Genomic DNA, 57671 nt, shown 5'->3' on the forward strand with positions numbered 1-57671 from the left:
CACCCGCACGACGGTTGTCGAAGGTGAATGGTGGCCCGAGGACTACCAAGGCCCGCCCCAGATCAGCTTTGCCGCCGAGGAAGCACGCGAGATGGGCATCGGCATAGGAGACCAGCTGACCATCAACATCCTTGGCCGTGACATCACCGGCGAAATCACATCACTGCGCGAGGTGGATTTCAGCCAAGCGGGCATGGGCTTTATCCTGACGATGAACCCCTCGGCGCTGGCAGGCGCTCCTCACAGCTACATCGCGACGATCTATTCCGAGCAGCAGGGCGAGGCCGCAATCCTACGAGACCTCGGCAATGCCCACCCGAACATCACCCTGATTTCGGTCCGTGACGCGATCACCCAGATCACCGGGCTCATGGGGCAGGTGGCCGCCGCGATCACCTATGGCGCACTTGCCACGCTGGTGACTGGTTTTGTGGTGCTGATGGGCGCTGCTGCCGCCGGAGAACGCGCCCGAACTTACGAGGCCGCAATCCTGAAAACCCTCGGCGCGACCCGCGCTGGTATCCTGCTGAACTTCGCCATCCGCTCGGCGGTGCTGGGTGCTGCGGCAGGTGTTGTTGCGGTGGTCGCTGGCGGCATCGCTGGTTGGGCCGTGACCCACTACATCATGGAAGAAAGCTTTGCGTTTGACCTGCCAAATGCCCTTGCCATCGTGTCCGGCGGCGTCCTCGCCACTGTCCTCGCGGGCCTCTTCTTCGCCTACCGTCCGCTATCCGCGAAACCCGCCCGGGTCCTGCGTGCCCGCGAATAACGCCGCATTTTCTTGCCATCAATATCCCGGGGGAGCCTGAGTGGACAACGTCCGGTCGGGCGGGGGCAGCGCCCCCTTTACCCCAGCAGTTCTTTCAACACCAACGCCATCACGCCCGCACTGTCGATCATGTCCTGCACGCCCACCCATTCGTCGGGCTGATGCGCCAGATCCAGAATGCCCGGCCCATAGGCGATGCAGTTCTTCAACTTGCCGATCCGGTCGATATGCTTCTGATCGTATGTGCCCGGACTGACCACATAGGATGGTTGCGCGCCCAACACCTTCTCGATTGCCGCCGCAGTCGAGGTCACAACCGGCGCGTCCTTGTCGGTCATCGTCGGAATGACCTCGTGCATGTCGCGGATCTCGTATTCGAAATTGGGACGTTCGGCGCGGATCGCTTCCAGCATTCGACTGACCTCGGCCTTCACCTCGGTGATATCCTCTTCCATCAGAAAGCGTCGGTCGATCACGATGCGGCAGCGGTCGGCCACACAGGGCGCGGGCAGGCCGGTGAAATCGGGATCCTGTTCCGGCTCGCCGCCGTGGATCGAGTTGATGTTCAGCGTCGATTGCTTCGCACCTTCGGGCACAACGGGCATGTCCGTGTGCTTTGTGGCCAGAAGCGGGAATAGGTGGCGTTCCATCTCTTCCAGCACCGCGCCCATGTGGCGAATGGCGCTGTCGCCAAGGAACGGCATGGAACCGTGGGCAATCCGCCCCTTGGTCTCAATCTCAGCCCACCAAACCCCGCGATGGCCCAGACAGATGCGGTCTTTGTTTAGGGGTTCCGGGATGATCACATGCTGCACGCGGTCCGGGTCAAAATAGCCCTTCTCGGCCAGATAGGCGACGCCGCCAAAGCCGCCGGATTCCTCGTCCGCCGTGGCGCTGATCTCCACCACGCCCGCATGGTCGGGATAAAGCGCGACAAAGGCCTCGGCTGCGATGATCGACGCCGCCAGTCCGCCCTTCATATCGCATGCTCCGCGCCCATAGACCTTGCCGTCTTCCAATTCGCCGCCAAACGGGTCCTTGGTCCAGCCGTGACCCACCTCAACCACATCATGATGACTGTTGAAGTGCACACATTCACCCGGAGCAGATCCTTCGTGACGGCAAATTACGTTCCAGCGCGGATAGTCCGCACTGTCCCCCGGCGTGCCCTCGGCCCGGATCAATTCGACCGCCCACCCCTGCGTACCCATGCGTTCGGCGATATAGGTGCAGATCGTGTGATATTCGCGCCCCGGAGGGTTCAGCGTCGGGATGCGGATCAGGTCTTGGGTCAGCCGGATCAGGTCATCCTGACGGCGTGCGATTTCGGTCAGAAGCGGGTCGATTTTGTCGGTCATGCCAAGACCCTAGGCCCCCCACGCGCGCATCTCAATGGCAGAGTTTCCCCCTGTCGAATTTCGCCGAAAACGCGAAGGAAAACGCTGTTGTGGGTCTTTAAATCGCGGTAAGCTCAACCTAAATGCTAATGTAACAATGATTAACATGCTTCGCACAGGCAGTAAGACCTGACCGAAGATTTGGTGGATAGAAGGAGGGCTCATGTCCAGTTTTGATAAGCAGATTCGTGAAAGCCAAGCACAAGTTGAAGAGGCGCAGGCGAAGATTTCCGAACTGACCACACGGATCGAAACCGCGCGTGCGAAAGCGGCCAGCGGCGAAGATATCTCGATCGACATTGAAAACGCCACGCTGGACGACGTGCACGCCCATACCGAAACGATGAATGCCAACATCGCCGAGCTGATCATGGGGCTGGACGACGTGACCTCGGGTTTCTCAACAGATTTTGACCAGATGCGGTCGAAGACGGGCTGGGAAAGCTTTGTGGGCATCTTTTCGAAAGCTAAATCGGAAAGCATGCGTCAGGAACGGATGCGCACGGCCTCGATCGACGACAAGCTGCAAGAGCTGATCGCGCAGTCGGATAGCATCGTGAACCTTCTGGAAGGTCAGCTCGCCATGCTGAACGAGCAGAAGGAAAAGGTGGGCGCGAACCTGTCCACCACGTTGGACGAGCGCGAAATGACCGTGGGCGAGCTGGAAAGCCTGCGCACCGAGATCCTGGGTATGGACCCCAAGATCATCGAGCTTGAGAACAAGATCGCCAACGAACAGGACGCTGCCAAACGCACGCAGCTGGAAACCGAACTGGCCGACCTGAACAGCCAATACAACGAGATGGTACAGGAAGAGCAAGTGAAGCTCGCCAAGTCGCAGACGCTGGAACGCTATATCGAGAAGGGCAAAACCTGGGTCGACAGCTTGCAGAACCAAGCCGCGACGCAGATGGTGCTGATCAACAAGCTGCAGACCGACACCAAGCAACGCGTGGTGCTGTATGATGCGCTGACCAAATCGTTGAAAACCGCGCAGCAGCAGGACGTTGCCCACCGGATCAACGAAATCGGCGTCGAGACCGACAAGGAAGCCCAAGCCGCGATGGCCGCGATTGGCACGGCAACAAACCAGCGCATGGCCGACATGATGGAAGCCCACGAAGACCAGATGGTCTTTGCCCGCGATGTGCTGGAGCAGAAGGCCAAAGCCGACGAACGCTTCGCCCGCCGCTTCGCCGAGATCGTCGAGAAGCACGACAAGAACCTGTATGGCGGGTGATAGCGTTTAAGGTTGTAGTGCTCGACTGGCGCGGTCGCCCAGAGGGCCGGGCTACGCAGTCATGCCCCAGATCTCGGAGATCAGCATCATGAAGAACGTTGCCGCCGCCCTCGTCTTTGTTGTGGTATTGGTTTTGGCAGTCAGCAGCTTCTTGCCCGAAACCATGCTTCAGCAATTGGGCGGTGTCAGGCGTTCTTGGGGCGGCGCTTTTGGCGTGCTGTTCTTGATTCTAACGCTCGTTGGCGGTTGGGTTTGGATGGTCGACTACAAAAGAAAGCAAAACGAGGATGAGTGACATCAAAACCTCCGAACGTGCCGCGGCCGGTTTCGCCCCCCGCGACCATGCCGAGCTGACGGACACGCAGATCACGCGGCGGTACTTCTCGAAATTCGAGAAGATCACCGCGCATCTGGCTCGTGTGGCGGGGCAGATGGAGGTCGAGGGCAAGTTGAGCCGCGACGAGGTCGATGTGCTCGCCCGGTATCTGATCAAGCTGGGCCTCAGCTTCAAGGCGCTGGCGAACAAGTATCACATGTCCGAAACGGCGTATGGGCTGGGCGGAGCGACGCTGACTTTTGATCGGCGCGACAGCGGGTTTCCGATCCATGCGGAGCTTTTGCAAATGGCGTCCGACGCCGCGCAAGCGGATACGCATCTGAAGGGCATGGCGTCGACCGCCGATCTGAAAAGTCAGATGGTCAGCCAGATCGTCGGCGATCTGAGCGTACCGAAGAAGCTGCAATATGCCCTGTCGCAGCGGCTCTACTACGAGGAGCTTCAGCGCGGAGACCTGTTCTGGCCGCAGATGCATCCGGACGTGATCTGGCGGCGCAATCAGGGCGAGGCGCGCGATCCCCGCCGCGTCTATCTGGCCCATTGGGCGGTCTATGACAGCGAGGTCAACCTACCCACCATCTATCTGATGGAGCTGGAAGACACCGGCCGTACCGCGCTGCCGAAAGATGAACGCCGCTGGCCGCAGGTTCAGTCGCATTTGATGGCGCAGAGCATGGCCGGGCTGCAACTGGTGACCATTGCCACCGGGTTCGACAAGGATTTCGACGACCTGCACCCGAAACGCCTGCGCCGCTTCCATGTCGGCCCGATGTACAGCCACACCTTTACCCGCCAAACCGGCCCCCTGCGCGAGGTGTTGGAGCAGGCGAAAAGCCCGCCCGGCGAAGACTGGGCGCTGGCCTGGACCGTCGAGGAATTGAAAAGCGCGTCGGTGAAGGAAGAGAAATCCGGCTGGTTCGGCAAGGTGGAGCGTCAGGTCTTCGCGCTCGACCCGTTTGCCGGGGCCGGATCGACCATCGGCGCGACCAGCATGGAACGCGCCATCATCATGCCCGAGCGCCCCTTTCAGGTGCTTGCCGAAAAGAACCCTGCCGGGTTCCACGACGTGCGCAAATTTGTTGTCAGCCCGGGTGGGCGTGTTTTGAGCTATCGGTAAAGAAGATGTGCGTTGAGATTGAGATTAACGGGATGGTCGCAGATGACTTGGCCTCGCTTGCCAAATCGGTTGATCAGATTGTTTACGATGATGCTTACGATCCACAAAGGCTCACTCCGGATGCGTGTTTGTGCTGTGTGGATCTACTGGCGACGGCAAGCACGAATGGCTTGCAGGTAATCAAGACCCAAGATCCATTTTATTTGAAGTTTGCGTTTGGAGAAGACAAATGAGCCTGCCTGTTGATCTGATGGAGCTTCGCGAAGAAGAAATCCGCGCGCACTATGCTGCTGCTGCGGGGCATCTGGACGGGTTCGATCACACGCCCCGGATTGCCAAACCGAAGGAAGCGCCCAAGGCGGAACGCAGCCCCGGCATCGGGCGGGCGCGACGGTTTCGGTCGACCACGCCAGGGCTGGTGACACGCTCGACCGCGCGGCCTGAAGGGGTGCATCTGGTTGAACGGATTGAAGGCTCGGACGGTGATGATCCGCTGGTCTCGCCGATGCAGGCGACCGTCCTGCACACACTCCGTCGCGCCATCGCTATTGCACTGGCCGTGGGGGAGGGATTTGCCGAGCAAACCGAATTGGCCGCCCTCCGTCGTGCCAATCTTGAAGGCCGTTTGGGCGCAGACAAGTCCACCGCGTTCTCGGAACTGCTGACCGCCGAGTCTCTGATCGTCCTTTACGTCTTCGGCAACGCAACATCCTATCTGCTGGCCGACCACGCCAGCGAAACCCCGATCGAGGTTGGCGCGGTCGAGGAGATCCTGACCGACAACGCGCCCTTGGCCCTAAACGGAGCGCTGTGGGAACTGGATCAGGAGCTTGCCACCTTCGTGACGTCCGAAGACAAGCTGGTCCCAACCGTTCTGGCCTTTGTCGAACAGTTGATGGAGAAGGTTGCCCTGCGCGCCCAGACCGCCAGTCATCTTGGCCCGTTTACCTCGGCCAACTACCGTGTCGAGGCAGATGATCTGACCATCTCGGGCTTCACGCCGTCCCGCGCCCATCGCGGCTCGAAGCTGACGATGACCTTCAAGAAGCCGCATCAGGTCGTGGGTAACCACATCGCCAAGTACCAAGCGATGAAGCTGGCCAAGATGCTGATGGCCTATGACTTTGACCGCAAGCTGAACCCGTTCGCGGAACTGGGCGGCTTCATCTTCACCTTCATGGGCGACGGCAAGCCGGGCACGGGTAAGACGACGCTCATTCAGATGATGGCCGGGCTGATCAACGATTACTGCGCGGTGGCGGGCTATCCCTTCCGCTATCAGAACTTCGGCATCGACAATATCGACAGCTATCAGGGCAAGTCCGGCCAGAACGCCAAGGCGTTCATCAATAACGTGCTCGACCCCAACGTGATCGGCTTTGGCACGATTGACGACATCGACCAGATCGCGGGCAAACGCGGGGATCGCCAATCCAGCGCGGGCCAGCAAGAGGTCACGGCGGTCCTGATGGAAAGCTTCGCGGGCGCCAACACCGTTGTGCGCGGCAACTGCACCTTCGGCATGTTCTCGAACTATCCCGAGAATGTGGACGATGCCCTGCGCCAACGCGCCGGCGCGCGCTTCTTGGTGGACGGACCGCAGACGCGCGAGGACTATATCGACATCCTGCATCTGCTCATGGGCAAGAACCACGACATTCCGTTGGGGAACCACGACCTATATGGCGCGCAGGAGATCAAATCCGCCGTTGCCCGGTCGTTCGAGGCGCATAACAAGCCGCAGGAAACGGGGCTGATGAACGTCTTTGACAAGGTCTATGACCAGATCGGAGAGCTGGATGACATCGCGAAAATCGGCACCTATCTGAAGGGCATTCAGGAAGCCGACGAACGCTTCACGGGCCGCTCGATCAAGAACATCACCGACGCGGTGAAAGTCCGCGCGATGGATTTTGAACTGCCCGACGAATGGATGGAAAACCCCGAGCTGTTCTTGGTCAAAGACTATGACACCAAGAAAGACATGATTGCCGAACTGCGCGTGCCCATCACCACCGACATGGTGATCCAAGAGGTTAACCGCTACGCCGATTCAGAATTCCGCTATGCCGACAAATCCGACGAGGTCGCGATTGAGGCGATGGTCCGCGATTTCGGCCGTCAGGAAGAGGCGAAGAAGCGGTATTTGGAGGGGAAGTGAGTGGATATGGGCTTCGTCTTTGCAATCGCTGCTATGATCGTTGTCGCGATTGTTGGAGGCATCCTTTCGGGATTTTTCTTCCATCAGTATCTACGGCCCAGAATGTCTACGCAGTTTACAGAAACGTTTGGAACTTCCTTGGGGATCATGTTGTGCACTTTCATAGTGTTCACGCTGATGTGGCAACTCAACCCGGATCCACCAGAAGGAACTGGTAATGGGCCGACCTTTAAAGGGACCGCGATCATGACGGCGTTTTCTGCTTTGCTTTGGCTCCCGCTATACTTGGTTACGCATGTAGCGGTTCGAAAACGGTGGACTGTGCAGTGATCCATTGGGCCTCAATCGATATCGCGGCAACGCCGCGACGCGCCCGACCCGCCTCACAGGGCGGGCGCGTTCCGCACCCACCCTCGGGCCGGGCGCATCGCTCATTTTGTGAAAGAAACGGGGGCAACCAATGAAACGCCTCATCCAACGTGGCCTCATGTTTGGCAATTTGATCCGGGTCGACAGTCCGGCGCTGATCGAGCGGTATAACCGTGCACTCCATTCCCTTGCAGGCAAGCGCACAGCACTGAGCGAGTTTCACATCGACATCTCCGGCTTCTCGCCTGAAATCGGGGAGGAGTTCAAAGATCCGCTCTACCTCAACCCCAATGGCTGCAATCGGCAGTTCATAATTCTGACGGTGGACCAGAAGAAGGCGCCGCTGTTGAACGCCATGTTCTCGACCTCGCGTGGGATATTGCGGCAGTTCATTGCGGATAACGAGGCGAAGCTATTTGCGCTGACCGCCCATGACGCGGTGGCGGGAGAGTTGATGAACTCGGTCTATGACATCTCGGACCCGTCGCGGCTGTTCGACATCCGCAAGATCGTGATCGAGGCCGACACGACCCAAAGCCACGTCAAAAATGCCCGCGAGTTGGCCGAGAAGATCGACCATTTCCAGACCGCGCCGAACGCGTGGTATGACGACGATCTGATCGCCGAGATGATTGATCTGGCCCGCGAAACCGGGGACGTGACGAAGGTTCCTGTCGATCTGGGCGTGCAGGAATACGAGCAGGGCAATTTCTGGACGGCGCATTTTGGCGGGCTTTATGTTTTCCGTGATGTGGCAAGCCCATGCGTGGTGGTTTCGGGCGACAAGGACCGGATGGAGCGCTTCCCCCGTCTGCCCGTCATCGACACGACCGAGCCCAACCGCATCGCCAGCTTCCTGCGCAAAAACGATCTGGTCGAGCCTTTGGTGCATGAGCGCGGCGCGGCGGGGGCACGCATTCTGCGTCAGAAGATGGAGTTTATTCTGGTGGACGCCGCGACCTCGGCCGGGATGGAACTGGGCGACATGTCCTCGCGCACCTTGCGTCACGTGGCGCAGCGGATGGGCCGCAATCTGCCGCAGGCGTTCCACGGGTTGGCCGCACTGGTGCGCTGGGCCGAGGCAGGCGGGCAGTGGCCCCGTATCGACAGCCGTCACCCGGCCTATTTCTACACCCTGCGCGCGCGGCCTGATCATCCAGATCGCGACCTGATCAACCGGATGTTGTCCGAGTTGGCCCCGATGGACTTCCGTCAGCTGTTCATCTGCCACAAAGAGCTGTTCTATGCTTCTTACGCCACATGGCCCGACGAAAAGCGCGAGTTTGTGGCAGAATTCCTGCATCGTGACTATATGGCAAACAAGGCCGGCGCCCGTGATAAGCTGTTTGGGGGGCGTAAAGACGCGCTGAAAGTGCCGACGACAACGCGCAAACGCACGCGTGAGCAAGTGATTGAAATGGTTGGCCCTTGGGGGGCAGTCAAAGCGGGTGCGGTGAAAGGGAGATAGGGATGGGATTTCTACGTCTGATCTTTTTCGGGTTTATCGGGCTGAGCATCATCTATGTGCTGGTCAGCATCTATTCCCGCTCGGTCCGTCTGGAGAAGCTCGAAGAGCAATGGGCCGAAGAACATCCCAGCGGCAATGAAAGCGACCGCGAAGTGTGGTTGCGCGAGGGGATGGAGGACTATCAAAAAAGCTTCCGCCCCAAGCTGATCTTGCTGGTTTATGTGGTGCCTGCGCTGCTGGTGCTGCTGTCGATTATACTTATTAACTGAGGTTCAATATGCGCCGTTTCCGTATCATCATCCGCAGCCTGATCGCGCTGATCCTGTTTGGCGTGCTGCATTATACGCTGCCGCAACATGACGTGGTGCGTGTTGTGAACACCTATCAGGAACGTCAGGATCTGGACGACTGGACCCGGATTTTCTGGTCGAAACCGGATGATCAATCCGCGGGCCTGATCAACCGTGATGTGCAGTTTGTGCAGACGGTGAAAAAGAAGACCTACCTGCTGGGCTTCATCCGCACGGATGCGGAAGAGGTGATGGTCTATCGCAACGAAGATACCGGCTGGTCGTGGCCGTTCTATTTCAAATTCGACACCGCCAGCCTGCAGACCGAGGTCGACGATTTGCGCTCGACCGCCGAGGAGCCGAAATGGGCGGTAATCACCCATTACGGCTGGCGGAACGAGCTGATCTCGGTCTTCCCCAACGCGGTCGGCATTCGCCCCGTGGCTGGGCCTGACGTGACGATCATCCCGTGGTTCAATATCGCCTTCTTCCTGTTCCTCGCTGTCGCGGTCGGCTTTGTGCGCGCGCTGTGGGTGCAGTTCCGCCAACGCTCGATCGACCCCGCGCTTGAGGATGCAAGCGAGGCGTGGGAAGCCGTGGATGCCCGCGCTGACGAAGCAAAAGGTCGCGTGTCCCGCTGGCTGGGGACGTGGCGCAAGAAGAAGTAAGCTAGTGCGCCTCGATGAAGGCGCGCTTGTTTTTTCGCAGACGGCGCATCAGATTGCGCTGCGGGGCATTGTTCGGCATGTGATGGGCAGGCTTGGGGTCTTCCAAGCCGTCCACCAACTCGGGAAAGATCATGCGGATCTCATCCAGCGCCTCGGGGGACATGCTCTTCTTGGTGTATTTGCCCAGATACAGCGTTTCGGCCGGTGCGCCATTGGCAAAGACCACTTCGTGATTGTCGCACAGGATATGGCAATAGGTGACGTGGTCGAGACTATCGTCCTGCCGTACACCAGACAGAAGGGTCAGTTTGTTCGCCGAAATCAGCGCCTCGGGCGTATCAAACATGCGGGCTGCGATCTTGGATCTGCACAGCATGCGATGCTGACGCGACACCCACAGATCCCGTGCCGGCAGGTTCTGCCCCAGTGCACCAGCCTTGATGCGAATGGGTGCAAGATTGCCCTCTGCAGGGACCTTGCGCACGCCAACCCAGCGAATGGTTTGGACGCCATTGTCCAAGGTACACACCTTGTCTCCAGGGACCAATTGCTCGACCGGGATCTCGCCTTTTGGTGTCAGAATGCCCGTGCCCTTGGCGAAACAGGTGACGAAGTCCCACGTCTCGCGCGACCCGGTCAGGCCCGTATATCGGGTTCCCGCGACACTATCCAAAGTGATCGAGCGTATTGCGGCCGCTTCAAGCGCGGTCTGATCCGAGTTCGCTGAGAATTCAGGCGCCAAGTACAGATTGCCGGCGGTGTCTTGAAAGACCACTGCGGTAATGGTCGCCGTGGTGCCGTCAATATAGGTTACCGTGGCGCTGTAAATACTTGTGCCATCGAAGGTTTGGGCGGCGCCTCCGTCCACTGAAAACTGGTCGTTCGACGAGGTGTTGTCCATGTCATAAACATTCGACCGTCCGCCCGAGAACCCCGTTCCTGCAGCGCTGATCGTTACGAAATCGTCGACAAGTGAATCGCCAGGTCCGCCGAATGTTAGCCCCACAAGGCTGCTGGCATTCTCGGCGTTGAGGTTGCCTTCAGTTGGATCAATGTCTGCGAATACGCCCAGCGAGATGGCATTAAAAGTAGTTGGCATTGTCTTACTCGTTACAACTCTACAAGTGATCCGCAGACGCGACGGAATTTGTCGCGTGGTCGAATCTCATCTCAGATACTCTTCGATCAGTACTAGTTATGGTCGAAAAGGTGGAAAAATCGTGAAAATGAGCGAATTTCCACTGAACTGGCCGGAACCAACTCTGGATCCGGCCAACAATACAAACCGCAGGGGCATTTTTACTCGCCGTAAGGCACCCAGACGGTTTTGACCTCGGTCGCGTGGCTTAGGAACTCACGCCCTTCGCCTGCGGCCCCCATCCAGTCGCGCGCTTTGGCGTTGTTGACCCAGCTGCGTTTCAGGTTACCCGCGCTTTCCAGCTCGACCGTGGCCGAGATGTCAGCGCCCGAATGCGACCAGACGGCGTCCACGCCCAAGTGACCGGCCAAGGGGGCGGCCAGCGTAGCGTGGTCTCCGGTGACGATGTTCACCACGCCGCCCGGCACGTCCGAGGTTTCGAGCACTTGATAGAAATCCGTCGCGGCCAGCGGGAAGGGTTGCGATGCGGCCAGCACCACGCGGTTGCCCATCGCGATGGCGGGGGCCATCAACGACACCAGCCCAAGCAGAGGTGCCTCGTCCGGGCAGAACCCGCCGATCACGCCCACCGGTTCGTTCATTGCCAGCGCCACGCCGCGCATCGGCACGGGTTTGGCGGCGCCGTCGAACTTGTCGGCCCACGCCGCATAGGTGAACAGGCGCGAGATTGCGGCCTCGACCTCTTTCGCGCCACCGCGCCCGCCCGTGATGGCGTCGATCCGGCCGGCGAACTCGTCGGCACGGGCCGAGAGGTTTTCGCCGATGTAATAGAGGATCTGCGCGCGGGCATGGCCGGTGGTCTTGGCCCAGCCGCTTGCTGCCGTCGCAGCCTCGACCGCGTTGCGGATGTCTTTGCGGTTGGCGATGCCCACATGGCCCAGAAGCGCACCGGATTTTGACCAGATTGCTTGGCTATAGCCTCCGTCCGGGCGTGCTTGTTTGCCGCCGACGTAGAATTTGGCAGTGCGGTCCAGCGCATCCACCTTGGCGTCTTTCGGCGCAGACACAGGGGCGATCGGCTTCAACGCAACCGATTTCCCGCGCGGCTTGGTATAGGCCTGCAGCCCTTCCCATCCGCCTTCGCGCCCAAAGCCGCTTTCGCGTACGCCGCCAAATCCGGCGGCGGCGTCAAACATGTTGGTGCCGTTTACCCAGACGACACCCGCCGCCAGTTTTGGCGCAATATCCAGCGTCAGGTTTACGTTCTCGGACCAGACAGACGCTGCCAACCCGTAGCGGGTGTTGTTTGCGATCTCGACTGCCTCAACTGGCGTGCGGAAGGTGGTTGCGGCCAGAACCGGACCGAAGATCTCTTCCTGCATTAGCGTTGATGCCGAGGATAGCCCGGTGATCAGCGTGGGCGGATAGAAGCAACCCTGATCGGGCAGCGGGCAGGGGGCTTGGTAAAGCTCGCCCTCGGCGGCACCGGCATTCACCATATCGGTGATCCGCTGGTGCTGGATCGGGTCAACCACCGCGCCCACGTCGATGGATTTGTCCAGCGGGTCGCCAATGCGCAGCTTGCCCATGCGGGCCTTGAGCTTGGTATAGAACCGATCCGCGATGCCTTCTTGGACGATCAGGCGCGAGCCTGCGCAGCAGACCTGTCCCTGATTGAACCAGATCGCATCGACCAGCCCCTCGACTGCTGAATCGAGATCCGCGTCGTCGAACACGATGTAGGGCGACTTGCCGCCCAGTTCCAACGTCAGAGACTTGCCTGACCCGGCGGTTGCACGGCGGATTTGGCGGCCCACATTGGTCGAGCCTGTGAAGGCGATCTTGTCGATGCCTTCATGGGTCACGATGGCTTCGCCCACACGTCCATCACCGGTCACAATGTTCACGACGCCCTTGGGCAGTCCGGCCTCGTCACAGATTTGCGCGAACAGGAGTGCGGTCAGCGAGGTGTATTCCGCAGGCTTCAGCACCACCGTGTTCCCCATCGCAATCGCAGGCGCGATTTTCCAGGCGAGCATCAGAAGCGGGAAGTTCCACGGGATGATCTGTCCGCAGACGCCCAAGGCTTCGCGGTCGGGAAGCTCGGCGTCCTGAAGCTGTGCCATGCCAGCGTGGTAATAGAAGTGCCGCGCGACCAGCGGAATGTCGATGTCGCGGCTCTCGCGGATCGGTTTGCCATTGTCCATGCTTTCTAGCACGGCGAAAAGGCGGGAATGCTTCTGCACCAGACGGGCTAGTGCATACAGATACTTGGCGCGGGTATGGCCGGGCAGCGCGGCCCAGCTTTTCTGCGCTTTGCGTGCGGCGATCACCGCCACATCCACATCATCTGCGCTGGCCTGTGTCACCTGCGCCAGAACCTCACCCGTTGCGGGGTTGCGGCTATCAAACAGCTCGCCCGGCTTGGTCATCGCGCCATTGATATAGAGGCCAAACGCACCGTTGCGCGCCGCGATCCACTCCAACGCCTCGCCCGCGCTTTCCGGGGCCGGGCCATAATCCATGCTGTCGAATTTTTCTTTCACGGTCATGTCTTTGTCCTTATCCCATCGGATGGCGGTAGGTGGCCGAGTAATGGCCGGTCACGTGGTGTTCCAACTGGCGTTCGATGTCACCCAGAAGCGAGCTGGCACCGAAGCGGAACAGGTGCGGGTCCAACCAGTCATCGCCCAGTTCTTCCTTGATCAGCGACAGATAGGTGATCGCGTCCTTGGCTTTCGAAATCCCGCCGGCAGGCTTGTAGCCGACTTTGTATCCGGTCGCCTCGTAATAGTCGCGAATGGCGCGGATCATGACCAGGCTGACGGGCAGGGTGGCGTTCACGCTTTCCTTGCCGGTCGAGGTCTTGATGAAGTCAGCCCCCGCCATCATGCAGACCAGCGAGGCACGGGCGACATTGCGCAGGCTTCCCAGCTCTCCGGTCGCCAGAATGGCTTTCACATGGGCATCGCCGCACGCCTCGCGGAAGTCGCGCATCTCGTCATACAGCGCCTGCCAGTTGCCGGTCAGCACGTGGCGACGCGAAATCACGATATCGATTTCTTCTGCCCCGGCGCGCACGCTTTCGCGGATTTCCTCGACCCGCAGGTGATAGGGGCTAAGGCCCGCCGGAAAACCGGTCGACACGGCAGCGACGGGCATGGTCACGCCAAGCGACTTCAGGGATGAAACTGCGGTCTCGATCATGTCGTGATAGACGCAGACGGCACCGGTGGTCACGGGCTCCATTCCAAGGGCCTTCATGATCTCGGGCCGGACGGGCTGGGCCGCCTTAGCGCACAAGCGGCGCACGCGGCCTTCGGTATCATCGCCGGACAGGGTGGTCAGGTCGATCATGGTAATCGCTTTCAGAAGCCACGCGGCCTGATACTCTTTCTTCACGCTGCGCCGTCCCGATAGGGTCGCACAGCGGCGTTCGATGGCGGATGTATTGGCCTGCACGGCCCGCACCCAGTTCATATCCAGATCCATCCCCGGATTGCGGGGAAGGGCCAGTTGCGGCAGCTGGTCGGACGACGCTTTCAGCCCCTCGTCCGAGGTTGTCTGCGGTTCGCTTTTCACGGAATTCACCCCTTGGGCATTTGCTGTGTTCATAGTTTTACCAAATGGTCGCATGTGCGACCGCGAATGGCAATAATCACCGTGACGTCAGGGGTGGTGACGCAAACAATCGTCATTTTGACGAAGGTTGATGTGATTATGACGACAAATTGCATGAATTACGCCGAAAGGGCGGGGGACTCGGGTGGATGGCTTGCCGCGCCGTAAATGGTTGTTTCCCGCTTTGTGTTGCGCTTAGGATGCTCCATCGACAGGAGAATACGGACTGAGTCTTTCGCGGTCCGAAATAGACTAAAATCAACCTGTCCCACTGCATAAATGACTAGGGAGAATTTTATGAATATCTCGATCAAAGCTGCCCTGCTGGGCTCGGCCCTTGCGCTTGCTGGCCCGGCCTTCGCAGACATGATGCACCCGAAAACAGGCGAGAAGCTGGCCGAAGACCAGACCTTCACCTACCGCGTGCTGGACGAGCACACCTCGGTTGATCCGCAGATCGTAGAAGACGTTTCCGGTTCGGAAATCGTACGCGACCTGTTTGAAGGTCTGTACAACCAAGACCGCGCTGGCGAACTGGTTCCCGGTGTTGCACTGGATCACGACACCAATGACGACAAGACCGTTTATACTTTTATTCTGCGCAAAGATGCCAAATGGTCGGACGGCAAGCCCGTCACCGCTGGCGACTTCGTCTATGCGTGGCGTCGATTGGCCGATCCGGCCACCGCCTCGGAATACCAGTGGTACATGGAAGTCATGGGCATCAAGAACGCCGGTGGTGTGATGTCGGGTGACATGCCAGTCGAAGAGCTGGGCGTGAAAGCCATTGACGACCACACGCTGGAAGTGACGCTGGAAAGCTCGCTGCCGTATTTCGCACTGACCACCACCCACACCTCGACCTTCCCGACACCGGCTTGGGCGATCGAAGCGCACGGTGCGGACTGGATCAAACCCGAGAACATCGTTGTGAACGGCGCCTATAAGCTGACCGAGCACGTCGCCAACGAGCGTCTGGTGCGTGAACGCAACCCGATGTACTGGGACAACGACAATACCATCATCGAGAAAGTCACCTCGCTGGTGATCAACGACGAAAACGTCGCTCTGACCCGCTATCAAGCTGGCGAACTGGACCGCACCGAGATCCCCGCAGGTCAGTATCCGTCGCTGAAAGAAACGAACCCGGATGAGGCAACCGCCTTCCCGCGTCTGTGCTCGTATTACTACACGATCAATGTGTCCGACAGCACGCCTGAGTTCCTGAAAGACGACCGCGTTCGCCGCGCTCTGTCCTATGCGATCAACCGTGACATCATCACCGAGAAGGTTCTGCAGGGCGGCCAGACCGCAGCCTACACCTTTACTCCGGGCGCAACCGCTGGCTTCGAAGTGCCGTCGGTTGACTATGCTGGCTGGAGCCAAGATGAGCGTAACGCCAAGGCTGTCGAGCTGATGACCGAAGCTGGTTACGGTAAGGACAACCCGATTGACCTGACCCTGCTGTACAACACCTCGGAAGCTCACAAGAAAGTGGCACTGGCTGTTAGCCAGATGTGGAAGCAGAACCTGGGCGTGAACGTCACCTTGGAAAACCAGGAATGGAAGACCTACCTGACCACCCGCGGCGAGCAGAACTATGAAATCGCCCGCGCTGGCTGGTGTGGTGACTATAACGAAGCCTCGACCTTCCTAGATCTGGTCCAGTCGGGCTCGGGCTATAACGACGCCAAGTACGCGAACGACATGGTCGACAGCCTGCTGGCAGACGCCAAGACGATGGACAACCCTCAGCCGAACTACACCAAGGTTGAAGAAATCATCGCCGCCGACATGCCGATCATCCCGATCTACCACTATGCTGGTAGCTTCATGATCAAGCCCGAGCTGATCGGCAGCTGGCCCGTCGAAAACGTAGAGCAGAACTGGTATTCGAAAGACCTGTATAAGGTCGCGAAATAAGCCGGATCTGATCTGAAACAGGGGCACCGCGCACCTGCGTGCGGTGCCCCACCCGCATCTGCGTTACTGATCCAGATCAACGAAGACCGTTAACCAAACTGTCATAGGCGCCTGATCCGGCTTTCCGTAGGGTCCGCCACATTCGTGTATACTTGGATCCGACAACGCCGCATCTCCTAGGGGTAAAGATGCTTAACTTCATCATACGCAGGGTCGCCGTCGCGATCCCCACTCTTATCATTCTTCTGGTCGCCTCTTTCTGGCTGATGCAGACCGCGCCCGGCGGGCCGTTCACTTCCGAACGTCCCTTGCCCGCGCAGGTCCTCGCCAATATCGAGGCGAAATACGGGCTGGATCAGCCTGTCTATAAGCAGCTTTGGGACTATGTCGTGGGCATCGTGACCCAGTTCGACTTTGGCCCGAGCTATAAATACAAAGACCGTTCGGTGAATGACATCATCGCGCAGGGCTTTCCGGTGACGCTGACCTACGGGATCATCTCGTTCCTGGTGGCGATCATCATCGGCGGCGCGCTGGGCATCTCGGCCGCGATCCGTCAGAATAGCTGGCTGGATTACTTCGCGGTGGGCGTGACCATCGGCGCGCAGGTGCTGCCGAACTTCGTCATGGCCCCGATCCTGATCTTGGTCTTCACCCTGTGGCTGGGCTGGCTGCCCGGCGGCGGCTGGAACGGAGGCCAATGGGATCACATCATCATGCCTGTCATCGCGCTGTCGACCAGCTACATGGCGTCGATTGCCCGCCTGACGCGGTCCTCGATGCTGGAAGTGCTGCGGTCAAACTTCATCCGTACCGCCCGCGCTAAGGGTCTGCCGGACAACGTGATCATTTGGCGCCACGCGCTGAAGCCGTCGCTTTTGCCAGTGATTTCCTATCTGGGACCGGCCTTCGTGGGCATGGTCACCGGGTCGTTCATCATCGACGCGATTTTTGGCACCGGGGGCATTGGCTATTTCTACGTGAATTCGGCCTTTAACCGGGACTATGCGGTCATGATGGGCCTAACGATCCTGCTGGGGTCTATGACGATCCTGTTCAACATGGTGGTTGATATCCTCTATGCGTGGATCGACCCGAAGATCCGTCTGTGAGGGTAGGACAATGAACGACAGACTTGCTCAACCCTTCCAGCAACCCAAAACCCGCGAGATCGCCGAGCGGATGGCCGAAGACGTCAAGGGCCGCTCGCTCTGGGCGGATGCGCGCCGCCGTTTTGTGGCCAACCGTGCTGCGATGGTATCCGTCGTGGTGCTGACGCTGATCGTGCTCTTCTCGCTCTTTGGTCAAATCATCAGTGAATACGATATCGAGACGATCGACTGGGACGTGCTTGGAAACGTGGCAACCGCGGGGAAACCCTCGATCGAGAACGGTCACTACTTCGGCTTCGATGAGAACGGGCGCGACCTTTACAACCGCGTGGTCCAAGGCTCGCGCATCTCGCTGGCCGTGGGCGTCATTGGCGCGCTGGTCGCGGTGATCGTCGGTACGATTTACGGCGCGACGGCGGGCTTTATCGGCGGACGCGTAGACTCGATCATGATGCGTCTGGTCGATATCTTCATGTCGATCCCGTATATGTTCGTTCTGATCCTGCTTCTGGTCGTCGCCGGACGCTCGATCACCATGATCTTCGTGGGCATCGGCCTGACCGCATGGCTGGACATGAGCCGCATCGTGCGTGGCCAAACCCTGTCGATCAAGAACCGCGAGTTCGTGGAAGCGGCCATCGCCATCGGTGTGCCCACATGGCGTATCATCATCCGTCACATCGTGCCCAACCTTCTGGGTGTTGTGGTGGTCTATGCGACGCTTCTGGTGCCGCAGATGATCCTGACGGAAAGCTTCATCTCGTTCCTTGGCCTTGGCGTTCAGGAACCCTTCACCAGCTGGGGCGCGCTTCTTTCCGAAGGCACCAAGACCATGAACTATGGGACGCTGTGGCATCTTGCCTTCCCGCTGTTCTTCTTCGTGGTCACCATCTTCTGTTTCTTTTTCATCGGTGACGGTCTGCGCGATGCGCTGGACCCGAAAGACCGTTAAGGGGGGCGCGCGTTATGGCACTACTTGAAGTCCGTGACCTGAGCGTCAAATTCGACACGCCCGACGGCACTGTGACCGCTGTGGACAAGATCAGTTTCGACCTTGAGGCCGGGGAAACCCTTGGCGTCGTAGGCGAAAGCGGTTCGGGCAAAAGCCAGACCGTCTTTGCGATCATGGGGCTTCTGGCCCAGAACGGGACGGCGTCAGGCTCGGTGAAGCTTGAAGGGCAAGAAATCCTGAACATGCCGCTGGCGCAGTTGAACAAGATCCGCGCCGAGCGTATCGCGATGATCTTTCAGGATCCGATGACCTGTCTGAACCCGTTCTTGCGGGTGTCCGATCAGATGGCCGAGGTGTTGACCCATCACCACGGCATCTCGAAGCGGGCAGCGGTGAAACAGGCGGTCGAGATGCTGGATGCCGTGCGCATTCCCGAGGCGAAAAAGCGCGTGACCATGTATCCGCACGAGTTCTCGGGCGGGATGCGTCAACGTGTGATGATCGCTATGTCGCTGCTGTGTAAGCCCGACATTCTGGTGGCGGACGAACCCACGACCGCGCTGGACGTGACCGTTCAGGCGCAGATCATGAAGCTACTTGAAGACCTGCAGAAGGACTTCAACATGTCGATCATCCTGATCACCCACGACCTTGGCGTGATCGCCGGATCGTGCCGGGAAACGCTGGTCATGTATGGCGGGCAACAGATGGAATACGGCACCACCAAGGGCCTGTTCGAGATGCCGACCCATCCCTACACCATGGGCCTTTTGAAAGCCGTGCCGCGTCTGGACATAGAGAGTGATACGCTGGCGACCATTCCCGGCAGCCCGCCCAACATGATGAACATGCCCAAGGGCTGCCCGTTCTCTCCGCGTTGTGATTTCGCGGATGATCGCTGCGCTGTCGAGCGTCCGACGCTGGATGGTGTCACGGGCCGCGCGGTGCGTCGCCGGGCCTGTCTGAAATCTTTGGAGGAGCTGACATGAACGTGCAATCACCTCTTCTGTCCGTCCGTAACCTGAAGGTCTGGTTTGACATCAAGCGTCAGGGCGCGATGCCTTGGACGCCCACCGACACGCTTAAGGCCGTCGATGGGGTCGATTTTGACCTGATGCCGGGCGAGACACTGGGCATCGTGGGCGAAAGCGGCTGTGGCAAGTCCACGCTGGCCCGCGCCATTATGCGTATGGTGCCTGCCGAGGCCGGCACCGTGTTGTGGCTGGGCGATGACCTGTTGCAGCTCAACCATCACGACATGCGCGAGCACCGCAAAGAGATGCAGATGATCTTTCAGGATCCGCTGGCATCGCTGAACCCGCGCATGACCATCGGCCAGATCGTGGCCGAGCCGCTGAAGACCCACCACCCGGGCCTTTCACCCTCAGAAGTGAAAGACCGGGTGCGGGAAGTGCTGGATCGCGTTGGTATTCTGCCCAACATGATCAACCGCTATCCGCACGAGTTCTCGGGCGGGCAATGTCAGCGGATCGGGATCGCCCGCGCGCTAATCGTGAAGCCGCAGCTGATCATCTGTGATGAACCTGTGTCCGCTCTGGACGTGTCCATTCAGGCGCAGGTGATCAACCTTCTGATGGAAATTCAGGAAGAGATGGGGCTGAGTCTGATCTTCATCGCGCATGACCTGTCCGTCGTGAAGCACATCTCGACCCGCGTGATGGTGCTGTATCTGGGCAATGTGGTCGAAATCAGCGAGGCTGCGCAGCTCTATCGTTCGCCCGGCCACCCGTATACGGAAGCGCTGATTTCTGCTGTGCCGATCCCTGATCCCACGGCGGAAGCCTCGAAAGAGGTGATGATCCTGGACGCCGATCTGCCGTCGCCGCTGAACCCGCCCTCAGGCTGTGTGTTCCGCACCCGCTGCCCGATTGCAGGGCCGGAATGCGCGGAGACCAAGCCGCCTTTGTCCGATCGCGGCAATGGCCAACAGGTGGCCTGTCACAAACGCTAAGAAGAACCCCGGCCCCTGACAATCAAGGTGCCGGGGTTTTTATTTGGCGGAGGCAGGGAAGCCGATTTCGTCAAGCGCGTCGATGACGGCGGCGGGATCAAGCCCGTCGACCTGCACCTCGCGGGCATCCATGTCGAAGTTCAGCGTGACCTCACCCAGCCCTTCCAGCGCTTCGGTGATCGAGGCTTTGCAATGGCCGCAGCTCATATCGGGGACGTGGAAAGTGGTCATGGGGGCTCCTCTTGGTTTGCACCCTGAATAGCGCAGCAAACGCGCGGGTCAATGCCGCTTTGCTCTTGACCTTCCAGTCACTGGAACCCCTATCTATACTCCGTTATAGCGGAGAATCTGATGGCTGCCTTGAAAACACTCACACTCGAGTTGGAAAACCTATCCTGCGCGTCCTGCGTTGGGCGGGCCGAGCGTGCCTTGGACGCGGTCGAGGGCGTGGACACGGCCCCCGTGAACCTTGCCACAGAAACGGCGCGGGTGTCCTATGCCGCCCCAGCCAACACTGAAAACCTCGCAACTGCCCTTGATCGCGCGGGCTATCCTGCGCGGCGCGACACGGTGGTTCTGGACGTCCAGTCGATGTCCTGCGCAGCCTGCGTAGGCCGAGTCGAGCGCATGCTGAGAGCCACGCCCGGGGTGCTGGACGCGCGGGTGAATCTCGCCTCGGAACGCGCTTTTGTCACCTTCCTAACCGGATCCGTGACGCCCGAGGCGCTGTCGGCGAAGATCACCAAGGCGGGTTTCCCGACAACCCCGCGCGCCGACAGCAGCACCACAGGCCCGCGCGACAAGGCCGACGAAGCGCGGGCGCTGAAACACAAAGCCTTGCTCGCTGCCGCCCTGACCCTGCCGGTCTTCGTGATCGAGATGGGCGGGCATTTGTATCCGCCGTTTCACCATTGGGTCCTGCACAATATTGGTCAGGGCGTGTCGCATTGGCTCCAACTGATCCTGACGACGATCGTCCTGTTCGGGCCCGGCCGCCTGTTCTTTGCCAAGGGCATCCCGGCGCTTCTGCGCGGCGCGCCCGAGATGAACGCACTGGTCGCGTTGGGTGCCTCGGCCGCTTATCTCTATTCGCTGGTGTCTGTGCTGACCCCGGGCATCCTGCCCGCAGGCACCGTGAACGTGTATTTCGAGGCCGCCGCCGTCATCGTCACCCTGATCCTAGTGGGCCGCTGGATGGAGGCCCGCGCCAAGGGCCGCACAGGCGAGGCAATCCGCGCGCTGGTCGAGCTGGCCCCGGACGAGGCCACGGTCGAGGTCGAGGGCCGCCAGATCACCCGCCCCGTCGCGCAGGTCATTACCGGAGAAGTTATCGTCATCCGACCCGGCGAACGCGTGCCCCTGGACGCCGAGGTGACTGAGGGCGAAAGTCTTGTGGACGAAAGCATGATCACTGGGGAGCCCGTGCCCGTCGCGAAGACACCGGGCAGTCCCGTGACTGGCGGCACGGTGAACGGCACCGGCGCCCTGAAGGCCCGCGTGACTGCCGTCGGCCCAGACACGATGCTGTCCCAGATCGTGCGCATGGTCGAAGACGCCCAAGGCGCGCGGCTGCCCATTCAGGCGCTGGTTGACAAGATCACCGCCGTGTTTGTCCCCATCGTATTGGCTATCGCTGTGTTGACCGTAGCAGTCTGGCTTTTGATCGGCCCCGACCCCGCCTTGGGGCTGGCCTTGGTCGCGGGTGTGTCCGTTCTGATCATCGCCTGTCCCTGCGCGATGGGCTTGGCCACGCCGACCTCGATCATGGTGGGGACCGGGCGCGCGGCGCAGCTGGGTGTGCTCTTCCGACGTGGGGACGCGTTGCAAGCGCTGCAATCGGTGGATGTGGTGGCCTTCGACAAGACCGGCACGCTGACCGAAGGGCGGCCCGCGCTGACTGCTTTCGCGGTTGCAGAGGGACAGGATGCCGACGCGCTCCTCGCTCTAATCGCCGGGGCCGAAGCACAAAGCGAGCACCCGCTGGCGCAGGCCATTCTGTCCGGCGCAGTAGTTCGCGGCGTCACGCCTGCCGCCGTCAGCAATGTCCAAACCGAAACCGGATTTGGCCTGTCCGCCGACACCGAGGGTAAACGCCTTCTGATAGGGTCGCAGCACTATATGGCGCGCGAAGGGGTTCCTCTGACCGATCTTGTCGACCGGGCCGACCCGATGCGCGCAGAGGGGCAGACTGTGTTCTTCGCCGCCTATGACGGGCAGCTTGTGGCGCTGATCGGCGTGGCGGATCCGGTGAAGCCGGACACGCCCAAAGCTCTGGAGGCCTTGCGGGCCTTGGGCAAAGAGCTTTTGATGATCACTGGCGACGATCCGGCCACCGCCGCCGCCATCGCGGATCGCTTGCAGATCGACCGTGTGGTCGCGGGTGTCATCCCCGGCGAGAAGCTGCAAACCATCGCTGCCATGCAGGCCGAGGGGCAGACCGTCGCCTTTGTTGGCGATGGCATCAACGACGCGCCCGCCTTGGCCCAAGCAGATGTGGGCATCGCCATCGGCACCGGCACGGATGTGGCCATCGAGGCCGCAGATGTGGTCCTGTCCTCTGGTGCTCTGTCGGGCGTGGTGAACGCGCTTCAGGTCAGCCGCCGCACCATGACCAACATCCGCCAAAACCTCTTCTGGGCGTTCGGCTACAACGTGGCGTTGGTACCCGTCGCGGCGGGTATTCTTTACCCGGCATGGGGCGTTCTTTTGTCGCCGATGCTGGGGGCGGGTGCGATGGCCGCGTCCTCGGTTCTGGTGCTGACCAACGCCCTGCGACTACGGTTCATCAAGCCCGCACTGGAGGAGACCGCATGAACATTTCCGATGCCGCCACCCAGACCGGCCTGCCCGCCAAAACCATTCGCTATTACGAGGACATCGGGCTGGTCACACCCACCCGCAACACCAATGGCTACCGTGTTTTTGGCGAGACCGAGCTGCACAAACTGACCTTTCTGGCCCGTGCCCGCGCGCTTGGTTTCTCGATCGAGGATTGCCGCACGCTACTGGCCCTGTACGAGGATCAGTCCCGCGCCAGTTCAGACGTCAAACGCATCGCGCGCACCCATCTGGACGAGATCGAAGCGAAGATCGCGGACCTGATCGCCATGCGTGATACGCTGTCGCATCTGGTGCAGGCCTGTGCGGGCGATGACCGTCCGGATTGCCCGATCCTGAAGGGGATCGAGGCGACCTCTGTGCGAAAAGATTGAGGCACATCAAAGACGAACGGCTTGTCGTGGCGTTTATCCATGGGCGAAGCTGCGCTGAGTATGTTCGCGCATTCGCAAAGGATTCGTCTGATGGATAAAAGCCCTCTGACCCCGCTTTTCGATCCCACCTCGGTCGCCGTGTTTGGCGCCAGCCCCAGCGGCAACTCGGTTGGGGCGATGGCGTGGCGCAATCTGGTGGCGGGCGGCTTTGATGGCTCGCTCTATCCGATCAATCCCAAGCACAAAGCCATCGGTGATGCGACCTGCTATCGCAAAGTGACGGACCTGCCGGACGAGGTCGACCTGGCCGTGATCGCCACCCCTGCGCGCACCGTGCCGGGGATCATGCGCGACTGCGCCGAGGCAGGCGTGAAATCTGCCATCATCCTGTCGGCAGGGTTCGGCGAAGGCGATGGGCGCGGCAAGGATCTGGAAGCGCAGGTCGTGGCCGCCGCGCGCAAGGGCGACATCCGGTTCATGGGGCCGAACTGCGTCGGTCTGGTGCGTCCGTGGCTTGGGCTGGACGCGAGTTTTCTACGCTCGGACCCGCCGAAGGGGCGGCTGGCCTTCGTGTCGCAATCCGGCGCGTTGGTGTCCGCGATTGCCGACTGGGCCGGACCACACCATTCGGGCTTTTCGGCGATGGTCAGCCTTGGCAACTCGACCAATATTGACTTCGGAGACGTGCTGGACTTCCTCGCGATGGATCCGCGGACCGACGCCATTTTGCTCTATATCGAGGGCATCAAGGACGCGCAGAATTTCATGTCCGCCTTGCGCCGCGCGTCGCGTCTGAAGCCGGTGATCGTGCTGAAATCGGGCCGCCACGCGACCAGCTCGCAAGCGGCACATACGCATACGGGGGCGCTGATCGGGTCGGACGACGTGTTCGACGCAGCGCTGGAGCGTGCCGGTGCGGTGCGGGTCGGCACGCTGGGCCAGCTCTTCGCCGCAGCCGAGATCCTCGCCAACACGCGCAAAGTTGGCGGCAATCGTCTGTGCATCATCACCAATGGTGGCGGTGCAGGCGTCTTGGGCGCGGACCGGGCAGGTGATCTGGACATCGCGCTGCCTCCGCTATCTGACGCCACGAAAACCAAGCTGGACAAGGTCTTGCCCCCGTATTGGAGCCACGCCAACCCCGTCGATATTCTGGGCGATGCCGGGCCCGAGACCTATTCAGCTGCCGTGAAGGCCGCGATTGCCGATCCGGACAATGACGGCGTTCTGGTGATGCTAACCCCGCAGGCGATGACCGATGCCGTGGCGACAGCACAAGCCGTCGTGGGCGCGTTGCCGCGACGACGCAAGAAACCCGTTCTGGCCTGCTGGCTGGGCGAACCGGCGGTCGAAGAAGGCCGTGCGATCCTGTCCAAAGCCGGCGTACCAGATTTCCAAACGCCCGAACGCGCGGTCGAGGGCTTCAGCTATCTGGTTCAGCACCGCCGCAACCGCAAACTGGCGCTGGAAGTCCCCCGTGCCCGCGCGTTTGAGAAAGGCTTGGATCTGGACGGCGCGCGTCTGATCATCGCGCAGGCCTTGTCGGATGGCCGCAAGATGCTGTCGGACACCGAAAGCAAGGCGCTGCTGAAGGCCTTCAACATTCCGGTGAACATGACGATCGAAGCGACGACGCCATCGCAGGCATTGGTGGCTGCGGAAACCGTGGGCTATCCGGTCGCGATGAAAATCGCCTCGCCCGACATCACGCACAAGACCAATGTGGGCGGCGTGCGGGTGAACGTGGCGCATGCGACTTCGGTCTCGCGGGTGTTTCACGAGCTGGTCAAATCCGCCAAAGCCGCACGGCCCGATGCGCAGATCACCGGCGTCACGGTCGAGCCGATGGCGGGCCTGAAAGACCCGCGCGAGCTGGTCATCGGCGCCAGCCGTGATCCGGTCTTCGGCCCCACAATTCTGTTCGGCGCCGGGGGCACGATGGTCGAGGTCCTGAAAGACAGCGCCGTGGCGTTGCCGCCGTTGAATGCGGTTCTGTCTGAACGCTTGATCAACAAAACGCGCGTGTCGAAAGCCCTTGAGGGGTTCCGAGATGCGGCGCCCGTGGATCGCGATGCGCTGGTCGACGTGTTGAAGCGCGTCTCGATCATCGTGAGTTATCTGCCTGAGGTGATCGAGTTGGACATCAACCCTCTGTTTGTCAGCCCCGACGGGGTGTTGGCGGTGGATGCGCGCATTTCGGTCCAGCGAGCCCCTGCAAAGGACGGCCCCTATGACCACATGGCGATCCACCCCTATCCGCGCCACCTTGCGCGCGAGGCGTATCTGTCAGACGGCACACTTCTGGTGATCCGCCCGGTACGTCCGGAAGATGCCGAATATCTGCAATCCTTCGTGCGCGAGTTGTCGCCCGAGGCGCGGCAGATGCGTTTCATGGGCTCGGTGAATGAGCTTAGCCCAGAAATGCTGGCCCAGTTTTCCGCCATCGATTATCGCCGCGAAATGGCCTTATGCGCCATGGCCGAGATTGACGGGCAGGACGTGCTGGTGGGCGTCGCGCGCTATGTGATCAACCCGGATCAGAAAAGCTGTGAGTTCGCCATCGTCGTATCGGATCGGATTCAGCATCAAGGGCTTGGGACGCGCCTGATGAAAGGGCTGTTCAGCGCCGCACAAGATCATGGATTGGATGTAATTGAAGGGACGGTTCTGAAGAAGAACGACCCGATGTTGCGCCTGATGAAAGAGCTGGGCTTCACCCAGCGGCCAGACCCCGATGACCGAGATGTGGTCATTGTAGAACGCTGGCTTTGAGACGGGATCGAGGGAGGAAACCGAATGCTATCCATCATTTCGCACAATGAATGTCGCGACCATGACGCTGGGCCATTGCACCCGGAAAGCAAGGCGCGGCTGGATGCGATCAACAATCAGCTGATCATGTCGGGCATGGATTATGTGGTGCGCCATCACGATGCACCGCTGGTCACGCGTGAGCAGTTGGAGCGCGTACATGACAGCGATTATCTGGACCGCGTCTATGCGCTGGCGCCGGGGCAAGGGATGGAAAGCGTCGAGGTAGACGGGGACACGGTGATGAGCCCGGGCACCCTGAAAGCCGCCGAACGCTCGGCCGGGTCGGGCTGTATGGGCGTCGATCTGGTCATGTCCAAGGAAGCCAACCCGATCTTCTGCATGGTCCGCCCGCCCGGCCACCACGCAGAAAGCGACAAGGCGATGGGATTTTGCCTGTTCAACAACATCGCCGTGGCTGCGGCCCACGCGTTGGAAGCGCACGGTCTGTCGCGTGTGGCGATCATCGACTTTGACGTTCACCACGGCAACGGCACGGAAGAGATCTTTAAGGCGGAACCGCGCGTGCTGTTCTGTTCAAGCTTTCAGCACCCGTTCTACCCCTTCACCGGCCACGAGAAAGAGACCGACAATCTGGTCGATATCCCCCTGTCCGCAGGCGCAGGCAGTGCTGAGTTCCGCGAGGCCGTGTCCGGCCACTGGATCCCGCATCTGCGCGACTTCAAGCCGGAATTCGTCTTCATCTCGGCCGGGTTCGACGCCCATGTGGCCGATGATATGTCGAGCGTGCAACTGACGGACGCCGATTACGAATGGGTCACGCGCGAACTGAAGGCCGTGGCGGACGAGTTCGCCGAGGGCCGGATCGTATCGATGCTGGAAGGCGGGTACGAACCAGACGTGCTGGCACGATCAGTCGTGAAGCATCTGGACGTACTGCTGGGATAAGGGGCTTTGCCCCTCGGCCCGGACGGGCCTCACCCCAGGATATTTTTGGCAAGAAAATGCGAAAGGGTGAGGGCCGGGACGGTCAGGTGAACCGGTCCGGGACGATCTTCTCCACAGTGGCGGCCTCGATCTCGGGCGCGCGCCCAGCGACGAGGTCGGCCAGAAGTTGCGATGCGGCAGGCGAGGTTTGGAACCCGTATCCCCCTTGCCCGGCGCACCAGATGAAGCTGCGGTCCTCGGGTGCGGGGCCCAACACCAGATTGCGATCAGGCGCAAAACTGCGCAGCCCGGCCCAGTTCGAGATCATCCGAGTGACGGGTTTTGTGACCATCGCCTCGTAGCGCGCGAGCCCCTCGGCCAGTACCATGTCGTCCGCCCAAGCGTCTTGCGGCTCCATCGGGTCTTCTTCTTCGGGCGAGACGATAAGCGCGCCTGCATCGGGCTTGGCGTACCAGCTTTCGGCGGCGCCCATGAACATTGGCCAGCGGCTGACATCCAGCCCGCCCGGGGCTGGGATCCGCGCCATAGACCGGCGGTAGGGTTGGATGCCGATAGGGGGGATGCCTGCCAGCTTTGCGACCTCATCGACCCATGCTCCGGCAGCGTTCACAAGGGTCTTGCCCGCGAAGTCGCCTTTCGTGGTCTCGACCTCCCACCTTGACGGTGTGCGCGTAATCATGGTGACCTTAGCGCCGGTTTGCACTGCACCGTTTGCCCGTACCTCGCGTGCGAAGTTCTGGATCAGACGGTCGGTGTCAATGTCCCACGCTTCGGCGTGATAGCCCGCGCCGACAAGGGTGTCGGGGTTCAGGATTGGCACCAGATCCAGCGCGTCTCGCGTGGAAATCGGCTCCATCTTCATCGTGACCAAATCGCGGGCGAGCGCGTCTTCCTGACCCGGCCCGCCCACGATCATCAACCCGCGCGGAGACAGTACGCCGCCGTTTTCCTGCTCGTGATAGGCGCGCGAGGCTTGGTTCAGCGCGATGACCGAGGGTGCGCCATAGGCTTCTTCGAACATGGCGGCAGAACGGCCAGAGGCGTGATAGGCCAGCGCGTCCTCGGCCTCGAGCACGCAGACGGTTCCCAGATGCGACAGCCGTGCGCCAGCCGAGATCCCGGCGATGCCACCGCCGATAACAACGAAATCATACATTCTCTTCAATCCTGTCTGTCGCAGGTGCGGGCGTGGGTGTGAGCGCGGTCAGCCGGTCGCGCAGCTCGGTGGTCATGGTGAAGGACAGCGCGTCGAGTGACGGCTGCAATTGCTCACGTGAACGAGCGGATAGGATGGGCGCGGGCCGGGTTGGGTGGTTGGCCACCCACGCCACGGCCAGTGTTGCCGGGTGCAGGCCCAGATCCTGCGCAATTTCGGGTAGGGCTTCGCCGGCCTTGTGCATCCAGTCCAGCCCATAGCGCGCGGCATAGCGGTGATCTTCGGACAACCGGCCCGTGCCACCGGTGGCATACTTTCCGGTCAAAAGCCCGCCGCCAAGCGGAGAATACGTCGCAGCCAGAATGCCCTCGGAGGCACACATCGGCAGAAGTTCGACCTCGGCCTGACGTTTCACAAGGCTGAACATTGGCTGGATCACGTCGATTTTGGTGCCCATCCGTTGAGCGATCCCCTGTGCTTTCATTACCTGCCACGCGGCGAAGTTGGACAGTGCCAGATAGCGGGCCTGCCCGGCCGATTGTAGCTCGGCCAGCAGTTCGATTTGGGCGTCCATCGCAAGGTTCGGGTTGAAGCGGTGCAGATAAAGGATATCGATTACGTCCAGCCCCATGCGTGCGCGGGACGTGTCGAATTGTGCGCGCAGCGCGTCGACGGTGTCGGGCGCGTCATAGCCAATCTTGGTGGCGATGATCAGGCGCTCGCGAAGCGGGGCAATCAACCGCCCGAGGATCTTCTCAGACGCGCCACCAGTATACAGATTTGCGGTGTCGAAATGGGTGATGCCCGCGTCGAGGCAGGCGTCAAACATCGCGCGCGAGGCCGTTTCATCTGCGTTCTCGCCAAACTGCATGGCGCCGAAGGCAAAGCGGGGGGCGGGGGTGCCATCAAGGGAAATCAGGTCGGTCATGGCGCGACACTGCCACGGTGTTTTGCAAAGGAAAAGGCCCCGCGTGATGCAGGGCCTGATCTTTCGCTAGCACTCTTTTTCAGAGTGTGACGGGACGCGCTTACTGACGCCCGAAATCCTCGGCTGAGATGACGCCGTCGCCGTTGCGGTCCTGCTTGGGGAACCACAGATCGACGCCTGCGATGAACTCTTCACGGGTGACTTGCCCGTCACCATCAAGGTCGGCGTTTTCGCGGGTCATTGACATGGCGGCGCTGTGTTCACCCATGCCTTGTCCCATACCTTTGCCTTGCCCTTTGCCCTGACCTTGGCCTTTGCCTTGCCCCTGACCTTTGCCTTGCCCATGGCCCTGACCACCGCCTTGGCCGATCCCGTGTTCTTTCATGTCCGCCTCGCGGGCTTCGTCGAAGAGAACATAGTCTTCAGCGTTCAGCACACCGTCATCATCGGCATCGAATGTGTGGAAGATATCGCCACGGCGCTCGCGGGCTTCCTCGATCGAGACCGAGCCGTTTTCGTCCAGATCCCACATCTCGATGAAATGGGCACCGGGCTGGTTTTGCGCCAGTGCGGGTAGTGCAATTACAAGTGCCGCAGTGGCCAGAATGGGGGTTGTTTTGCGCATTGTTACGCTCCGTTTGTTGTCCCTATATTCGTGATACGGAATATGAGTGGGTTTCCGTCGCGCTTTTTGCATAAAAAAATGCCCCACCTTTCGGCAGGGCATTTCGATGCTTTGTGTCGGGTCGATTAGTTCGACGGGATTTCGGCTTCGATGCCCTCGACGTAGAAGCTCATGCCAGCCAGACCGTCGTCGCCATAGTCGGACGCGGTTTCACCGTCTGCCAGCCATGGGGTGCCGTCTTGCTTGTTCAGCGGGCCGGTGAAGGCGTGGTATTCGCCCGAGGCCAGTGCGTCACGCAGGGCTTCTGCTTCGGCTTTCACGTCAGCCGGAACGGCGTCGGTGATCTCGCCGATGCCAACCATGCCAGCGCCAATGCCGTCCCAGGTCGAGACGCTTTCCCAGGTGCCATCCATGACAGCTTTGGTGCGGGCGACATAGTAGGGTGCCCAGTCGTCGATGATCGACGAGACGCGCGGGAACGGGGCGTATTCACCCATGTCCGAGGCCTGACCGAAGGTCACAACGTTGCCAGCTTCCTTGGCGGCTGCCTGCGGTGCGGTCGAGTCGGTGTGCTGCAGGATCACGTCGGCACCTTGCTCGATCAGAGCTTTTGCAGCGTCTGCTTCTTTGGCCGGATCAAACCAGGTGTAGGCCCAGATGATTTTGAACTGAACGTCCGGGTTCACTTTTTTGGCGTGGATGTATGCCGAGTTGATGCCACGGATAACTTCCGGGATCGGGAACGAGGCGATGTAGCCGATGATGTTCGACTTGGTCATCTTGCCTGCAATGTGACCCTGAACAGCGCGGCCTTCATAGAAACGGGCCGAATAGACCGACACGTTGTCCGACTGTTTATAACCTGTGGCGTGCTCAAACTTCACGTTCGGGAACTTTTCGGCCACGGCCAGCGTCGCGTCCATGAAGCCAAACGAGGTGGTGAAGATCAGGTCTGCACCCGACAGGGCCATCTGCGTGATCGGGCCTTCGGCGTTCGATTCCGAAACGCTTTCGACATAGACGGTTTCAACCTTGTCGCCGAATGCGGCTTCAACGGCTTGACGGCCTTTGTCATGTTCATAGGTCCAGCCACCGTCGCCCACGGGGCCGACATAGATAAAGCCGACTTTGGTTTTGTCCTCGGCCACGGCCGCACCGGCCAAACCGGTGGCCAAAGCGGCTGTGGCCAGAAGTGATTTCAATACACGCATGTTAATCTCCCTTGGTGTCTTGAGCAGAATTATTGGTTTCATCAGCGGCGTCTTCGCGGGCTTCGCGCAGGCGACGCTGGATGTTGGTTTCGCTTTCCAGAAGCGCAGTTGTCACGATGGCAGAGGGCACGGCAATCACGCCCAATCCGATGAACAGAACGAAGGTCGTGAAGATACGTCCGCCCCCCGTGATTGGGAACATGTCGCCGTATCCCACAGTTGTGAAACTGGCGACGGCCCACCACAGGCTTTTGGGAATGGACGAGAAAACTTCCGGCTGTGCGTCATGTTCAAAGATATAAATTCCGACCGCTGAAACATAAAGCATAAGTGCGGCGATGACGCCGAAGATCATCAGCTCTCCGCGCACTTGGCGGAAGGCGACCACAAGGCGCTCCATCGCATGGGATCCGCGAAACAGCTTCAGAAGGCGCACAAGACGCAGCAAGCGGAAGGCGCGCACCACCTGCCACTGTGGCGTCAGTAGGGCGATGGCCGGGGCAAAGGCCAGAAAATCGACCAGCCCCCAGAAGCTGAATGCATAGCGCAGCGGGCGTGGAGAGGTGACCAGCCGCAGCACGTATTCGGCCGCAAAGATGACCAGCAGCAAGACCTCGAACTTATACAACAGCCCGCGCAGGTGCTCGGGCAGTTCCGGCATGGTTTCCAATGCAATCGCGATCGCCGACAGCAGGATCAATACATCCATGACACGCGCGACGTTCACACCGCCAAGCGGTTTGTGCCCGTCCAGAATGTCGTGAATGTCAGCTTTGTTCATCAGGGGTCCTGCTGGTTAATGGGTGGCGTGGAATTCACGGCCCAAAGATCCGGGCGCCCCGTGATTGCCGCGCAGCGAAATCACAACCAGCACAAGGATGGTGATCAGATAGGGGCTCATCGCCAAGATCTCGACCGGGATCGGGACGCCTGCGGCTTGAAGGTTCAGCTGCAGAACCGAGATCCCGCCGAACAGATACGCGCCCAGAAGCACGCGCCACGGACGCCAGCTGGCGAAGACCACGATGGCCAGCGCGATCCAGCCCGCACCTGCGGTCATGCCTTCGACCCATTGGGGCACGCGGACAAGGCTGATATAAGCCCCGCCCATCCCAGCACAGGCTCCGCCGAAGGCAATCGCCATCAGGCGGACGCGGATGACCTTATAGCCAAGCGCGTGGGCGGCGTTGTGATTTTCACCCACGCCACGCAGGATCAGGCCCGCACGGGTGCGCGTCAGCACGTACCATGTCAGGGCGACGATGATCAGGCTGACATAGACCATTGGGTCGTGGCGGAACATGATCGGCCCCAGAACCGGAATGTCGGACAGCAGCGGGATCTCCCACTTGGCCATCGTCGGCGCTTTAATGCCCTCGTACGGCTTGCCGATCAGGGCAGACAGCCCCAGCCCGAACAGCGTCAGGCCCAGACCCGTCGCCACTTGGTTCGACTTCAGATACAGGACCAGCACGCCAAACAGCATCGAAAGCGCGGCGCCCGCGACAGCCGCCGCGACAAAGCCGATCGAGGGCGCGCCAGTGTTGACGCCGAATGCGAACCCAACCACCGCGCCGGTGATCATCATGCCTTCCACGCCAAGGTTCAGCACGCCCGATTTCTCGACCACGGCCTCGCCGATTGCAGCCAGAAGGATGGGCGTTGCCGCCACCATGAGCGAGGCCAGAAGCAGAAGCGGGTTAATCTGTCCAAGATCCATCATTTCGCTCCTTCTTTCGCCGCCACTGGCGTTTTCCACCGCACGCGATAATGAGACAGCATGTCCATCGCCAGCAGGAAGAACATCAGCATCCCTTGGAACATCTGGATCGCGGCACCGGGCAGGCCCAGCATCAGCTGCGCCAGCTCGCCACCGATATAGGTCAGGGCCATCAAGAGCCCTGCGAGCAGAATGCCGATGGGATGCAAACGGCCAAGGAAAGCCACGATGATCGCGGTAAAGCCATAGCCTGCGTTAAAGTCGATCGAGACCTGACCCGAGGGGCCGGAAACCTCGAACAGTCCCGCAAGTCCGGCCAGCGCGCCCGAGGTGCCAAGGCAGAACAGGATGAGCCGCGTGGGGTTCACGCCCGCGAACTTGGCAGCCCGCGGTGCCTCGCCCGTCAAGCGGACTTGGAAGCCCAGCATGTGGCGGGTCAGAAGGATGTAGGCAAGGATCACTGCGATGAACGCCGCAGCGACGCCCCAGTGCATGCCGGTGCCCTCAATCAAGTCGGTGTTGTAAGCTGCCGGAAAGTCGCGGAAGTTGCGCGAGCCGGGGAAGCCCATGCCGTCGGGGTTCTTCAGCAGTCCCTGACTGACCGAGGCAAGGATGTTTTCCGCCACATAGACCAGCATCAGGCTGACCAGAATTTCGTTGGTGCCGAACTTCACCTTCAACACGCCGGGGATCATCGCCCACGCCCAACCGCCGATAGCCCCGGCCAGCACCATCGCCGGGAAGATTAGGATGCTTTCAGACGGATAGAAGGCCAGCCCGACAGCGGCGCCACAGATGGCACCCATGATGTACTGACCCTCGGCTCCGATGTTCCAGATCCCTGCGCGGAAGCCCAAGGACAGGCCGATGGCAATCAAGATCAGGGGGCCAGCTTTGACCAACAACTGCGGGCGCGAATAGGGCCCGAAGGTCTCGTGAAACAGCGGATCCCAGAAGATCGTGCGAATGGCTTCAAGCGGGTCTTTGCCCAGCATCCAGAACAGGATGCCGCCTGCGATCATCGTGGCGATCACGGCCAAAACCGGTGTCAGCGTGCCCCAGACTTTGGACGGCTGGGGTCGTTTTTCCAAACGAATCATGCGGCCACCTCACCATCTTCTGCGCCACCCATCATCAGGCCGATTTCCTCGACACTCAGCCCTTGTGTCGGGACCGGACGGGCCAAGCGGCCTTCGTTCAGCGCCGTGAAGCGGTCCGAAATTTCCATCAGCTCGTCCAAATCCTGAGAGATCACGATCACTGCCGCGCCCTTATGCGCCAGATCCAGCAGCGATTGCCGGATCGAGGCCGCAGCCGCTGCATCCACGCCCCAAGTGGGCTGGTTCACCACCAAGACGTCGGGGTTCTGCAACACCTCGCGGCCAATGACGAATTTCTGCAGGTTGCCGCCCGACAGCGATCCGGCGGCGTTGTCCGGGCCGGGGGTGCGCACGTCGAAGGCTTCGATGATGCGACGGGCAAATTTCTCGGTCTTGTTCCAACGCAGAAACCCGCGATCCACCAGCTTTTCACGGACGGACCCGGTCAGCAGCGCGTTTTCGATCAGGCTCATTTCGGGCGCTGCCGAATGGCCCAGCCGTTCTTCTGGCGCCGTCAAAAGCCCACGCGCACGACGCGCGCCGGGGGACAGCGTGTTGATCTCTTCGCCTGCCAGCGTAATGGATCCGTCTTGCGCACGGGCCTCGCCCGACATGACGGCCAACAATTCGTCCTGCCCATTCCCCGCGACACCGCCAATGCCAAGAACCTCGCCCTTACGCACCTCAAGCGAGACGTTGCGCAGGTCGGTGCCAAACTCGCTGGGCGAGGGCATCGAGACGCCCGAGAGGGACAGTGCGACCGCACCCGGTTCCGCTGGATCGCGCGAGGGGACGTGCAGCTTGTCGCCCACCATCAGTTCGGCCAGTTCACGCGCGGATTTCTCGCGCGGATCGCAGGTGTCGACCACCACGCCGTGCCGCAGGATCGTCGCGTGTTCACACAGAGCGCGGATTTCTTCCAGCTTGTGCGAGATGTACAGGATCGACGTCCCTTCGGAGGTCAGTTTCCGCAGGGTTTCGAACAGGATCTCGACCTCTTGCGGGGTCAGAACGCTGGTCGGTTCGTCCATGATCAGAAGCTTGGGGTTCTGAAGCAGGCAGCGAATGATCTCGACCCGTTGGCGTTCGCCTGCGGACAGGTCGCCCACGATCCGGTCGGGGTCCAGCGGCAGGCCATAGGCTTGGCTCACTTCGCGAATGCGGCTGGCCAATTCACGCGTGCTGGGCGGGTTGTCCATGCCAAGCGCAATGTTTTCGGCAACCGACAGCGCGTCAAACAGGCTGAAATGCTGGAACACCATCGCAACACCGGCAGCGCGGGCTGCGGCGGGGTTCACCGGCGTGAAATCATCTCCATTCAGGGTCATCTGACCCGCGTCTGGTTTTACCAGCCCGTAGATCATCTTCACCAGCGTGGATTTGCCCGCGCCGTTTTCCCCCAAAAGGGCGTGCACTTCGCCGGGCAACAGCGAAAACGAAACCTGATCGTTGGCTAAGACGCCGGGATAGGCCTTGGTAAGGCCCTCCAGTGTCATCAGCGCATCACCTTGACGCATGTCCCCTGTCACTGAACACTCCCCTGTCGAGTTTATTGTTATATGCGACGCTCTTAAGTAGCGCGGTCCCAACCCCCAGAGCAATGGCCTGCGGGTGTTTTCCCAAGCTCGGATCACCGATTGGGCAGTTGATTTGATCAATTTCTGTGCGGTGATGCCCCAAAGCGGTCAGACGTGTTCTGAAACGCGCCCATTTGGTGGCGGATCCGATCAATCCGGCGCTGGCAAACCTATGCGAAAGAATCGCGTGGCAGATTTCGAGGTCCATCATGTGGCTATAGGTCAGCACAAGGTGGTGGGCATCAGCGGGGGCCAGCGTGACGGCCTTGGCCGGATCGGGGGCAGGCAGGCAAGTGACGCCGACGGGTATGTTGTCGGGAAAGCGCGTCAGGTCCACGTCGACCCATGTGATTGCAAGGTCGGGCAGCGGCGCGAGGGTCTGGACCAGCGCGCGTCCGACATGGCCCGCGCCATAGATCCAGATCGGGGTCTGTGGGCGGGTGACGGGTTCGACCATCCAGCCTTGCGTTAGGGCGGGTTCGGGGATCACGCCTTGATTGCGGGCCTTTGCGAGTGTGCGGCTGATGGCAAGCGGCGGGGTGTCGTCTGCGGTCATTGAGCGCGCATGAACCGGGCTATCTGCCAGACGGGGCAGGTCCTCGGCGCAATAGAGTTCGGTTAAAAGCGTCACAGCGCCACCGCAGCATTGGCCGAGTGCAGGGCCAAGAGGCAGACGGACCATGCGGGTCGTCTGACCTTGCAGAAGCTGCGCGCGCGCGTCGTTTGCCGCGCGATATTCCAGCTCTCCTCCACCGATTGTGCCAGATTGCCCGTCCGCCCAGACCAGCATCGCCGCCCCAACCTCGCGCGGGGTTGATCCAGCGGTGTCTGCGACCACCACGCGGGCCACGGGGCCATGCGCTTGAATGGTGCGGTCAAGTTCGGGCAGATCAATCGCCATCGCGCACCCTTTCCACAGCGGACAGAACCTCTTCCGCTGTTGCGGGCGCGTTCATGTCGTGGAACCCGTCGCCGCAGGCCGCGACGGCATCCGCCAGTGCCAGCCATGCGGAAATGCCCAGCATGAAGGGCGGTTCGCCCACCGCTTTCGAGCGGAAGATTGTGTCTTCGTGATTGGGCTGATCCCATAGGTCGACGTTGAAGATGCGTGGCCGGTCAGAACATGCCGGGATCTTATATGTCGATGGCGCATGGGTGCGCAGAACGCCCTTGTCGTCCCAGACCAGTTCCTCGGTCGTCAGCCAGCCGACGCCCTGCACATAGCCGCCCTCGACCTGCCCGATATCCAGCGCTGGGTTCAGGCTGGTGCCCGCGTCATGTAGGATATCGGTCCGCAGCACGCGGTTTTCGCCGGTCAGCGTGTCGATCACCACCTCGGTCAGCGCCACGCCATGGGCGAAATAGAAGAATGGCCGCCCCTGACCTTTGGCGCGGTCCCATGTGATCTCGGGCGTTTTGTAAAAGCCCGTGGCGGATAGGCTGACGCGCGCCTCATAGGCCATCTGGGCGGCCTCTTGGAACAAGACGCTCTGCGCCGGGCCATGCACTTGCCCATCCGCAAAAGTGATCTCGGCGGGCGTGCATTGCCAGATCTGCGCCAAATGCTCGGCCATGCGCGCGCGGATCGTCAGGCAGGCTTTCTGCACCGCCATCCCGTTGAGGTCCGACCCAGAGGACGCCGCCGTGGCCGAGGTATTGGGCACTTTCGCCGTGTCCGTCGCGGTGATTTTCACCAGCTCCATCGGCACGCCAAAACTACGCGCGGCCACCTGTGCCACCTTCTGGAACAGCCCTTGCCCCATCTCGGTCCCACCGTGGTTCATCTGGATCGAGCCGTCCTGATACACATGCACCAGCGCGCCCGCTTGGTTCAGGTGGGTCAGGGTGAAGCTGATCCCGAACTTGACGGGCGAGAAGGCCAAGCCTTTTTTCAGCAAAGGATTTTCGGCGTTGAAGGTCGCAACTTCGGCGCGCCGCTGCGCATAATCCGCACGCTGCAACAGTGCATCCGTCATGGCGGGGATGTGGAAGCCCTGAATTTCCTGCCCGTAATGGGTGGTCTGTCCGTCGCGGTAATAGTTCACCCGTCGCACGTCCATCGGGTCCAACCCGCGCGCGCGGGCGATGTGGTCCATGATCCGCTCAATCCCAAACACTCCTTGCGGCCCGCCAAACCCGCGAAACGCGGTGGCCGAGGCCGTGTGTGTCTTCAGCCGATGGCTTTCAATTCGCACATCCGACAGGAAATAGGCATTGTCCGCGTGCAGCATCGCGCGATCCGCCACCGGCAGCGACAGGTCCTGCGCCCAGCCGCAGCGGGCCAGCTGGGTGACGTCCAGCGCGACCAGCCGCCCGTCATCATCCACGCCTGCACGGTATGTGATGCGGAAGTCATGGCGCTTGCCGGTGATGACCATGTCATCATCGCGGTCATAGCGCATTTTGCAGGGCCGTCCGGTTTGGCGCGCGGCCACGGCGCAAGCTACGGCGAGCGCGTTGCCTTGGCTTTCCTTGCCGCCAAAACCGCCACCCATACGGCGCGTCTCGACCCGAACCGCGTGCATGGGGACGCCGATCGCGTGGGCCACCTTGTGCTGGATTTCCGTGGGGTGCTGGGTCGAGCTGTTGACCAGCATGTCGCCGTCATCTTGCGGCACCGCCAGCGCAGCTTGGCCTTCCAGATAGAAATGCTCTTGCCCACCCATCTCGAAGCTGCCCTCGATGATGTGGGGGGCAGCGCTCATCGCCGTACTCGCGTCACCACGCGACCAGACCACCGGTCCGTTTTCGAACCGGCTGTCGGCGGCTAATGCGTCGTCGATGCTTAGGATTGCTGGGCGCGGGTCGATGGTGATCTGCCCCAACCGCGCCGCCTTGCGTGCGGCCAGATGGCTGGTGGCGACGACCAGAAAGATCGGTTGGCCGTGATAGAAGACCTCGCCCTGCGCCAGCAAGGGTTCGTCATGGATCGAGGGCGAGACATCATTCTCAAAGGGAAGATCGGCGGCGGTCAGAACCGCGACGACGCCGTCGGCCTCGCGCACTTTTGTCAGGTCTGCGTGGGTGATGACACCGCGCGCCACCTCGCTGAGCCCGAACGCCAGATGCAGACAGTTCGCGGGCAGCGGGATGTCATCTACATAGCGTGCAGCGCCTGTCACATGCAGCGCTGCGGCATCGTGGGGCAGGGGGGCTCCGGTGCTCATGACGTCACCTCCAGCACCGAGGTTTTGGCTCCTGTTCCCTCATGGAAGCAGCGGATCAGCATATTCTGACAGGCGCGTAGGCGATAGTCGGCAGAGGCCCGCATGTCGGTCATCGGGGTGTAGTCCTTGGCAAAGGCCTGCGCGGCGGCTTCAACACTCGCCAAATCCCACGGCTGCCCGATCAAGGCGTCCTCGACATGGGTTGCCCGTTTCGGCGTGCCCGCCATGCCGCCAAAGGCAATCCGTGCGGTGGCGACCTTGCGGTCCTCAACTGCGATATTGAACGCACCCAGCACGGCGGAAATGTCCTGATCGAACCGTTTCGACAGCTTGTAGACGCGCAGATTGTCTGGCCCGCGCGGGACCGAGATCGCCTCGACAAACTCGCCCGGCTGGCGGTCCTGTTTGCCATAGTCGATGAAGAAGTCCTCCAATGCGACCTGCCGCCGGACGTCCCCGCGCCGCAAATGCAGCACCGCGTCCAGCGCGATCAGCGGCGGTGGTCCGTCCCCGATAGGCGAGCCGTTGGCGATGTTCCCGCCGATGGTGGCGACATTCCGCACCTGAGTGGACGCAAAACGGCGCAGCATCTCGGCAAAATGGGGGAGGTGGTCGAGCATTAGGAGGCGCAATGCCTCGATGCTGACGCCCGCGCCGATATGGATATGCGTGTCGGTGAATTCGACCTGTTTCAGGTCCGCGACACCATTCAGGAAAATCGCTGGGCGAATGTCGCGCAACGCTTTGGTCGACCACAGCCCCACATCCGTCGCCCCGGCCACTAGCGTGGCGTGGGGATGCTCCATCAGCGCCTGCGCCAAGGCGTCCGCCGTCTTGGGGCGCATGGGGGTGTCGTCTGTATCGGGCAGGGCGTGCGCCGCGGCGAACGCGTCGGGCACTGGCGCCTCAGCGGCGCGTTCAGCCGCGCGCACAATCGGCGCGTAGCCGGTGCAACGGCACAGGTTCCCCGCCAGCACATCATCATGCGCCCGGTCCCCATTCAGATGCGCCGTGGCCAAGGACACCGCGATTCCCGGCGTGCAAAACCCACATTGCGATCCGTGTTCTTCGACCAGTGCTTCTTGCACGGGATGTAAGGCGTCGCCGTCCGCCAAAGCCTCGACCGTCGTGAGGGATTTCCCGTCCAGCTGTCCCAGAAACAGGATGCAGGCATTCACCGCCCTCGCGCCATCCGCGTCCCGCAGCATGACCGTGCAGGCCCCGCAATCACCTTCGTTGCAGCCTTCTTTCGTACCGGTCAGACCACGCGTGTCGCGTAGCCAATTCAGCGTGGATTGCGTGGGGTCAACATCGCGCAGGGTCACGCTCTCTCCGTTCAGAAGAAAGGTGATATTCATTGAAACGTCCTGCCGCCTTACCCTGTTGGTGGCCCCGAAGTTAGCGTCCTCGATGCGGCGTAGAAAACGCGCGGGGGTATGTTTTTATGCCTATAGGAAAGCCGGGAAAACGTGATCGGTCAAGCCCTGTGGCAATTTCTTGTTGAGGGATGCAGGCCGCCCTTCCGTCTGATCAGGCGCTGGTTTAACCTGCCCGAATGAGCAGCCAACCCCGATTCATTCACCTTCGCACCCACACGCAGTACTCGCTTCTGGAAGGGGCGGTGCCGGTCAAGAAACTGCCCGGTCTGTGTGCGGCCCACGACATGCCCGCCGTCGCCATGACGGATACCAATAACATGTTCGCCGCATTGGAGTTTTCCGTGACGGCTGCGGGTGAGGGCGTGCAGCCCATCATCGGCTGTCAGGTCGATGTTTGCTATGACCCGCCCGCGCCGGGCGAGGCCCCGAAAGCCCCCGCAGCGGTGGTGCTTTTGGCCCAAACGGAAGAGGGATACGAGGGCCTGATGCGCCTGAATACCTGCCTCTATGTGGACAAGCACGGCGCGCTGCCGCAGGTCACGTTGGAGGATCTGGAAGCAAACTCTGAAGGTGTGATTTGCCTGACCGGCGGGGCGGAAGGTCCGGTCGGACAGTTCCTGCAAAACGGTCAGCGCGACAAGGCCGAATCCCTGATGCGCCGCCTGCACAAGACCTATGGCGACCGTCTGTATGTCGAGCTTCAGCGCCATCCCGGTGAGGGCGGTCAGCCAACCGAACCCGAACGTCTGACCGAGCGCGGCTTTGTCGAAATGGCATATGCGATGGGCATTCCGCTGGTCGCAACCAATGACGTCTATTTCCCCGCCCAGAAGCTGTACGAGGCCCATGACGCGCTGATCTGCATCAAGGAAGGCGCCTATGTGGACCAGCAGGACGGCCGTCGCCGTCTGACGCCTCAGCACTATTTCAAATCTCCCGAAGAGATGATCACGCTGTTCGCGGATCTGCCCGAAGCGATCGAGAACACCGTGGAAATCGCCAAGCGCTGCGCCTTCATGGCCTATCGCCGCGATCCAATCCTGCCGAAATTCGCCGATGACGAGGTGGTCGAACTGCGCCGCCAGGCGAATGAAGGCTTGCAGGATCGACTGGCCGTGATCCCCCATGCGGTGTCTGTCGAGGAATACCAAAAACGCCTCGATTTTGAACTCGACATCATCGAAGGCATGGGCTTCCCCGGTTACTTCCTGATCGTTGCGGACTTTATCAAATGGGGCAAGGATCAGGGCATTCCGGTGGGACCGGGCCGTGGCTCGGGTGCGGGCAGTCTGGTGGCCTATGCACTGACCATCACCGACCTTGATCCCCTGCGCTATTCGCTGCTGTTCGAACGCTTCCTGAACCCGGAACGTGTCTCGATGCCGGACTTCGACATCGACTTCTGCATGGACCGTCGCGAGGAAGTCATTCGTTACGTTCAAGAGAAATACGGCCGCGACAAGGTGGGTCAGATCATCACCTTCGGTGCGCTTCTGTCGAAAGCAGCGGTGCGTGATGTGGGACGCGTGTTGCAGATGCCCTATGGGCAGGTGGACCGCCTGTCGAAGATGATCCCGGTCGAAGGCGTGAAACCCGTCTCGATCGAGAAAGCCCTGAAAGACGAGCCCCGCCTGCGGGAAGAGGCCCGCGCGGAAGAGGTCGTCGACCGTCTTCTGAAATACGGACAGCAGATCGAAGGCCTGCTGCGCAACGCCTCGACCCACGCGGCGGGTGTTGTGATTGGAGACCGGCCGCTGGACGCGCTGGTGCCGCTGTATCAGGATCCGCGCTCGGACATGCCTGCGACCCAGTTCAACATGAAATGGGTGGAACAGGCCGGCCTTGTGAAGTTCGACTTTCTGGGCCTGAAAACCCTGACCGTCATTCAAAACGCCGTGGACCTGATCCGGGGGCAGGGGCGTGATCTGCATGTGGGGCCGGGGGGCAATACGCTCTATGATCCGCCCGAAGGCGCGGTGAACGAAATCAACGCTATCCCGTTGGATGACGAACCGACCTACAAGCTCTATGCCGCTGCGAAAACGGTCGCCGTGTTCCAGGTGGAATCGACCGGTATGATGGACGCGCTGCGGCGCATGAAACCCACCTGTATCGAAGACATCGTGGCGCTGGTGGCGCTCTATCGTCCCGGCCCGATGGAGAACATCCCAACCTATTGCGAAGTCAAGAACGGCCAGCGCGAGATCGAGTCCGTTCACCCTCTGATCGACCACATTCTTGAGGAAACTCAAGGGATTATCGTTTATCAGGAACAGGTTATGCAGATCGCGCAGGTCATGGCGGGCTACTCGCTTGGTGGTGCTGACTTGCTGCGCCGCGCGATGGGTAAGAAGATTAAAGAGGCGATGGACGCCGAGCGTCCGAAGTTCGAAAAGGGCGCTGCCGAAAACGGTGTGCCCGCCAAGAAAGCCTCGGAAGTCTTCGACCTTCTGGAGAAGTTCGCCAACTACGGTTTCAACAAATCCCACGCCGCCGCCTATGCGGTGGTCAGCTATCAAACCGCATGGCTGAAAGCGAACCACCCGGTCGAGTTCATGGCCGGCGTGATGAACTGCGATATCCACCTGACCGACAAGCTGTCCGTCTACGCCAACGAAGTGCGGCGCGGCATGGATATCGAAATCGTACCGCCCTGCGTGAACCGCTCGCTAGAAACCTTCAGCGTGAAGGACGGCAAGGTGGTCTACGGGTTGGGCGCGTTGAAAAATGTGGGCATCGAAGCGATGAAATTGGTGGTCGAGGGCCGCAAGGTCGACGGTGTCGACAAGCCCTTCGCGACGCTCTTTGACGTCGCCCGCCGGGTCGATCTGAAACGTGTCGGCAAACGCCCGATGGAGATGCTGGCCCGCGCCGGGGCCTTCGATCAGCTGGACAAAAACCGCCGCCGTATCTTCGACAGCCTCGATGGTCTGGTCAGCTACTCGGCCGCGATCCACGAACAACGCGCGTCCAATCAGGTGTCTCTGTTTGGCGAGGCGGGCGATGACCTGCCCGAACCGCGCTTGTCCCCCGTGGGTGACTGGCTGCCCAGCGAACGGCTGGCGGAAGAGCAGAAAGCGATTGGCTTCTACCTGTCCGGCCACCCGCTGGATGACTACATGGCCGCGCTGAAGCGCAAGCAGGTTCTGTCCTTGCAAGAGCTTGAAAAGAAAGCGGAACGTGGCGCGATGGTGGCAAAGCTGGCCGGCACCGTGGCCGGCCGTCAGGAGCGCAAATCCGCGCGCGGTAACCGTTTTGCCTTCGCCCAGTTGACCGACCCGACCGGCCAGTACGAGGTCACGATCTTCTCGGACGTCTTAGAGAAATGCCGCGACTATCTGGAAACCGGGGCGAACGTGGTTGTCACGGTCGAGGCGACGATGGAGGCCGACCAGCTGAAACTTCTGGCCCGTTCAATCTCGCCCATCGACAATGTGGTGTCGGATGTGGGGGGCATGGCGCTGAAGCTCTACCTCGAAAACGCCGCGGCGCTGGCACAGGTGGCGTCAGTCTTGCAGGATGCGGCGGCCAAGGCGCGCAATGCCCGCCCCGGAGAAGTGTCCGTTTGCCTGATGGATCCCAGCCTGCCCGGCGAGGTCGAGATGACCTTGGGCCAGTCTTTCCCGCTGAATCCACAGGTCAAAGGCGCGCTAAAATCGCTGAACGATGTGATTGATGTCGAAGAAGTCTAGGGGCTTTGCCCCTCGCGCCTTCGGCGCTCACCCCAGGATATCTATGGCAAGAAAATAGGAGATCTGGTTCTCTATTTTCTTGCCATAAATATCCCCGCCGGAGGCCTCATATCTGCCGCGCGTCAGCGCGGCCACCCCCAATCCGGTGCGCCCCGCCAGGGGCAATCCGGGGCGGGAGCCCTAGTAATGCGGCGGGCGTTCATCCCCAAGGATCACCCCGCCCGTGCCCGCGCTTTCGCGCTGGGCCTCGCGCTCCATCAGCATCTTCACGCGATGGGTCATTTTCGACAGGTCCGTATCCTGCCGCGCGACGACCTCGTTCAGCTCTTCGAGCTGACGGGTCAGGTGGGCGATGGTTTCTTCCAATTGGGTGATGCGATCTTGGGTCATGGCTGCGTGATAGCCTGCCCGGTCGTGCGCGCCCAGCGAAATCCACAGATCTGCGGTAAATTGTGAAGAAACACAGGCTTTCCTTGCCCCCACCGCCCCCATCCGCTAGACCGCCCGCGACACCAATGTGAACCGGGACCAGACATGGCCAAGCAGAAAAAACAGCCCCGCCCCAAGGCAATCACGCCCAAGGGATTTCGCGACTATTTCGGAGCGGAAGTGGACGAGCGTAAACATATGCTCGACCAGATTGCGGCGGTGTATCATCGCTATGGCTTTGACGCGCTGGAAAGCTCGGCTGTGGAAACGGTCGAGGCGCTGGGCAAGTTCCTGCCCGACGTGGATCGCCCGAACGAAGGCGTCTTCGCGTGGCAAGAGTTTGACGAGAAGGACAATGGCGACTGGATGGCCCTGCGCTATGACCTGACCGCGCCATTGGCCCGCGTCTATGCACAGCACCGCAACGACCTGCCGACGCCCTATCGTCGCTATGCGATGGGCCCTGTCTGGCGCAACGAAAAGCCCGGTCCGGGGCGTTTCCGCCAGTTTTATCAATGTGATGCGGATACCGTGGGCACAGCCTCGATGGCCGCGGATGCGGAAATCTGCGCCATGCTGGCCGACACGCTGGAAACCGTCGGCATTCCGCGCGGCGACTATCTGGTGCGGGTGAACAACCGCAAGGTTATGAATGGCGTGCTTGAGGTTATGGGCGTGGGCGAAGGCCCCGAACGTGACGCGGTTCTGCGCACCATCGATAAGTTCGACAAGGTCGGAGAGGCCGGTGTGCGCGAGCTGTTGGGCAAGGGGCGTTTGGATGCTTCGGGTGCCTATATCGACGGGGTTGGTCTATCGGATGAACAGGCCGAGCCGGTGCTGGCCTTCCTGACCTCGAAGGGTGCCACCGCCGAGGAAACGCTCACGAACCTGCGCGCCGCCGTGGGCGAAAGCGCTATTGGTGCGGAAGGCATTGCCGAGCTGGAACAGATCGCCGATCTTCTGGCCGCACAGGGATATGGCCCCGACCGGATCGAGATCGACCCCTCCGTCGTGCGCGGTCTGGGTTATTATACCGGCCCCGTGTTCGAGGCCGAGCTGACCTTCGAAATCCAAGACGAAAAAGGCCGTCCGCGTCAGTTCGGGTCCGTTGCTGGGGGCGGGCGTTATGACGATCTGGTCAAGCGCTTCACCGGACAGGCCGTTCCGGCCACCGGCGTCTCGATTGGCGTCGACCGCCTTTTGGCTGCACTCCGCGCCAAGGGCCGGATGGGCGGCAAGGCTGTTGGCCCTGTCGTCGTCACCGTCATGGATAAGTCGCGACTGGCGGATTATCAGGCGATGGTGTCCGACCTGCGCAACGCGGGCATCCGGGCCGAGGTCTATCTGGGCAACCCCAAGAACTTCGGCAACCAGTTGAAATATGCCGACAAGCGCAACTCGCCTGTGGCTGTCATTGCGGGCTCGGACGAGTTCGACGCGGGTAAGGTGCAGATCAAGGATCTGGTGCTGGGCGCCAAGATCGCCGAAAGCGCCACGCTTGAGGAATGGAAAGAACGCCCCAGCCAGTTCGAATGCGACCGCGCCGACATGGTCGCCCGCGTGCGTGACATCATCGAGGGTTCCGATGACGGATAAGGCACAGATCCGGGCCGAAGCCGCCCGCTTGATGGGGGTCTTTGAAGCCAAAGGCGCAACCGCAGTCGAGGCCGACATCCTGCAACCGGCAGGCACGCTTCTGGACCTCTATGGCGAAGATATCCGGGGCCGCGCCTTCGTGACCCATGACCCGATCCGGGGCGAGGCAATGCTGCGCCCTGACTTCACCGTGCCGGTCGTGCAGATGCACATGGCCGACGGCGCTGAACCCGCTCGCTATACCTATATGGGCGAGGTGTTCCGTGCGCAGGAAGAATCCACCCATCGCGCCTCGGAATACTTCCAGGTGGGATACGAGGTCTTTGACCGCGACGCCCCCATCGAAGCGGATGCCGAGGTCTTTGCCTTTATCCAAGACGCGCTCTCGCCTTTGTCGCTGCGGGCTGCCACCGGCGATATGGGGCTGCTTTTGGCCGCTGTGCGCGGGTTGAAAACCACGGATCGCCGCAAGGCCGCCCTGCTGCGCCATATCTGGCGTCCCCGCCGTTTCCGTGCGCTGCTGGACCGGTTCGCCGGACGCGCGCCGCTGCCGGAAGGTCGTGCGGCGATGCTTGCCAAGGATGATCCGATGCAGGATGCAGGCCCCCAGATCGGCCTGCGCTCGGCGGCCGAGATCGCTGACCGCATCGAGGCCCTGCGTGAAGACGCCGCCGCCGCGCCGATCTCGGTCCAAGAGGTCGAGCTGCTGGATGACCTTCTGGGGTTGCGCGAAACCACGGTGAACGTGCTGTCGCGTCTGCGCGACATCGCGGTCGACATGCCCGCCATCGCGGATGCCGTCGACCGGTTGGAAGCCCGGGCCGAGGCGCTCTATCAGCGCGGCGTGGACGTGGATAATCTGGATTTCGAAGGCAGCTATGGCCGCACCTCGATGGAATATTATGACGGGTTCGTCTTTGGCTTTTACGCTGAAACCCGCCCCGATCTGCCCCCGGTGGCCACAGGCGGGCGCTATGATGCGCTGACCCGCGTGCTGGGCCGCGCCAAAGGGCATGAAATCCCCGCCGTCGGCGGCGTCATCCGCCCTGAAATCGTGTTGGAACTGACCGCTGGGGGTGCAAAATGACCCTGAAGATTGGTGTGCCCTCGAAGGGCCGTCTGATGGAGAAGACCTTTGACTGGTTCGGCGCGCGTGGCGTGGAGCTGGCCCGCACCGGGTCGGATCGTGAATATGCAGCTGCAGTCAACGGAATCGATGGGATCGAGCTGGTCTTGCTGTCGGCAGGGGAAATTCCGCGCGAGCTTGCCGCTGGCCGCATCCATCTGGGTGTGACCGGATCGGACCTTGTGCGTGAAAAGCTGGGCAGCTGGCAGGACAAAGTGTCAGAACTGGCCCTGATGGGCTTTGGCCATGCAGACCTGATCATCGCCGTGCCGAAATGCTGGGTCGATGTGAACACGCTGGACGATCTGGATGCCGCTGCCGCAGCCTTCCGCGCCCAGCACGGGTTCCGCCTGCGCATCGCCACCAAGTTCCACCGCTTGATCCGCGATCACCTGCGCGACCACGGCGTGGCGGATTATCAGTTGGTGGACAGCCAGGGCGCGACCGAGGGTACCGTCAAGAACGAAACCGCCGAGGCCGTGGCCGACATTACCTCGACCGGCGAGACCTTGCGCGCGAACCACCTGAAGATTCTGGCGGGCAAACCCGTCCACAAATCGCAAGCCACCCTGTTCAAGTCGCGCAATGCGGATTGGAACGAGGCAACCCGAGCCACCTTGAAAACGCTGACGGGAAAGCTGGGCCTGCAGTCCTAAACCTGCGGATCGAGCGCAAGCTGCATCCAGTTGCGCAAAGGCTCCATTGCACGCAGTTCGATTGCGATCATGGCCGGTCCGTCCGGCCCCATGATCTCGGCCTGCGGGACGTGGTCGTTCCACCAGACGATCCCCTTGCGCCGAAGCAGGTCGCCATGCGGATGATCTGCCTCCCACGCCATCGGAACACGTTTCAACTCGGGCTCGGAAATCCGCAATCCATCGGATTCCGCTTTAGCATGCAGCACTTGCAGAACTTCCCCCTGCGGCCCGGCAACGATCTCGCGCCAGTGAGCCAACGCATCGCGGTCGAAGGTGAAAACGCCGAAGCCCACCACAAGGTGTTCGGTTTGTAACCCGACCATCCAACTGGCCCCGGTCTGCGCGTCTGCAAAACCGATATGGATATGCGTGTTGTAAGGCGTCTTGTCCTTGGTAAACCGCAGATCGCGATGCATCCGAAAGATCCGCGCGGTCACATCGGTCGCATAGATCGCGGCAAGTTTCTGGGCCAGCGCATCCGCAAACTGCGCAGCGGCCTTTTTGATATGCGCCTCATAACGCGGCTTGTTTTCGGCAAACCAGTCGCGGCTGTTGTTCCCGGACAGGTCGCGAAGAAACGACAGGGTTTCGTCGCTGAACCAGGTCATGACACTGCGTCGGCCGGATCGGTAAAATCGGCGGCTTTGTGGCTGCCATCACAGAACGGCTTGTTCTTCGAATGTCCGCAACGGCACAGAAATGCCTTACCCACGGTACCAATCCGCCGCCCCGTGCCCGAGCATAGCTCAAGGTTCCCATCCACCACCAACGGCCCGTCGGGACGACGCGAGACTTCGGCAGGCCCACCTACGTCGTCACTGGCAGGTGGTGTTTTAGGCGCGGGTTCGCCCGTCGCCTCGAACCCGCCGTCCACATGGCTGTAGTCGCAATAGGGTTTGTTCTTCGACAGCCCACAGCGACAGAGCGCCACGCGGGTTTCGCGATCTCCGCCCTCGACACACACATCGCCCGCCAGCACCAAAGGCCCGTTTTCCAAGACTGCCAGCCGGTTGATCTTCGGCGCGCGCTCTTGGGCGCCACTGTTGCGTCGAAATGCCAAGGCGCCCGAGGGGCAGGTCCGGATCATTGCCGCTACTTCCTCGGCACTTGCATTGTCGGGCTGCACCCAAGGCCGCTTCGACGGGTCAAACACTTCGGGCAGTTGAAGGAAACAGTTGCGCGCGTGAATGCAGCGCTTCAGGTCAAAGGTGACCGTGATCTCGTCGCCCGTATACTCTTTACGTTTCATAGCTGGCTCCCATGCTGACTGAATTCAGCCTAGCCCAGCCCAGAGGATTCACAAAATCACGAAAAAGGCGCCCGCTGTGGGACGCCCTTATTTTCTTGCGGCAAATATCCTGGGGTGAGGCCGCAGGCCGAGGGGCAAAGCCCCTCCTTAGGCTCGCGAAGCGAGCCACCTTATCCCATGCCTCACGAAGTGAGCCACCAAAATCGCTTAGCGCGTGCGCGAGCGCAGGAAGCCTGTGATGTCATAGGCTTGATCCAGAATGGGCTGAGCGATCGCCTCGGCCTTGTCAGCACCTTCGCCCAGAATGCGGTCGATCTCGGCTTTGTCGTTCATCAGGCGCGACATCTCTTCCGAGATCGGCGCCAGCTTTTCAACCGCAAGATCCGCCAGCGCGGGCTTGAACTTGCCCCAGCCAGCGCCTGCGTATTCGGTGATTACCTGTTCATTCGTCAGACCGGACAGACCCGCATAAATGTCGACAAGGTTCTTCGCCTCGGGGCGGTCTTTCAGGCCGTCCAAAGTCTCGGGCAGAGGCTCGGGGTCGGTCTTGGCCTTCTTGAACTTCTTGGCGATCTTGTCGGCGTCATCGGTCATGTTGATGCGTTCCATATCGCTTTCACCCGATTTCGACATCTTCTTGGTGCCGTCACGCAGGTTCATCACGCGGGTGGCCGGACCTTCGATGATCGGCTCGGGCTGCGGGAAGAAACCTTCGGCCTTGAAGTCGTGGTTAAACTTCGCGGCGATGTCGCGCGTCAGTTCAACATGCTGCTTCTGGTCCTCGCCCACGGGGACGTGGGTTGCGTGATACAGCAGGATGTCGGCGGCCATCAGAGATGGGTAGGCATACAGGCCAAGCGAACTTTGCTCGGCGTTCTTACCGGCCTTGTCCTTGAACTGGGTCATGCGGTTCATCCAGCCCACGCGCGCCACGCAGTTGAACAGCCACGCAAGCTCGGCATGGGCCGGAACCTGACTTTGGTTGAACAGGATCGACTGGCTGGGATCGATGCCCGAGGCCAAGAAGCCCGCTGCCACTTCGCGGGTGGCATCCGTCAGCTCTTTCGGGTCTTGCCAGACGGTGATGGCATGCAGGTCGACGACGCAATAAATGGTCTCGAAATCCTGTGCCTGCATGTCCACAAAACGCTTGATGGCGCCAAGGTAGTTGCCCAGCGTCAGCCCGCCCGAGGGTTTGATCCCCGAAAATACGCGCGGCGTGTGATTGGTCATGTGTTTGCTCCGTCTGGAATTCTGTGCCCATGTCGATTACCTAGCTGGGCAGACAGCGTCAAGGAAAGCCCGGATAAACGCGGGCAAAGGAGCAGCCCGTGACCCATCCGCATGATCAAAGCCCCGTCAATCCCCTGCCGCCGGTGGTGATTGCGCTGGCCGTTTTCCTGATCGGGATCGAACTTGTGTTCATTGCGGGGAACTCGGGCCTGGTTGGCGGGCCCGAGGCCGCCGGGTGGCGGATCGCCACGATCGAAAACTGGGGCTTCCGCGAGCCGCTGTTTGCGTGGATGGTGGAAAACGGGCGCTTTCCCCTTAAGGACGTGGCGCGCTTCTTCACTTATCCGTTCCTTCATCTCAGCTTTACCCATCTGCTCTTTGTGCTCGTTTTCCTTTTGGCGTTGGGCAAGATGGTCGGCGAAGTCTTTTCGGCCTTCGCTTTCCTGGTGGTCTTTTTCGGCTCTGCCATTGTGGGGGCGCTGGCCTATTGGCTGGTCTGGGACACGGGCGTGGTGCTGTTCGGCGGCTACCCGGCAGTCTATGGCTTGATCGGAGCCTATACGTTCATCCTCTGGGCCGAATTGGGCGCGACCGGCGGCAATCAGCTGTCCGCCTTCCGCATCATCGCGTTTCTGCTGGGCATTCAACTGATCTTTAGCCTGCTGTTCGGAGCTGGTCTGAACTGGGTCAGCGAAGTGTCCGGTTTTGTCGCGGGATTTGGCCTGAGTTTTTTGGTCAGCCCCGGAGGCTGGTCGCGTGTGGTGAAGCGGTTGCGTCAGCGGTGAGGTCGGACCGGGGCCAGCCCCGGACCCCGGGATATTTATGGCAAGAAAATGCGATAAGCGGGTTAGCCCCGACGGAAAGCGGATTTGATTTCGGCCATGTGGAACGCGCCGAGCATGTGTCCTGCGAGTCCGTAGATTGCGATCCCGCCGAGAACGAGCACCGCGAGGGCTGCGATCTTTAGGCCCGCGATGGCGAAGAGCGGGGCCATGACGAATGTCGCCGCGACAAGGGCCGCGCCCATGATGGCGCTGGCCGCAACAATGCGCCAGAGGCGGGACCAGAAGCGCGCGTCAAAGCGGGTTTCTTCGCCCATACGGGCGGCGCCGATCCATGTCAGGCTGGTGATGGCCCAGCCCGCCAGCGTCGTGCCGATGGCGGCTGCGATGAAGCCAAGGTGATAGCTAAGCCCGATGGCGACGCCTGCATTCACCACCATGCCCACAAGGGCGAAGTGGAAGGGCGCGCGGGTGTTTTCGCGGGCGAAATACACCGAGGACAGCACTTTTTGCAGCACGAAGGCGGGAAGGCCTGCGCCGTAGATCGCCGTGGCCAGTGCAGTCCATTTGGTATCGTCCAGCGTGAAGGCGCCGCGTTGGAAAAGCACCTCGATCAACGGGATCGGGATCACCATCAGGGCGACGGCGGCAGGGATCGTCAGGGCCAGCGACATCTCGCCCGCGCGGCTAAGGGCGTCTCGGCTGGCGACCGTGTCGCCTGCGCGCAGGTTGCGTGACAGTTCCGGTAGCAGCACGATGCCGATGGCGATGCCGACCACGCCCAAGGGGAGCTGGTAGAGGCGGTCGGCATAATAGAGCCACGCCACCGCGCCTTCGAAGAAGCTTGCGACCTGGCGGCCCACCAGAAGGTTGATCTGGGTGACACCTCCGGCTAGCGCGGCCGGGGCGGCGATGATGGCGAGCCGTTTCAGCTCGGGTGTCATGCGGGGGATGCGCGGGATCAGGCGGTATCCGGCGCGGCTGGCGGCGATCCAGACCAGCACAACTTGGGCAATCCCGGCGATGGGCACGGTCCATGTCATCGCGAGGCCGATGTCGCCGCCCATCAAGTCCGCGATCAGCATGGCCGCGATGAAGATCACGTTGAGCAGCACCGGGGCGGCGGCAGCGGCCATGAAGCGGCTAGTGGCGTTCAGGACGCCGGACAGAAGGGCGGCCAGCGAGATGAACAGAATGTATGGGAAAGCGATCCGGCCATAGGTGACGGCGAGGTCGAAGCGGTTATCCTCGGTAAAGCCGGATGCCATGGCATAGACCAGGGCGGGCATGAAGATTTGCGCGATGATCGAGAAGATCACCAAGATGAAGGCAAGCCCGGCAAAAGCATCGCGGGCAAACTCCAGCGCGCCTTCTCCGCCTTCGTGTTTCTTGGCAAACATCGGCACGAAGGCGACGTTCAGTGTGCCTTCTGCAAAGAAACGGCGGAACATGTTGGGCAGGGAAAAGGCGATCAGGAAGGCCTCGGCCACCGCTGAAGACCCCAGAAATGCGCCGATCATGATGTCGCGCACGAAGCCAAGGATGCGGCTGGCCATGGTCCAGCCCCCAACGGTAATGAAACCTCTGGCCAGTCGCGATGCCATTATGCTGTCGCCCTTTCCACACCCTTCTCGATTGCCGTACGCAGCTTTCCTGCCAGCAGATCCTGCTTGTGTTCGGCATAGAATTTCAGGCCGAACATGTCTTTGACATAGAAGCTGTCGACCACCTGTTCGCCATAGGTCGCGATCACCGCCGAGGCGATATAGACATTCGCATCGGCCAGCGTGCGCGTGAGGTCATACAGCAGACCGGGGCGGTCGCGGGTGTCGACTTCGATAATCGTGTAGATTTCCGACCCTTCATTGTCGAAGGTGATCGTTGTGGGCACCTTGAAGGCGCGTTCGCGTTTCTTGATCTTGTCGCGGCCTGCAATGGCGTCACGCGCGACGACCTCGCCCTTCAGGATCTTGTGGGTCATCTGGGTCAGGCGTTTCTGCTTACCCACGTCGAAGGGGCTGCCATCGGCGTCCTGCACCCAGAAACACGCCGTCGCATAGCCGTCTTTCGAGGTATAGGTGCGCGCGTCCACGATGTTGGCCCCGACCGAAGTCAGCGCGCCTGCAAGACGCGAGAAGATACCGGGGTGGTCGGCCAGCACAAAATAGACACGGGTGACATCGCGGTCCAGATCGGGTTCCAGCTCGATCCGCACCTCGTTGTCCTGAATATCGCGCAGAAGCCGGGCAAAGACCGCGTGGGCCGAGACATGCAGACCCTGCCAATAGGCATCATAATGTCGCGCGGTCTCGGTCTTCAGCTCCTTCGGCTTCCAGTCGGACAGAACCTTGCGCAAGGCGCGCTTGCTTTCGTCCCCGCGGCTTTCGCGGTTCAACGCTTCGGTCCCGTCTTCCAAGACCCGGCGCGTCTGGTTGTAGAGCGTGCGGATCAGCGTGGCTTTCCAGTTGTTCCACGTGTCCGGCCCGACGCCGCGAATGTCGCAGACGGTTAGAACCGTCAGCAGGTCCAGCCGCCGGACGGACCGCACCGCCTTGGCGAAATCCTGCACGGTGCGCGGGTCGGCGATATCGCGTTTCTGCGCCATATCGGACATCAAAAGGTGATAACGCACCAGCCATTCGACGGTTTCGCATTCCTTCGGCGTCAGCCCCAGACGAGGCGCGACTTTGCGGGCAATCTTGGCTCCCAGAACCGAGTGGTCCTGCGGGCGTCCTTTGCCGATGTCATGCAACAGCAGCGCCACCATCAGGGTCTTGCGATTCACGCCCTTATCGATGATTTCCGAGCTGATCGGCAGCTCGTCTTCCAGCTCGTGCCGTTCAATCTGCGCGAAATTCGAGATCACCTGAATCGTGTGCTCGTCCACCGTGTACGAGTGGTACATGTTGAACTGCATCATCGCCACGATGGGCTCGAATTCAGGGATGAAGGCGGACAAGACGCCCAGTTCGTTCATCCGGCGCAGGGCGCGTTCGGGGTTGCCGTGTTTCAGAAGCAGATCAAGGAAGATGCGAATGGCTTCCTTGTCTTCGCGCACCTCGTCATCGATCAGGTGCAGATTGTGCGAGACCAGACGCATTGCATGCGGGTGGATCAACAAACCTGTGCGCAGGCCTTCCTCGAAGATGCGCAGAAGGTTCAGCTTGTCGGACAGGAACGCGGCCTCGTCCGCCACGTCTAGACGGCCCTGTTGTTCGACGAAACCATGCTTGAGTTTGCGTCGCCGTTTCAAAAGCCGCATCAAGCGTGGGACTTTTTTCAGGTGTTGGGCTTCCAGCGCCGTCAGCACGATCCGGGTCAGGTCGCCCACCTGCGTGGCGTGACGGAAATAGACCTGCATGAAGTGTTCGACCGCGCGACGACCTTCGGTGTCCTTAAACCCAAGCCGGTCCGCGACTTCGACCTGCAGGTCAAAGGTCAACTGGTCTGAGGGGCGTTTGGTCAGCAAGTGCAACTGGCAGCGCACTGCCCACAAGAAGCTTTCCGCGTCACGGAATGTCTCGAACTCCTCTTCGGTGAACACGCCTTTCGACACAAGGTCTGACTGATGCGCCACGCGGTGCTGATACTTGGCCACCCAGAAGAGCGTCTGCAGGTCGCGCAAACCGCCTTTGCCCTCTTTTACGTTTGGTTCAACCACATAGCGTTGGCCTTGCTTCTCATGGCGCGTGTCGCGCTCGGCCAGTTTGGCCTCGATGAACTCGGCCAGTGTGCCGTTGAACAGATCCTTCCACAGACGATCATCTAGATCTTGGGCCAGTTCGGCGTCACCACAGACGGGGCGTTGTTCCAAAAGCGCGGTGCGGATCGTGTAATCCTCGCGACCCAGTCGCACGCAATCATCAATCGTGCGCGAGGCATGGCCCACTTTCAGGCGCAGATCCCACAGCATGTAGAGCATGCTTTCGATGACACTCTCGGCCCACGGCGAGATCTTATAGGGTGTCAGGAACAGCAGATCCACATCCGATTGCGGGGCCATTTCGCCGCGCCCATAGCCGCCCACGGCGATGACGGCGATCCGCTCGGCGGTGGTGGGAAGGGGCAGGGGGTGCAGGCGTTCGGTCGCCACGCGATGCACGCAGCACACGACGCAATCGGTCAAGTGGCTATAAGCGGCGGTGGCGGCATGCGCATTCAGCGGGGCCTTGGACAGAGCCTCGGCGATTTTGGCGCGGCCCGACTTGATGGCCTCTCGCAGCTCGTCGACCGTCAGCTTGCGGATGGCCGAGGCGTTCTTGGCGTCCTCAAACGCCATTTCAAGCCGCTGCCACAGCGCCTTTTCATCAAGGATGTCTTCGGCGGGGCAAATGAGGCGCCCCGCCATTTGTTCCGGCTCGGGCCGGTCGCGCTTAGAATCCGGCACCGGCGAAGCTTCTGGGTGCGGGGTCGATAATGACCACTGATCCGTTCTGGATCTGAGCAATCGCCAGACCGCGTTCGTTCGTACCATCGCCGCGCAGGCGGAAGATGCCGTTGACGCCTACGAAGCCCTGCGGCTGGGTCAGAGCGGTGGTGGTCAACGCGTTCGCCTTGCCTGCCTTGACCAGTGCGCCGATGGCCGCAACGCCATCATAGGCCAGCCCGGCAATCGGATGCGGCGTGGCGCCATATTTTGCCTGATAACGGCCCGAGAAGCGGCTGCTCAGCGCCGGGTCCGGAATGGCGAACCAGCCGCCTTGCAGACCGGGCAGGGACATGGCGTTCGCTGGAATATCCCAGCGTTGCAGGCCCATATATTGAATGGTTGCAGGATCCACGCCGTTTTCGGGCAGCAGCCCGGCCAGGAACGGTAGCGCCCCCGAGGTGCCCGAGGTCAGGAAGATCGACTGCGCGCCCGAGCTGCGCACCTTGGCGCTGATATCGGGCAGAGCGTTCACAATGCCGTTCTGCGACAGCTCGAACGAGGCCGTGCCCGCCAGTGTCGCCCCCGAGTTCAAAATGGCGGTTTGAATAGCCGCGCTGCCCTGGCTTTCGGCCTGATCTTGACCGTTCACGACCAAGATGTTGCCTTTCCCTTGACGTGCGGCATAGCGCGTCAGGCGGTTGGCTGTGTTTTGGAAGGTGTTGCCCAGAATGAAGACGTTGCCACCAGCGATGTTGGGATTGTTGGAAAAGCTCAGCACGTTCACATTGCGACGGGCGACAGCAACCCCTGCCGCATTGGCGCTTTGGGCGAAGACCGGGCCAAGGATAACCTTTGCGCCGTCATTCACTGCCTTGGTCGCCATGGCAGCGGCCTGATTCGCGTTGCCGGCAGTGCTATAAACCCGTAGATCGATCGTGACGCCCGACAGCTCGGACATGGCCAGACGTGCCGCGTTTTCCAGCGATTGCGCAAGGCTCGCGTCATTGGCCGAACCCGATCCCGACGGCACCAGAAGGGCAACAGGTACGGGCTTCGAGGTGTTGATGTTCTGCCCAATCTGCGTCCCGGTTGGGGTGCAGGCAACGAGGGCGGAAAGCGAGGCAACAACGGTAAGAGCACCCAGCGCCTTGCGGGTACGTGCGAAAACGGCAAACATACAATATCCTTTCCCGGGCGAGGCAGATCGCACCCCGACAGACGGCTACATAATAACTCTCAGAACAGACAGGTCCAGTGTGAAACCCCTGATTACTCCCCTTGATCCCGGACTTTATCTGGTGGCGACACCGATCGGAAATGCACGTGATATTACGCTGCGCGCGCTAGATGTGTTGGCCTCGGCCGATGTGATTGCGGCTGAAGATACGCGAACTACGCGTAAGCTGTTGGAAATTCACGGAATTGCGCTGGGAGACCGCAAGGTGATTGCCTATCACGACCACTCGGGACAGGCCGGGCGCGATGGCATCATGAAGCTGATTGGGCAGGGCAAATCGGTGGCCTATGCCAGCGAAGCGGGCAGCCCTCTGGTGGCGGATCCCGGCTTTGCCCTTGCGCGGGATGTCGCGCAAGGCGGCGGCTTTGTGACGGCGCTTCCGGGGGCGACTGCGGCCATCACCGCGCTCAGCTTGTCAGGCCTGCCCTCGGACCGGTTTTGCTTTGTGGGATTTGCCCCCTCGGCCAAAGGTGCGCGTCAGAAATGGCTGGCCGAGTTGCTGTCTATTCCTGCCACGTTGATCATCTACGAAAGCCCGAAACGCATTAACCGGCTGTTAGAGGATCTGTGCTCCACTGAGGCGAAATCCCGCCACGCCGCCATTTGTCGCGAGCTGACCAAGAAATTCGAAGAGATCAGGCGCGGAACGGTGCAAGAGCTGTGCGATCAACTGTCGGATATGACCTTGAAGGGCGAAATTGCGCTTGTTTTGGGGCCGGCGGAAGCAGGTAAGGAAGAGGTGGATCTTGACCAGATGCTGAGTACGGCCTTGAAGGATATGAGCATGAAAGATGCAGTTGCGATGGTGACGCAAGCCACTGGCCTGCCGCGACGCAGGGTCTATCAAGCTGCCCTGGCCATGGGGCGCGGCGGGTGAGCGGGAAGGTATCCTATATATCTGGGTTGGCGGCAGAGGACTCGGTTGCGCGGGTCTATCAGGAGAATGGACGGCAGGTCGCATTTCGCCGTT

48 protein-coding genes (2 of these 48 only partly in view) are annotated in these 57671 nt (G+C 60.9%); 25 read left to right on the forward strand and 23 right to left on the reverse strand.

Annotation, left to right across the window (positions count from 1 at the left end; translation table 11 throughout):
* A protein-coding gene (locus EOL43_RS03715) for an ABC transporter permease (RefSeq protein ID WP_240686450.1) crosses the window boundary here: on the forward strand, positions 1-769 show its 3' end. Its footprint begins 1754 nt before the window's first position; only the last 769 of its 2523 coding nucleotides appear in the window; the start codon falls outside the window, past its left edge; the stop codon is at positions 767-769.
* A 77-nt stretch (positions 770-846) separates the two neighbouring features.
* On the opposite strand, the gene EOL43_RS03720 is transcribed toward EOL43_RS03715, so the two are convergent.
* A complete protein-coding gene (locus EOL43_RS03720) occupies positions 847-2127 on the reverse strand; it encodes an acetylornithine deacetylase/succinyl-diaminopimelate desuccinylase family protein (protein ID WP_205669515.1) in 1281 nt (426 codons plus the stop codon).
* A gap of 202 nt (positions 2128-2329) precedes the next feature.
* On the opposite strand from EOL43_RS03720, the gene EOL43_RS03725 reads away from it, so the two are divergent.
* The 8 genes from EOL43_RS03725 (at position 2330) to EOL43_RS03760 (ending at position 9816) form a co-directional block, all read left to right on the forward strand.
* Positions 2330-3406: a coiled-coil domain-containing protein gene (locus tag EOL43_RS03725; protein ID WP_133485697.1), complete on the forward strand. Its 1077-nt coding sequence runs from the start codon at positions 2330-2332 to the stop codon at positions 3404-3406.
* An 88-nt stretch (positions 3407-3494) separates the two neighbouring features.
* The gene (locus tag EOL43_RS03730; protein WP_133485699.1) at positions 3495-3701 is read left to right on the forward strand and encodes a hypothetical protein; all 207 of its coding nucleotides are present in this window, start codon (positions 3495-3497) and stop codon (positions 3699-3701) included.
* Positions 3694-4860, forward strand: a complete 1167-nt coding sequence (locus EOL43_RS03735; RefSeq protein WP_133485700.1) for a hypothetical protein — start codon at positions 3694-3696, stop codon at positions 4858-4860. The genes EOL43_RS03730 and EOL43_RS03735 overlap by 8 nt, the downstream gene beginning before the upstream one ends.
* A gap of 32 nt (positions 4861-4892) precedes the next feature.
* Positions 4893-5093 carry a hypothetical protein gene (locus EOL43_RS03740; RefSeq protein ID WP_133485702.1) on the forward strand — a complete coding sequence of 67 codons (201 nt, stop codon included), beginning with the start codon at positions 4893-4895 and terminating at the stop codon, positions 5091-5093.
* Positions 5090-7021, forward strand: coding sequence for an ATP-binding protein (locus EOL43_RS03745; protein WP_133485704.1), 1932 nt, complete (start codon positions 5090-5092; stop codon positions 7019-7021). The genes EOL43_RS03740 and EOL43_RS03745 overlap by 4 nt, the downstream gene beginning before the upstream one ends.
* Positions 7022-7481: 460 nt before the next feature.
* Entirely contained in the window at positions 7482-8858 is a 1377-nt protein-coding gene (locus EOL43_RS03750) for a DUF6638 family protein (RefSeq protein WP_133485706.1), read from the forward strand.
* Positions 8859-8860: 2 nt separating this feature from the next.
* On the forward strand, positions 8861-9127 hold the full coding sequence (locus tag EOL43_RS03755) for a hypothetical protein (RefSeq protein ID WP_133485708.1): 267 nt from the start codon (positions 8861-8863) through the stop codon (positions 9125-9127).
* 8 nt (positions 9128-9135) lie between these two features.
* Positions 9136-9816 carry a DUF1523 family protein gene (locus EOL43_RS03760; RefSeq protein WP_133485710.1) on the forward strand — a complete coding sequence of 227 codons (681 nt, stop codon included), beginning with the start codon at positions 9136-9138 and terminating at the stop codon, positions 9814-9816.
* Between the two features lies 1 nt (position 9817).
* On the opposite strand, the gene EOL43_RS03765 is transcribed toward EOL43_RS03760, so the two are convergent.
* The 3 genes from EOL43_RS03765 to deoC form a co-directional block, all read right to left on the reverse strand.
* Positions 9818-10915, reverse strand: a complete 1098-nt coding sequence (locus EOL43_RS03765) for a Hint domain-containing protein (protein WP_133485711.1) — start codon at positions 10913-10915, stop codon at positions 9818-9820.
* Positions 10916-11115: 200 nt separating this feature from the next.
* A complete protein-coding gene (locus EOL43_RS03770) occupies positions 11116-13467 on the reverse strand; it encodes an aldehyde dehydrogenase family protein (protein WP_133485713.1) in 2352 nt (783 codons plus the stop codon).
* Positions 13468-13477: 10 nt separating this feature from the next.
* Positions 13478-14461, reverse strand: a complete 984-nt coding sequence (gene deoC / locus EOL43_RS03775) for a deoxyribose-phosphate aldolase (RefSeq protein WP_240686462.1) — start codon at positions 14459-14461, stop codon at positions 13478-13480.
* A gap of 372 nt (positions 14462-14833) precedes the next feature.
* Here deoC and EOL43_RS03780 point away from each other — a divergent pair, with 372 nt between their 5' ends.
* The 5 genes from EOL43_RS03780 (at position 14834) to oppF (ending at position 20495) form a co-directional block, all read left to right on the forward strand.
* Entirely contained in the window at positions 14834-16459 is a 1626-nt protein-coding gene (locus EOL43_RS03780; protein WP_133485717.1) for a peptide ABC transporter substrate-binding protein, read from the forward strand.
* A gap of 188 nt (positions 16460-16647) precedes the next feature.
* The gene (gene oppB, locus EOL43_RS03785; protein WP_133485719.1) at positions 16648-17571 is read left to right on the forward strand and encodes an oligopeptide ABC transporter permease OppB; all 924 of its coding nucleotides are present in this window, start codon (positions 16648-16650) and stop codon (positions 17569-17571) included.
* A gap of 70 nt (positions 17572-17641) precedes the next feature.
* Complete coding sequence (locus tag EOL43_RS03790; protein ID WP_240686463.1) at positions 17642-18523, forward strand: ABC transporter permease subunit; 882 nt, start codon at positions 17642-17644, stop codon at positions 18521-18523.
* A 14-nt stretch (positions 18524-18537) separates the two neighbouring features.
* A complete protein-coding gene (locus EOL43_RS03795) occupies positions 18538-19512 on the forward strand; it encodes an oligopeptide/dipeptide ABC transporter ATP-binding protein (RefSeq protein WP_133485723.1) in 975 nt (324 codons plus the stop codon).
* Entirely contained in the window at positions 19509-20495 is a 987-nt protein-coding gene (gene oppF / locus EOL43_RS03800) for a murein tripeptide/oligopeptide ABC transporter ATP binding protein OppF (protein WP_133485726.1), read from the forward strand. The genes EOL43_RS03795 and oppF overlap by 4 nt, the downstream gene beginning before the upstream one ends.
* A 39-nt stretch (positions 20496-20534) precedes the next feature.
* On the opposite strand, the gene EOL43_RS03805 is transcribed toward oppF, so the two are convergent.
* Entirely contained in the window at positions 20535-20726 is a 192-nt protein-coding gene (locus tag EOL43_RS03805; protein ID WP_133485728.1) for a heavy-metal-associated domain-containing protein, read from the reverse strand.
* A 120-nt stretch (positions 20727-20846) separates the two neighbouring features.
* Here EOL43_RS03805 and EOL43_RS03810 point away from each other — a divergent pair, with 120 nt between their 5' ends.
* From EOL43_RS03810 to EOL43_RS03825, 4 genes are all read left to right on the forward strand, one after another.
* Complete coding sequence (locus EOL43_RS03810; protein ID WP_133485730.1) at positions 20847-23309, forward strand: heavy metal translocating P-type ATPase; 2463 nt, start codon at positions 20847-20849, stop codon at positions 23307-23309.
* Positions 23306-23707, forward strand: coding sequence for a Cu(I)-responsive transcriptional regulator (cueR, locus tag EOL43_RS03815; RefSeq protein WP_133485732.1), 402 nt, complete (start codon positions 23306-23308; stop codon positions 23705-23707). Before EOL43_RS03810 ends, cueR begins: the two co-directional genes overlap by 4 nt.
* A gap of 90 nt (positions 23708-23797) precedes the next feature.
* Positions 23798-26479: a bifunctional acetate--CoA ligase family protein/GNAT family N-acetyltransferase gene (locus EOL43_RS03820; protein ID WP_133485734.1), complete on the forward strand. Its 2682-nt coding sequence runs from the start codon at positions 23798-23800 to the stop codon at positions 26477-26479.
* A 24-nt stretch (positions 26480-26503) separates the two neighbouring features.
* Positions 26504-27427, forward strand: coding sequence for a histone deacetylase family protein (locus tag EOL43_RS03825; protein WP_133485736.1), 924 nt, complete (start codon positions 26504-26506; stop codon positions 27425-27427).
* Positions 27428-27509: 82 nt separating this feature from the next.
* Here EOL43_RS03825 and EOL43_RS03830 read toward each other — a convergent pair whose 3' ends face one another.
* From EOL43_RS03830 to xdhA, 11 genes are all read right to left on the reverse strand, one after another.
* Positions 27510-28583 (reverse strand): NAD(P)/FAD-dependent oxidoreductase, encoded by a 1074-nt coding sequence (locus EOL43_RS03830; protein ID WP_133485738.1) that lies wholly within the window; start codon positions 28581-28583, stop codon positions 27510-27512.
* The gene (locus EOL43_RS03835) at positions 28576-29511 is read right to left on the reverse strand and encodes an aldo/keto reductase (protein ID WP_133485740.1); all 936 of its coding nucleotides are present in this window, start codon (positions 29509-29511) and stop codon (positions 28576-28578) included. Before EOL43_RS03835 ends, EOL43_RS03830 begins: the two co-directional genes overlap by 8 nt.
* Before the next feature lie 100 nt (positions 29512-29611).
* Positions 29612-30136, reverse strand: coding sequence for an EF-hand domain-containing protein (locus tag EOL43_RS03840; protein ID WP_133485742.1), 525 nt, complete (start codon positions 30134-30136; stop codon positions 29612-29614).
* Positions 30137-30261: 125 nt separating this feature from the next.
* On the reverse strand, positions 30262-31347 hold the full coding sequence (locus EOL43_RS03845; RefSeq protein ID WP_133485744.1) for a BMP family ABC transporter substrate-binding protein: 1086 nt from the start codon (positions 31345-31347) through the stop codon (positions 30262-30264).
* A gap of 1 nt (position 31348) precedes the next feature.
* Positions 31349-32128 (reverse strand): ion transporter, encoded by a 780-nt coding sequence (locus EOL43_RS03850; RefSeq protein ID WP_133485746.1) that lies wholly within the window; start codon positions 32126-32128, stop codon positions 31349-31351.
* A 15-nt stretch (positions 32129-32143) separates the two neighbouring features.
* The gene (locus tag EOL43_RS03855) at positions 32144-33067 is read right to left on the reverse strand and encodes an ABC transporter permease (protein WP_205669516.1); all 924 of its coding nucleotides are present in this window, start codon (positions 33065-33067) and stop codon (positions 32144-32146) included.
* Positions 33067-34167, reverse strand: coding sequence for an ABC transporter permease (locus EOL43_RS03860; RefSeq protein WP_133485748.1), 1101 nt, complete (start codon positions 34165-34167; stop codon positions 33067-33069). The genes EOL43_RS03855 and EOL43_RS03860 overlap by 1 nt, the downstream gene beginning before the upstream one ends.
* Positions 34164-35684, reverse strand: a complete 1521-nt coding sequence (locus EOL43_RS03865; protein ID WP_240686451.1) for an ABC transporter ATP-binding protein — start codon at positions 35682-35684, stop codon at positions 34164-34166. The genes EOL43_RS03860 and EOL43_RS03865 overlap by 4 nt, the downstream gene beginning before the upstream one ends.
* Entirely contained in the window at positions 35671-36645 is a 975-nt protein-coding gene (gene xdhC, locus EOL43_RS03870; protein ID WP_133485750.1) for a xanthine dehydrogenase accessory protein XdhC, read from the reverse strand. The genes EOL43_RS03865 and xdhC overlap by 14 nt, the downstream gene beginning before the upstream one ends.
* Positions 36635-38911: a xanthine dehydrogenase molybdopterin binding subunit gene (gene xdhB, locus EOL43_RS03875; RefSeq protein ID WP_133485752.1), complete on the reverse strand. Its 2277-nt coding sequence runs from the start codon at positions 38909-38911 to the stop codon at positions 36635-36637. The genes xdhC and xdhB overlap by 11 nt, the downstream gene beginning before the upstream one ends.
* Positions 38908-40269: a xanthine dehydrogenase small subunit gene (gene xdhA, locus EOL43_RS03880; protein ID WP_133485755.1), complete on the reverse strand. Its 1362-nt coding sequence runs from the start codon at positions 40267-40269 to the stop codon at positions 38908-38910. The genes xdhB and xdhA overlap by 4 nt, the downstream gene beginning before the upstream one ends.
* A 197-nt stretch (positions 40270-40466) precedes the next feature.
* On the opposite strand from xdhA, the gene dnaE reads away from it, so the two are divergent.
* A complete protein-coding gene (gene dnaE, locus EOL43_RS03885) occupies positions 40467-43982 on the forward strand; it encodes a DNA polymerase III subunit alpha (protein WP_133485756.1) in 3516 nt (1171 codons plus the stop codon).
* Positions 43983-44162: 180 nt separating this feature from the next.
* Here the strand turns inward: dnaE and EOL43_RS03890 are convergent, their stop codons facing one another.
* The gene (locus EOL43_RS03890) at positions 44163-44372 is read right to left on the reverse strand and encodes a SlyX family protein (RefSeq protein ID WP_420867495.1); all 210 of its coding nucleotides are present in this window, start codon (positions 44370-44372) and stop codon (positions 44163-44165) included.
* A 144-nt stretch (positions 44373-44516) separates the two neighbouring features.
* Between EOL43_RS03890 and hisS the strand changes: the two genes are divergently transcribed.
* From hisS to hisG, 3 genes are read left to right on the forward strand one after another with little or no spacing between them, the layout of a single operon-like run.
* Complete coding sequence (gene hisS, locus EOL43_RS03895) at positions 44517-46007, forward strand: histidine--tRNA ligase (protein ID WP_133485758.1); 1491 nt, start codon at positions 44517-44519, stop codon at positions 46005-46007.
* The gene (locus tag EOL43_RS03900; RefSeq protein ID WP_133485760.1) at positions 45997-47094 is read left to right on the forward strand and encodes an ATP phosphoribosyltransferase regulatory subunit; all 1098 of its coding nucleotides are present in this window, start codon (positions 45997-45999) and stop codon (positions 47092-47094) included. The genes hisS and EOL43_RS03900 overlap by 11 nt, the downstream gene beginning before the upstream one ends.
* The gene (hisG, locus tag EOL43_RS03905; protein WP_133485762.1) at positions 47091-47789 is read left to right on the forward strand and encodes an ATP phosphoribosyltransferase; all 699 of its coding nucleotides are present in this window, start codon (positions 47091-47093) and stop codon (positions 47787-47789) included. Before EOL43_RS03900 ends, hisG begins: the two co-directional genes overlap by 4 nt.
* Here hisG and EOL43_RS03910 read toward each other — a convergent pair.
* The 3 genes from EOL43_RS03910 to trpS form a co-directional block, all read right to left on the reverse strand.
* The gene (locus EOL43_RS03910) at positions 47786-48439 is read right to left on the reverse strand and encodes a TIGR02453 family protein (RefSeq protein ID WP_133485764.1); all 654 of its coding nucleotides are present in this window, start codon (positions 48437-48439) and stop codon (positions 47786-47788) included. The two genes, hisG and EOL43_RS03910, sit on opposite strands and share 4 nt — an antisense overlap.
* A complete protein-coding gene (locus EOL43_RS03915) occupies positions 48436-49080 on the reverse strand; it encodes a CDGSH iron-sulfur domain-containing protein (protein ID WP_133485766.1) in 645 nt (214 codons plus the stop codon). The genes EOL43_RS03910 and EOL43_RS03915 overlap by 4 nt, the downstream gene beginning before the upstream one ends.
* Before the next feature lie 207 nt (positions 49081-49287).
* On the reverse strand, positions 49288-50313 hold the full coding sequence (trpS, locus tag EOL43_RS03920; RefSeq protein ID WP_133485768.1) for a tryptophan--tRNA ligase: 1026 nt from the start codon (positions 50311-50313) through the stop codon (positions 49288-49290).
* Between the two features lie 98 nt (positions 50314-50411).
* Between trpS and EOL43_RS03925 the strand changes: the two genes are divergently transcribed.
* Positions 50412-51098, forward strand: coding sequence for a rhomboid family intramembrane serine protease (locus EOL43_RS03925; RefSeq protein WP_133485769.1), 687 nt, complete (start codon positions 50412-50414; stop codon positions 51096-51098).
* Between the two features lie 62 nt (positions 51099-51160).
* Here EOL43_RS03925 and murJ read toward each other — a convergent pair whose 3' ends face one another.
* From murJ to EOL43_RS03940, 3 genes are read right to left on the reverse strand one after another with little or no spacing between them, the layout of a single operon-like run.
* Entirely contained in the window at positions 51161-52699 is a 1539-nt protein-coding gene (gene murJ, locus EOL43_RS03930; RefSeq protein WP_240686452.1) for a murein biosynthesis integral membrane protein MurJ, read from the reverse strand.
* On the reverse strand, positions 52699-55443 hold the full coding sequence (locus tag EOL43_RS03935; protein WP_133485773.1) for a [protein-PII] uridylyltransferase: 2745 nt from the start codon (positions 55441-55443) through the stop codon (positions 52699-52701). The genes murJ and EOL43_RS03935 overlap by 1 nt, the downstream gene beginning before the upstream one ends.
* Positions 55444-55468: 25 nt before the next feature.
* Complete coding sequence (locus EOL43_RS03940; protein ID WP_133485775.1) at positions 55469-56641, reverse strand: penicillin-binding protein activator; 1173 nt, start codon at positions 56639-56641, stop codon at positions 55469-55471.
* Positions 56642-56720: 79 nt separating this feature from the next.
* Here EOL43_RS03940 and rsmI point away from each other — a divergent pair, with 79 nt between their 5' ends.
* Together rsmI and EOL43_RS03950 are read left to right on the forward strand one after the other, a co-directional pair.
* On the forward strand, positions 56721-57578 hold the full coding sequence (gene rsmI, locus EOL43_RS03945; protein ID WP_240686453.1) for a 16S rRNA (cytidine(1402)-2'-O)-methyltransferase: 858 nt from the start codon (positions 56721-56723) through the stop codon (positions 57576-57578).
* Positions 57575-57671, forward strand: partial view of a YraN family protein gene (locus EOL43_RS03950; RefSeq protein WP_133485779.1) — the 5' portion only. It continues 257 nt past the right edge of the window; the window shows 97 of its 354 coding nt (coding positions 1-97); it begins with the start codon at positions 57575-57577; its stop codon lies beyond the right edge, outside the window. Before rsmI ends, EOL43_RS03950 begins: the two co-directional genes overlap by 4 nt.

The organism is Aliiroseovarius marinus, assembly GCF_004360145.1.
Lineage (GTDB): Bacteria > Pseudomonadota > Alphaproteobacteria > Rhodobacterales > Rhodobacteraceae > Aliiroseovarius > Aliiroseovarius marinus.

Excerpts from the sequence above, each read along its gene's own strand:
- EOL43_RS03840 (WP_133485742.1), bottom strand. The coding sequence starts at position 30,136 with ATGCGCAAAACAACCCCCATTCTGGCCACTGCGGCACTTGTAATTGCA.
- EOL43_RS03910 (WP_133485764.1), bottom strand. The coding sequence starts at position 48,439 with ATGACCTGGTTCAGCGACGAAACCCTGTCGTTTCTTCGCGACCTGTCC.
- EOL43_RS03935 (WP_133485773.1), bottom strand. The coding sequence starts at position 55,443 with ATGGCGGGGCGCCTCATTTGCCCCGCCGAAGACATCCTTGATGAAAAG.
- EOL43_RS03890 (WP_420867495.1), bottom strand. The coding sequence starts at position 44,372 with ATGACCCAAGATCGCATCACCCAATTGGAAGAAACCATCGCCCACCTG.
- EOL43_RS03865 (WP_240686451.1), bottom strand. The coding sequence starts at position 35,684 with ATGCGTCAAGGTGATGCGCTGATGACACTGGAGGGCCTTACCAAGGCC.
- EOL43_RS03825 (WP_133485736.1), top strand. The coding sequence starts at position 26,504 with ATGCTATCCATCATTTCGCACAATGAATGTCGCGACCATGACGCTGGG.
- murJ (WP_240686452.1), bottom strand. The coding sequence starts at position 52,699 with ATGGCATCGCGACTGGCCAGAGGTTTCATTACCGTTGGGGGCTGGACC.
- EOL43_RS03830 (WP_133485738.1), bottom strand. The coding sequence starts at position 28,583 with ATGTATGATTTCGTTGTTATCGGCGGTGGCATCGCCGGGATCTCGGCT.
- cueR (WP_133485732.1), top strand. The coding sequence starts at position 23,306 with ATGAACATTTCCGATGCCGCCACCCAGACCGGCCTGCCCGCCAAAACC.
- EOL43_RS03735 (WP_133485700.1), top strand. The coding sequence starts at position 3,694 with ATGAGTGACATCAAAACCTCCGAACGTGCCGCGGCCGGTTTCGCCCCC.
- EOL43_RS03820 (WP_133485734.1), top strand. The coding sequence starts at position 23,798 with ATGGATAAAAGCCCTCTGACCCCGCTTTTCGATCCCACCTCGGTCGCC.
- xdhA (WP_133485755.1), bottom strand. The coding sequence starts at position 40,269 with ATGAATATCACCTTTCTTCTGAACGGAGAGAGCGTGACCCTGCGCGAT.
- EOL43_RS03740 (WP_133485702.1), top strand. The coding sequence starts at position 4,893 with ATGGTCGCAGATGACTTGGCCTCGCTTGCCAAATCGGTTGATCAGATT.
- trpS (WP_133485768.1), bottom strand. The coding sequence starts at position 50,313 with ATGACCAATCACACGCCGCGCGTATTTTCGGGGATCAAACCCTCGGGC.
- EOL43_RS03810 (WP_133485730.1), top strand. The coding sequence starts at position 20,847 with ATGGCTGCCTTGAAAACACTCACACTCGAGTTGGAAAACCTATCCTGC.
- EOL43_RS03730 (WP_133485699.1), top strand. The coding sequence starts at position 3,495 with ATGAAGAACGTTGCCGCCGCCCTCGTCTTTGTTGTGGTATTGGTTTTG.
- EOL43_RS03750 (WP_133485706.1), top strand. The coding sequence starts at position 7,482 with ATGAAACGCCTCATCCAACGTGGCCTCATGTTTGGCAATTTGATCCGG.
- oppB (WP_133485719.1), top strand. The coding sequence starts at position 16,648 with ATGCTTAACTTCATCATACGCAGGGTCGCCGTCGCGATCCCCACTCTT.
- EOL43_RS03860 (WP_133485748.1), bottom strand. The coding sequence starts at position 34,167 with ATGATTCGTTTGGAAAAACGACCCCAGCCGTCCAAAGTCTGGGGCACG.
- EOL43_RS03855 (WP_205669516.1), bottom strand. The coding sequence starts at position 33,067 with ATGGATCTTGGACAGATTAACCCGCTTCTGCTTCTGGCCTCGCTCATG.
- EOL43_RS03790 (WP_240686463.1), top strand. The coding sequence starts at position 17,642 with ATGGCCGAAGACGTCAAGGGCCGCTCGCTCTGGGCGGATGCGCGCCGC.
- EOL43_RS03720 (WP_205669515.1), bottom strand. The coding sequence starts at position 2,127 with ATGACCGACAAAATCGACCCGCTTCTGACCGAAATCGCACGCCGTCAG.
- EOL43_RS03760 (WP_133485710.1), top strand. The coding sequence starts at position 9,136 with ATGCGCCGTTTCCGTATCATCATCCGCAGCCTGATCGCGCTGATCCTG.
- EOL43_RS03940 (WP_133485775.1), bottom strand. The coding sequence starts at position 56,641 with ATGTTTGCCGTTTTCGCACGTACCCGCAAGGCGCTGGGTGCTCTTACC.
- EOL43_RS03755 (WP_133485708.1), top strand. The coding sequence starts at position 8,861 with ATGGGATTTCTACGTCTGATCTTTTTCGGGTTTATCGGGCTGAGCATC.
- hisG (WP_133485762.1), top strand. The coding sequence starts at position 47,091 with ATGACCCTGAAGATTGGTGTGCCCTCGAAGGGCCGTCTGATGGAGAAG.
- dnaE (WP_133485756.1), top strand. The coding sequence starts at position 40,467 with ATGAGCAGCCAACCCCGATTCATTCACCTTCGCACCCACACGCAGTAC.
- EOL43_RS03845 (WP_133485744.1), bottom strand. The coding sequence starts at position 31,347 with ATGCGTGTATTGAAATCACTTCTGGCCACAGCCGCTTTGGCCACCGGT.
- EOL43_RS03805 (WP_133485728.1), bottom strand. The coding sequence starts at position 20,726 with ATGACCACTTTCCACGTCCCCGATATGAGCTGCGGCCATTGCAAAGCC.
- xdhB (WP_133485752.1), bottom strand. The coding sequence starts at position 38,911 with ATGAGCACCGGAGCCCCCCTGCCCCACGATGCCGCAGCGCTGCATGTG.
- EOL43_RS03725 (WP_133485697.1), top strand. The coding sequence starts at position 2,330 with ATGTCCAGTTTTGATAAGCAGATTCGTGAAAGCCAAGCACAAGTTGAA.
- EOL43_RS03835 (WP_133485740.1), bottom strand. The coding sequence starts at position 29,511 with ATGACCGACCTGATTTCCCTTGATGGCACCCCCGCCCCCCGCTTTGCC.
- hisS (WP_133485758.1), top strand. The coding sequence starts at position 44,517 with ATGGCCAAGCAGAAAAAACAGCCCCGCCCCAAGGCAATCACGCCCAAG.
- xdhC (WP_133485750.1), bottom strand. The coding sequence starts at position 36,645 with ATGGCGATTGATCTGCCCGAACTTGACCGCACCATTCAAGCGCATGGC.
- EOL43_RS03795 (WP_133485723.1), top strand. The coding sequence starts at position 18,538 with ATGGCACTACTTGAAGTCCGTGACCTGAGCGTCAAATTCGACACGCCC.
- EOL43_RS03780 (WP_133485717.1), top strand. The coding sequence starts at position 14,834 with ATGAATATCTCGATCAAAGCTGCCCTGCTGGGCTCGGCCCTTGCGCTT.
- EOL43_RS03770 (WP_133485713.1), bottom strand. The coding sequence starts at position 13,467 with ATGACCGTGAAAGAAAAATTCGACAGCATGGATTATGGCCCGGCCCCG.
- EOL43_RS03745 (WP_133485704.1), top strand. The coding sequence starts at position 5,090 with ATGAGCCTGCCTGTTGATCTGATGGAGCTTCGCGAAGAAGAAATCCGC.
- EOL43_RS03915 (WP_133485766.1), bottom strand. The coding sequence starts at position 49,080 with ATGAAACGTAAAGAGTATACGGGCGACGAGATCACGGTCACCTTTGAC.
- EOL43_RS03765 (WP_133485711.1), bottom strand. The coding sequence starts at position 10,915 with ATGCCAACTACTTTTAATGCCATCTCGCTGGGCGTATTCGCAGACATT.
- oppF (WP_133485726.1), top strand. The coding sequence starts at position 19,509 with ATGAACGTGCAATCACCTCTTCTGTCCGTCCGTAACCTGAAGGTCTGG.
- EOL43_RS03850 (WP_133485746.1), bottom strand. The coding sequence starts at position 32,128 with ATGAACAAAGCTGACATTCACGACATTCTGGACGGGCACAAACCGCTT.
- EOL43_RS03900 (WP_133485760.1), top strand. The coding sequence starts at position 45,997 with ATGACGGATAAGGCACAGATCCGGGCCGAAGCCGCCCGCTTGATGGGG.